The following is a 57,671-nucleotide window of genomic DNA, read 5'->3' on the forward strand; positions in this document are numbered from 1 at the left end:
CAGGATGCTCGCTTTCCATGGGGCGTGAGCTGAGCCTCCTCGGCAAGCCTGCGGGGTCTCACCCTTCCCGCTACTCCCATAGGAGTCTCCCACCTTCCACTCCAATCAATGTCTTTAAATTGTATAAAACCTTTCTCATAAATTTGTATTTTAAATATCAACAATTAACATTAACAGAGCAAAAATAAAAAGAAGAAGAGAAGAAATTACTTATTGAGGTTTTTGGAGAATGTTAGTGATTTAGAAGAATCATAGGTTTCGTTACTTTTTATCTAGAAATGTGCATAAAAAAAATCCCAAGCAAAGGCTTGAGATTTTAATATTATTTTAAATAACGGCTTGGAATTTTATCAATGTTTTCTAACATGATACCAGTACCAACTGCTACACATTGCATTGGATCTTCTGCAATGAAAACAGGTACTTTTAATTCTTCAGCAAGTAAAGTGTCGATTCCATGAAGTAGCGCTCCGCCACCAGTTAGAATCACTCCACGGTCAATAATATCAGCTGATAATTCAGGTGGTGTACGTTCTAACACAGTTTTTGCAGCTTGTACAATTAAGTAAACTGGTTCACTTAATGCCTTTTGAATTTCATCAGAATATACAGTAATTGTTCTTGGTAATCCAGTTACCATGTCACGACCACGGATATCGATTGATTCATTTCTTGCACCAGGGAAAACAGTTCCTACTTCAATCTTAATTTGTTCAGCAGTGCGCTCTCCAATTAGCAGTTTGTATTCACGCTTGATATAGTTTAAGATCTCCATATCAAACTTGTCCCCTGCCATTTTAATTGAAGAGGCGGTGACGATATCTCCCATCGATAAAACAGCGATATCGGTTGTCCCACCGCCAATATCAATTACCATGTTACCACTTGGTTGGAATATATCCATTCCAGCTCCAATTGCTGCAACTTTAGGTTCTTCTTCAAGATACACTTGTTTACCACCGCTCTTTTCAGCAGCTTCACGAATTGCTTTTTGCTCTACAGATGTGATGTTTGTTGGACAACAAATCAAAATACGCGGTTTTGACATAAATCCTTTTACATCTAATTTATTAATAAAATAACGTAGCATTGCTTCAGTAATATCAAAGTCAGCAATAACACCGTCTTTTAATGGACGAATTGCTACGATATTACCTGGTGTACGACCTACCATGCGGCTTGCTTCCTCACCTACTGCTAATACTTTTCCGCTATTACGCTCTATTGCAACTACAGAAGGCTCGTTTAAAACGATTCCTTTACCTTTTACATGTATTAAGACATTGGCTGTACCAAGATCTATTCCGATATCCTTAGAAAACATTCCTTTTGGCTCCTCCTTATTCACTATACTCATGAGCAGTTCCCCGAATACGTGCTATACCAAAATATAATTTTACCATAAACAACTGCTTTTAGTAATTAATTTCTTGTGAACAGGAGGTTAAATATTTTTAATTTTGTTTTCAAGGCTCAGAAACCCTACTTAGTAACTTTCTCAACGTCTTCTTTTTGATACTTTTGCTTTGTAGCCTCTCCACCGCGTAAGTGACGAATTGATTTGTGGTAATCCAGTATTTCTTTTACTTCGTTTGCCAAATCAGGATTAATTTCCGGAAGGCGTTCAGTTAAATCTTTGTGTACTGTACTTTTGGACACACCAAACTCTTTAGCTATTACACGTACTGTTTTCTTCGTCTCCACGATATATTTCCCAATCTTGATCGTTCTCTCTTTGATGTAATCGTGCACACTGCTCTCCTCCTCTAAATGGATGTGAGAAGCGTGAAATGAGACTCGTTTTGACTGACTAAGCTGCTCTTTTTCCTGCTCTGACTGACCTGCTGAGGTACATTTATTTTGACTAGGTAGAAAATCCACGATCCCTCACCTCAAACACCTCTTTGATGGGTTTATAACATTGTATTAGCAAAATCTTATAACTATGCACAATTATCAGAAAAAAACAAGTGCCCAACACATATGGGGTATGATTCCCCCGTGTTGGGCACTTTGTGAAATGCTTTAAATTATTATTGTTGCATTTTATCCGATGGTTTATCTAAACTATCATCTGAAACATTTCCAGAAGTATTCATTGTATTTGAATCTTTTGATTCGCTTTTAGTATTTTCAGAACTAACAATTGATGAAACCGTTTGTCCTTGATATTTTTCTGGGTTAATCGCTACGCCGTCTTTGCGTAACTCGTAGTGTACATGAATCCCATTTTCTTTACCAATTAGAGCTGTTCCTGCAGTACCTAGAACTTGTCCTTGCGAAATTTTAGTTCCTGGTTCAACACTAACAGATTTTAAACTTTGGTAATATGAAACTAGTCCATTGCCACTTTCTACTACAACTACATAACCTAGCTCAGCATCTTTTTGTGCTTTTGTTACAGTTCCGCTAAGAGCTGCTGTAACATCAAATTCTTTTCCACTTTTATCAACTAGATCCATACCTGTGTTGATTGTAAACGTGTTATTATCCATTTGGATTAAAGAATTTTGTTGCTCATCTTTTGAAGCTGAATCATCATAATAATGACTTTTCACTTGAACTGTTGCATCCTTCGCAACCGGATAAGCTAATTTTTCTTCCTGTTGTGAAGCTGGTATTGCATCTGGCTCCCTGTTATCAACTGATGTTCCAGTTTGATTGGTTGGAGTAGGAGCATTACTATATTGATACCATAATGCACCTGTTAGAATTATTGCTGCACTCACTAAATAAATTGCTGGGACTACCCAACGCTTTCTTAACATTTTAACGACTTTTTGAGAAGTTTTTTTGTTTTGTTCCTCTCTCATCCTTATCACCTCTGCAATCATTGTCAACAGATTCCAGAAATTATATACGCAATTTAGAAAATTTTAGTTCGACAAAATTCTTATTTTTCCACACAATTTAAAACTAACCCACATTTATCCACAAATTATTAAAGAAATACTAACAAATGAAAGCGATTTATCCACAAATCAATAAAACTTATACACATTATTTGGGGATAAGTATAAATAAGTTATTATGAATATCAAAAAATATTTTTCTTGCATTTTTCTTTTTTACAAAATATAATCACACTACAAGCTTGTACGATGTATTAAAAAATTAAACTTTAAAAAATTAATTCAAGTTATTATATATTTTTTGCGATGATGAAGAAGAGTAAATTATATGAATGTTTCAGAGAGCTGACGGTTGGTGCAAGTCAGTACGGACATATTTTTGAATGGGCTTCTGAGCACCCAAACCGAACCATATTCACTTATGCAGTAGGCTTTGGCGGACGTCTCACCGATAAAAGAGACAGGTATTCAAACATTTGTTTCGATACTGCTTTTTGTCACAAGGTAGTTCAATTCAATTGTTTTGATACTGCAAAGTGAGTCTGTTCGGTACAGACTAATTAAGGTGGCACCACGGGAGTCCTCGTCCTTTTTATAAGGCGGGGACTCTTTTTTGTGCCCAAAAATAAGGAGAGAATTTTAAAAATGTTATTTACTAAGAAAAAAATCATATCCATTTCATTACTACTTACTCTTGGATTAGCTGGCTGTGGAAATCAAGCAAATCAAGCTAATCGTACGTCCAATGACCATACACTACATTTAATGGATACTTCAGATATCGTAAATCTAGATAGCTCTTTAGCTTTAGATGGTCCTTCATTAAACGCATTAAATAGTGTTATGGAAGGTCTTTATATGCCAAATGAAAAAGGAGAATATGTTCCTGCTGCTGCTACTTCATATAAAGTAAGTGCAGATGGTAAGGTCTATACTTTTACATTAAGAGACGCAAAGTACTCAAACGGAGATAAAGTAACGGCTAACGATTTCGTTTTTGCAATGAAACGTGCAGTCGATCCAAAAACAAAAGCTCAATTTGCATATGATCTATATGATATTGAAAATGCAAAAGAAATTAACCAAGGAAAACTATCTGTGGATAAATTGGGGGTAACTGCGTTAGATGATAAAACATTACAAATCAAACTAGACCGTCCAATTCCATATTTCATTCAATTAACTAGTTTACCTATGTATTTCCCTCTAAACGAAAAGTTCGTTAAAGAACAAGGCAGCAAATATGGTTTAGAGGCAGATACAACTTTATATAACGGTCCTTATGTAGTTAGCAAATGGGAACATGAAGCTGGATTTACAATGAAAAAAAATCCACAATACTACGATAAAGATAAAGTACACGTTAACACAATTGACGTTAAGGTCATGAAAGAAACAACAACAGCAGTTAATCTTTATGAAACTGGTGAACTTGATCAAGCAATTATCGATTCTAGCGTAATCGATCGTTATAAAGGAAATAGTGAATTAAAAAAATTAGCGATGCCGATTGTGTCTTATATTAGCTTTAATCAAAAAAATCCACTTTTAGCGAATGAAAAAGCACGTAAAGCAATTGCAAATGGATTTAATAAAGAGGATATCAGTACGACACTTTTAAATGATGGATCAATTCCAACTGACCGAATCATTCCAAAAGGTCTAGTAAAGGACTCTAAAGGTGTTGATTTTGTTAGCAAGACAACTCATCCATCTACAGTTAACTTAGAAAAAGCAAAAACACTATTTAAAGAAGCTCTTGCTGAAAGTGGAAAATCGAAAGCTACTATTTCATTACTAGTAAGTGATAGCAATACATCACGAAAAATCGGTGAATATTTAAAATCACAATTAGAAACAAATTTAAAGGGCTTAACAGTTAACATTACCGTTCAACCAGCTCAGCAAAAATTCGAATTACGTCAACAAGGTAATTATGATCTTTCTTTAGATACATGGGGTGCAGATTATCCAGACCCAACAACTTACCTAGAGTTATTCACATCTAACTCTGCTTTGAATGTATTAAACTATAAAAATAAACAATATGATGACTTCTTACAAAAGGCTAATACAGTAAGTCTTCAAAATGAATCAGAGCGCACTCAGCTCCTTCATCAAGCAGAAGACACTCTATTAAACGACTTTGCTATCGCTCCAGTTTACCAAGCAGGCTATGTGTACTTACAGAAGGCAAATGTAGCGAATATTAAAGTTAGACCGTTTGTTGGATACTTTTATTATAAGTATGCTGAGAAGCGTTAAGGGCAGGATAGAGGAAGCACAGGAAGGGCAGGAAGGCTTTGTTTGGAGCTGTGATTAAACTATGAGATTCTGCAATTAAATTGGGGAAAACTGCAATTAAATTTGGCGATTTTGCAATTAAACTTAGTACTGCAAATAAAATTGGCAAATCCGCAATTAAATTTGGGGATTCTGCAAATAAAAATAGCAAATCTGCAAATAAAGATTGCAAATCTGCAATTAAAATTGGCAAATCTGCAATTAAATTTGCAAAGTTTGCATATCTAGTGACCTTTTAATGAAAGAGCACTCTAAATGGACTGAATCTAGTTCAATTTAGAGTGCTTTTTCCTCTTTTCTTTAATATATGAAGAAAAACAGACCATGGAGGTCTGTTTTTTATTGCAATTTATCATAATCTTTCTTACTAAGCTTTGTTATGTTAACGCCTTTGTAGTAATACTTAACGATGTCATCGTATGTTTTTCCTTGTTTAGCGAGTTCGTTTGCACCGTATTGGCTCATTCCTACTCCGTGACCGTATCCTTTTGTTGTGATGATGATTTCATCGCCTTTTCTTTCCCATGAAAAGTCGGTTGAACGTAGATTAAGTTTTTCACGGATTTCTTTACCTGTGAGTGTTTTTTTACCAAACGCTACTTTTTCTACTCGATTACTATTTGTTCTGGCTATTACTTTCCCTATATCTGATTTATTGATTTTGACATTAAGCTTCTGTTCGAAATCATTGATGGAAACTGCTTTTGTTGCAATGTAATCTGGTGCAACCGAATCCCAAGGGCTTGGTACACTTTTTAAATATGGTGCGCTATTATTCCAATATTCCTCAGAGTTTTCCGTGTATCCATTACTTGATGAGAAGAATGAGGCTGTGATAGGTTGTCCATCGTACGTTAATATTTGTCCTTCTGTAGCTTTTACTGCTCTTTCAATCTTAGCTATGTTTGCTTCGTATTGGGCGCCGTATCTTTTCTTTAGATCATCTCGATCCTGGAAGACTTGAAATTGAACAGTGTCATCGACAATTCCACCTTCTTCGAGTGGTTTGCCTTCTTTTAATCGTTTAATGATGAATGTTCTTGCACTCAAACTTTGAGCTTTTAATGCTTCTAATTCAAATTTTGCGGGCATTTCTGATGCAACAACCCCAAGTACGTATTCTTCGATAGGTAGTTTTTCGACTTTTTGTGTTTTTGTTCTAAAAACTGAAATACTTAGATTGTCATTTTTGTTCGCTATTGCAGCTTGGTTTGCTTTTTTCTGTAACTGATCAACTAATCTACCATCTGTTTGGCTATGAAACGGTAGAACAAGCAATGTAGGGATAATAATAACGACTGAGCAAGTAGTTAATCCGGCTGTGATTAATGTTTTAAATGATTTCATATTTTCCTCCTATCCATTCAAAAACAAACTATAAGTGACAATTTTCAACTAATTGTCGTTCTAGTTTTAATTTATGAGCATGGACAAGCATTTAGAACATTATTGTTTTTTACATATTAACTTTAATATTTTTTGCTATTTTTAGAATATTTTATAAGGTTTCTGTCTATAACTTATAGTAGAAAGTTGTAAGGAAATGCAAAATGCCCGACTCTATGTGGGATAGCACAAAGTGTCAGGCATTTGAATGAGTTTTTAGTTTACGCTTGTAAATCTTTAAGTGTTTCTTCCTCTACTGCTGTGCTTGGTTCGTTTACACGTTCAATGTCCGCTCCAAGTGCAGCAAGCTTTTCATGGAAATTTACATAACCACGATCTAAGTGTTTTAATTCAGTGACGCGAGTATATCCATCAACAACAAGACCAGCAAGGATAAGTGACGCAGCAGCACGTAAATCTGTTGCAGCTACTTCTGCCCCTTGAAGATCGTTTGGTCCGTGAATGATTGTTGAGCGACCCTCAATTTTAATGTTTGCATTCATGCGACGGAATTCTTCAACGTGCATAAAGCGATTTTCGAATACAGTTTCAGTAATCATGCCTGTTCCACTAGCTTTTAATAGAAGTGCCATCATTTGTGATTGCATGTCTGTTGGGAAGCCCGGATGAGGCATTGTTTTGATGTCTACAGGTTTTAAGTTATCTGTTCCAATTACACGAAGACCTTCTTCTTCTTCGATAATTGTAACACCCATCTCACGCATTTTAGCTACAACTGAGCTTAAGTGCTCTGGGACTGCATTTTCAATTAATACATTACCATTTGTGATTGCTGCAGCAACCATAAATGTTCCCGCTTCGATGCGGTCAGGAATAATGTGATGTGTTGTACCAAATAATGTCGGTACCCCTTCAATGCGAATTGTGCCTGTTCCAGCACCACGAACTTTTCCACCCATTGCGTTGATGAAGTTCGCTAAGTCAACAATTTCAGGTTCTTTTGCAGCATTTTCAAGAACTGTTGTTCCTTGAGCAAGTGCCGCTGCAGACATAATGTTTTCTGTTGCTCCTACACTTGGGAAATCTAAATAGATTTTTGCCCCTTTTAAACGACCGTTTGATTTTGCTTCTACAAAACCATTTCCAACCGTAATTTGAGCTCCCATCGCTTCGAACCCTTTTAAATGCTGTTCAATTGGTCTCGATCCAATTGCACATCCACCAGGTAACGCTACACGTGCATGACCATTTCTTGCTAAAAGTGGTCCCATTACAAGAATCGATGCTCGCATTTTACGAACATATTCGAATGGTGCTTCAACATGCAAATCTTTTGATGCATCGACCGTTACTGTATTATTTTTAAACTCAACCTCTGTATTCAAATTACGAAGAACTTCGTTAATCGTGTAAACATCAGATAGAGTTGGTACGTCATGAATTATGTTTTTTCCTTCACTAGCTAGTAGCGCTGCAGCAAGAACTGGTAAGACAGCATTTTTTGCACCCTCTACTCGAACTGTGCCTTGAAGCTGTTTCCCGCCACGGACAATGATTTTATCCAAGCTTTTCCCCTCCGTGTCCTAAAATAGATCTATCAATATTCTACTGTTATAATCGGTGTTCCAATAATGATCGTCGTCGAATTATCAACTTTGTCTTCACGTATTGCAATTTGTAAATTGATTTTTTTGCCGTTTGCAATCAGAGCGTCATTCCACTGTTCAGTATATGCTGAAACAGAGACGAATGCCCCTTCTTTTATTTCTTCAATTTTTTTGGCTTTAAAAGTCTCCAAAAAATCATTTTTTGCACCCTGCAAAACACCTTCAAGTTTACCATTCATTGTCCCTTTAATACAAGTAAAAAAAGTAGGTTCTTTACTAAAAATATTTTCCATCGAGTTTTTAATTAGATTTTTTGTTTCTTTTTCAGTTTGCTGGTCCCATTTAGTCCCGCTGATTTCATAAATGACATAGCTACTACTTCTACCAGTAGACGTAACAACTATTCTTTCTGTGACAAATTGACGGTTAAATGTACCAATTATTTTTTTCCCATTGTCTTGTTCAGTCCATTTGAAATTTTGAAAATTATTTTTATATACACCGATTACTTTTGCAACAGAAGTCTTAATTTTAGCCTCTCTTGCATATAAATTCCAACTTGTAATCGAAATGTCTTTTTTATTTAATACATTTGAAAAACGGTTTAATTGGCCTACACCCGAGTCAGCCATACTCACTTTATTCGAATTAAAAAATAAAGCAGAAGCTACACTAATTGCAATTAGAAATAAGTACACTATTTTTTTCATAAAAAAATCCCCTCTCTCTACTTCCATTTTTCACAGGTAAAGAGGGGTTTATACTGTGTATCGTAACATACTTTTTGACAAATTATTTCAATAGGTATGTAATGTTTTTTGCATACTGTAAATAATCTAAGAAAAAACTACTTACAGCTGAAGATATTGTAATCGTAAGTAACACCATAAAAAGTCGAATTTGGGCGACATGACCTTTTTTCATAATACTTTCCCATTTAATTGCTGTTAAAGCCCACCAAGTTAAAATAATGAAAAGTAAATGGACAATAATAGCTAATGCCGCTTCTGTTCCAACCAAAGCTTCCATTTTCCTGCCCCTTTTCGTTTTGATCTAAAATAAATATAAAAAAAGTGTAGGATTAACCCTACACTTTTAGTCTAAATATATTTTACGCCATAAAGAAATCTTTCACAATGTTTAGCTTATGGAATACATCTAAAGCTAAAGATGGTTTAATCCCTAACACAATGGTTAAGACTACACAAACCAATACGACAAATAGATGCGTTTTTGGAAGTACGACTTTGCGTTCTTCGCCACTTCTAAAGAAGACATTTTGAAGAATTCCAAAATAGTAAAAATAAGATACAACAGTAGTTAAAAGTAAAATTCCACCTAAAACATAGTTTCCTTTTACTTGGACAAAAGCACCCATAAAGATGTTTAGTTTCCCAATAAATCCTGAAGTAAGTGGAATACCTGCTAGCGATAGGACAAAGATTGTCAATGCTACAGATAGAATTGGATTCGTTTTAACAAGTCCTGCAAATGACGCTAGTGAATCTGATCCTCTTTGTTGTTGTACATTATAAACAATTGTTAATATACCAATTGTCATGAACGTATAAGCTAATAAATAGAACCAAATACTTTCAAACATAAATGGTGAGATACTTACAAAAGCAACTAGAACATAACCTCCGTGTGCAATTCCTGAGTAAGCAAGTATGCGTTTAAGATTGTTTTGTTTTAGGGCAATTGTATTACCTAGAATCATTGATAATGCAGCCAATACAGCGATTACTGGTGACAACACTTCAAATACTGATTTTTGTTCCTTCATCAATAATGCGCCTGCAAATATTGATAAGAAAACACGTAGGACGATGATAAATCCACCAGTTTTTGAAACTGTTGCTAAGAACGCAGTAACAGGTGTAGGTGCTCCCTCATAAACGTCTGGTGCCCACATATGGAATGGAACAGAAGCAAGTTTGAATGATAGACCTACGAATACTAATACAAATGCTAGAATTAAAAGGAATTCATTGCTACTTGCAACTCCTTGAGATAGCACCATATTCATTTCTGTGATATTTGTTGTACCTGTTAAGCCATAAGTATAGCTTAATCCAAATAATGTAATAGCAGTTGATATACCACCATTAATCACGTACTTTAGAGCAGCCTCAGAAGAACCCTCTCTTCTCTTTTGAATCCCAACTAAAATATAAGAAGAAATTGAAAGAAGCTCTAGTCCAACAAATAAAGTAATTAAATCGCTACTAGAAGCCATATACATCGTTCCAAGTAATGCTGTAATGAACAATGTATAGTATTCTGATCGTTCAGCGATTGTTTGATCACCAAGAGCAAGTAGTAAGATTAAAATTGCTCCTATTAATAAAACTGTTTTAAAAAGTAACCCGAATGAATCAAGCTTAAATGAACCAGCTAAAAGACTTGTTGGTCCATGAGAATATAGCGTAAATGTCCAAATTAGCGATGCTACTATACTTAGTAAACCAATCCAACCTAGTACTTTACGATTTGTATTTTTAGGTAATAAGAGTTCAAGAGTTAATAGAAGAAGCACGGCAGCTACTAGAATGATCTCAGGACCCATAGTTCCCCATTGAAATTCAGATAATGCTTTCCAAGTCATCTTCTACACACCTCTAATCCCTTGAATGATAAAATCCACTGATGAAACAATCATGTCATTTACGAATGCTGGGTATACACCAAGCAGAACAATCGCAAACACTAAAATGACTGAAGCAATTGCTTCGCGTTTTGATAAATCAGTGAATGACGAAATAAATTCACTATTTTTTCCAAAGCTTAATTGTAGAATTGCTCTTAAGATATAAGCTGCAGTTAAAATGATACCAAGCGTACCAACAGCTGCAATTGCTTTATGATTTTGGAAAAGACCAACAAACGATAGCCATTCCCCTACAAATCCCGATAGACCAGGCAATCCTAGTGATGCCATACCACCAAATAGTAATAATCCAGCAAGTCTAGGCGTTACTTTTGATAAACCTGAAATACGATCAAAGCTAGTCGAATCCCCGCGGTTTTCTAGCATGCCAACAATTAAAAATAGTAGTGCAGCGATTAAACCATGTGATACTGATTGTAAAATTGCACCTTGAATTCCAGCACTATTCATTGCCGCTAATCCAATGATTACAATCCCCATATGCGAGAAACTTGAGTAAGCTAGTACTGAGCGTAATTCTTTCTGAATTAGAGCAATATAAGCCCCGTAAAGTAAGTTAATTACACCGATTATTGCAAGAGCTACAGACATTTTTTCAAATTGGTCTGGGAAAATGCCTAAAGCAAATCGAATTAAACCGTAAGTTCCAATTTTTAATAGGATACCTGCGTGAATGATAACAACAGCAGGATTTGCTTGTGTATGGACATTCACCATCCATCGATGGAACGGGAATAATGGTAGCTTAATTGCAAATGCAATCAATAAACAGATTAATAGAACCATTTTCAAATGATCTGAAATTGGACTGATTGTGTTTTGACCCATTGGAATGATATTCGCTAAAAGTTCATAGTTTGTAGTGCCTGTACGAGCGAATAAGACTGCAATAACAAATAATAAGAATGCAGATCCTAAGCCATTATAAATTAAAAATTGGTAACCTGCTTTTTCACTATCAAAGCGTCCCCATTTTCCAATTAAGAAGAACATTGGAATAAGCGTTAACTCAAAGAATAAGAAGAATAACACTAGGTTTTGAGCAGCAAAAACACCATACATTCCTACTTGAAGGATAAATAGTAATTGATAAAAGCCCTTAGAACCTTTATTAATTGAGTAACCTGCGATTACAGCGATTAATGAGATGATACCAGTTAGTAAAATCATTACTAGTGATAGACCATCTACACCAAGCTCAAATTTCACTTCAAATAATCTAGTTGAACCAGCGAAAAACTTTCCAAATGAAAACCAATCATATGAAATCGCCCAATCCTTTAAATTAGATTGATTTTGACCTGCGATATAAGCAAGCACTGTTACCACAAACGATAAAATTGCAGTTGCTAATGCCCAAAGCTTATAAGAATTCTTTGGAGCAAAAGAAACAAGTAATAATCCTAATAGAGGTAAGAAAACAACCCACAATAAGAAATGAGAAACCATCATAAGTTGTACCCCCCTGTCACAACAATTGCTAATAAAATAAGCGCAAGACCAAGTAGTGTAATGAATCCATAAGTTTGAACTTGACCACTTTGTAATCTTGAACCAATACCACCGATCGTACTAACAATTCCTTTTATGAAAATGGCAATACCTTCAACTACAAAACGTTCAATTGCATACATTACATGACCGATTGCATACATACCTTTTACGATTGAAACGTTATATAGTTCATCGATGTAGTATTTATTAAGAAGTATTTCATAGAATAAGCCAGCTTCTTCGTTCTTAGTTTCTTTCGCTTTTCTACCATACATATTATAAGCAAGCATAATACCCGCTAACGAAACTAATGTCGCCACGATCATGATCCAAACTGGTTCATGGTTATGTTCAGTGATTGTAAATGGCACTCCATCTAATAAAAACTCGTTTAAGTGTCTACCAAAGAAAGGTGTATTAATGTAACCTGCAAAAATCGCTAAGATACCTAATAAAGACATTGGGAGAACCATTGACTTTGGTGACTCGTGAGCACCTTTAGTCTTTTCTTCGCCTGTGAAAACTAAGAAATATAATCTGAACATATAGAAAGAAGTAAAGAATGCTGCTGTTAAAGCAACAAAGAATAAAACGTAACTTCCATTTTCCCAAGTTGCAGCTAAAATTTCATCTTTACTGAAGAAACCTGATAATAAAGGAACTCCTGTAATTGCTAAAGTACCAATTAAGAATAGTGCAGATGTCCATTTCATTTTTTGACGTAATCCACCCATTTTAAAGATATCTTGAGTGTGTACCGCATGAATGACACTACCTGCTGCTAAGAATAATAAAGCTTTAAAGAACGCATGCGTAGTTAAGTGGAAAATACTCGCAGTATATCCACCTACTCCAAGTGCTAGCATCATATACCCTAATTGACTGACTGTAGAATAAGCCAATACGCGTTTTATATCTCTTTGTACAAGACCAATACTTGCAGCAAAAATAGCCGTAAATCCTCCTACAATTGCAACAACCGTTAAAGCAGTTCCACTTGCAAGAAAGATTGGGTAAGCCGTTGCTACTAAGTAAACTCCGGCTGCAACCATTGTTGCTGCATGGATTAATGCTGAAACTGGTGTTGGGCCTTCCATCGCGTCAGGAAGCCATGTATGAAGTGGGAATTGACCTGATTTACCCATTGCTCCGATGAAAATTAAAATGGCAATTAGTGTTAACATCCCAGCGCTTACTTGCCCACCTTGGATTACACTGAAGATTTGATCGAAATCAAAGCTCTTTGTCTTCCAAAATAAAAGCACCATTCCAATGAATAAGCCAACGTCACCTATTCTTGTCATAATAAACGCTTTTTTAGCTGCTGCTTTCGCTTCTTCCTTATAGAAGTAGAAACCAACAAGTAAAAATGATCCTAGACCTACTAATTCCCAGAATACATAAAGTTGTAGAATACTAGGTGATATTACAAGTGCTAGCATCGCAAATGTAAATAATCCTAAATAAGCGAAGAATACCGTTATACGGTCGTCCTCTTCCATATAAGCAGTCGAATAAATATGTACTAATGTACTAACAAAGGTAACAATAACTAACATTAGCGCATTTAGTGCACTTACTACATATCCAACGTGAATATCGACATTCCCTATTGTTAACCAAGTATATAATTTTTGCACTGTTTCCCCTTGTAGACGGTCAAATAAGACGAACAAGGAGATGATGAATGAGATTCCTGTTAAAGTTGCCCCTAAAATCCCACTACTTTTCTTTCCTTTTGTACCAGCTAATATTAGGATTAGAAACGAAATTAGCGGAAGTACTGGAACAAGCCAAGCATACTGCATCATCAAATTCCACCTCCTAGTTATCTTTTCAATGAATCAGCTTCATCGATATTGACTGTCTGACGATGACGATACCATGCAATTAAGATTGCAACGCCTACTGCAGCTTCAGCAGCTGCAACTGAAATCGTAAATAATGAGAAAATTTGTCCTGTTAAAGATGGTGCAACCCCAAGTTTACTAAATGCTACTAAGTTAATATTCGCAGCGTTTAGCATTAACTCGATACAAATTAACACGATTACCGTGTTACGTTTTGTTAATGCACCATATAAACCGATACAAAATAAAATAAGCGCTAAAAGAAGATAAGCATTAATTGGAACTGAACTCATTCCTTCGTACCCTCCTCTTTTGAATCATCTGATTTTGCTAAAATAATCGCACCTACTAATGCAATTAGTAACAATACTGACATTACTTCAAACGGTATAATATGTTTTGAAAATAATTCTAATCCAATATTTTTCGTATTGTTTGTTGCTAAATCAACATCTTGCGCATCAATTGAAAGCCCATTTACACCTAAAAACATGACTCCACCAAATGCAACAATACCAATCAATGCCGCAATATTTCTCCAATTTCTTTTTGGTTTTTCACTTTCGATATCATGCTTTGTTAACATGATTCCAAAAATCATTAGGATTGTAACTGCACCTGAGTAAATAAGAATCTGTACAACGGCTACAAATTCCGCTGAAAGAAGGACATAAATACCTGCAATACTAATGAATGTTAAAACAAGAGAAAGCATCATATGCATAACTTTCGTTGAATTTAACATCATGACTCCACCTAAGATTGCTGAAAGAGAAAGAAGAAAGAAAGCAACTACAAAACCACTCATGCTTTATTCTCCTTTCGAATGTTTTGATCGTTTTCATCAAGCCATTGAAGGTCTTTAAACAATTCATCACGTGAATATTCAGCTAGTTCAAAGTTATTTGTCATAATAATTGCCTCTGTAGGACAAACCTCAGTACATAAATCACATAAAATACAAATCTCGAAGTTGATATCATATGTGTCGATAATTTTTCCTTTTTTCGTAGGATCAGGATGTTTCTTCCCAGTTAATGTAATACAGTCTGTTGGACAAATTGCTGAACACTGGTTACAAACGATACATTTTTCCGGATAAAACTTTTGAATTCCACGAAAGCGATCTGGTAACGGAATCGGCTGATTTGGATAATCATACGTTACTTTCTCGCGTGTTAAATTTTGAAGAGTATATTTTAACCCTTTTACTAACCCAATCATGACTCACACCCCTTTAGATTGGTCTTTTAGTTTAGAAGAACAAGCTTTTCACTAAAGCCGTAATTAATATATTTGCTAATGAAACTGGTAAAAGTACTTTCCAACCGAACTCCATTAATTGGTCAGCACGTAAACGTGGGAATGTTACACGGAACCAAATTAATAAATAGAGTACTACACTAAATTTTAATGAGAACCATACAGCCCCAGGAATAAAATCTAGGTAGGCAATTGGCTTCCAACCACCTAAAAATAGAATCGTAATTAACGAACACATTGCAAAGAAGTAAACATATTCCGACAGCATAAAGAATGCCCAACGGAATCCTGAGAACTCTGTATGATAACCTGCTACTAATTCTGATTCAGCTTCTGGTAAGTCAAAAGGTGTACGATTCAATTCAGCAACTGCCGCGATTAAGAAAACGACAAAAGCGATTGGTTGAGTTACGATGAACCACACATTTTCTTGCGCATTAACGATATCATTTAAATTTAAGCTTCCTGTTAATAAAATAACGCCAAGTACACTCATTACTAACGGAATTTCATATGAAATCATTTGAGCTGCTGCACGCATCCCACCGATCAGTGAGTACTTATTATTAGAAGCCCACCCTGCAGTTACAACACCAACCGTAGTTAACCCTGAAACTGCAATATAATAAAGTAACCCTACACCGATATCAGCAAACTGTAAGTTTTCAGTGAATGGTAATGTTGCAAGTACCATAAATGCTGGTGCAAATGCGATGATTGGTGCAAGAATGAATAATGGTTTATCTGCTGCCTTTGGAATCGTATCTTCTTTTAAAAGAAGTTTTAATACGTCAGCAACAGTTTGAAGCAAGCCGTAACGTCCACCAACCTGGTTTGGACCGATACGCCCTTGCATGAATCCCATTACTTTACGTTCTGATAGAATCCCAAATGTTACGAATCCTAGAACTACGAATAGAAAAATAACGCCTAAGCCTAAATAGATGAGAAAATTTATCCAAGACGGTGTACTTTGTAGAAGATTTTCTATCATTATCCGTCTACCTCCCCAAGTACAATATCAATACCACCTAAAATAGTAATTAAGTTTGCGATGTTTTCTCCTTGTAATAGCTTTGGAAGAATTTGAAGATTATAGAACGATGGTCGTCTAAATTTCAAACGATACGGTTCTTTCTTTCCATCACTTGCAATATAACATCCGATTTCTCCACGTGGAGATTCGATTCTTACATAGCCCTCACCTTTAGGAGCTTTTATGATTTTAGGAACCTTTGCTAAAATATCACCTTCAGCAGGGAATTGTTCTACAGCTTGTTCTAAAATCTTTAATGACTCCTCAATTTCTAGCATTCTGCACATATAACGATCCCAAGCATCCCCAACAGTTCCAACCGGAACATCAAAATCAAAACGATCGTAAATTGAATATGGAGCATCTTTACGTAAATCGTATTTAACGCCAGTACAACGAAGATTTGCACCACTTAATGAGAAATTGATTGCATCCTCTTGTGAATATGCACCTATGCCTTTCACACGATTAATAAAGATTTCATTACCAGAAACAAGATCATGGTACCCTTTTAATTGCTCTCTCATATAAGGAACAAATTCTTTTACTTTTTCAATCCATCCTTCAGGAGCATCCCACTTAACGCCACCTACACGCATGTAGTTAAATGTTAGTCTCGCTCCACAAAGCTCATTTAATAGATTAATAATCATTTCACGCTCACGGAAAGCGTAAAGGAATGGACTCACTGCCCCAATATCTAGTAGGTTTGTACCCCACCAAACTAAGTGACTAGCAACTCGCCCTAATTCCATTGCAATCACACGTAAGTATTCAGCTCGATCAGGAACTTTTATATCCATCATTGTTTCAACAGCGTGACAGATAACATAGTTATTTGTCATTGCTGATAAATAATCCATTCGGTCTGTATATGGAATAATCTGTGTATATTGAAGATTTTCAGCGATTTTTTCTGTACCTCGGTGTAGATAACCGATGACTGGTGTTGCCTCTTTAATGATCTCTCCATCGATCTTTAACACGAGACGAAATACACCGTGTGTACTTGGATGCTGAGGTCCGACATTTAATAGCATTTCTTCCGTACGAATCATGGCTTATCCTACACCCCCTCGTCAAATTGAACGTAATCTTTTCTTAGTGGATAGCCAACCCAATTTTCAGGCAGTAAAATACGTTCCAATTTTGGATGACCCTCAAACTGGATGCCAAGTAAGTCATATGTCTCACGCTCTGGCCAGTTTGCACCTTCCCAAATTGGTGTAATACTATCGACAATTGGTTGTTCTCGATCAGCTTTTACTTTTAAAGCGATTCCATGTTTACGTTTATATGAATAGATGTAAGAGTAAACTTCCATGTATTCAACAAAATCTGTACCGTGTAAACCTGATAAATAAGTAAATTGAAGCTCTTCATTCTGTTTTAAGAACTCAGCTACTTTATAATAAGCATCTCGTTTAATTGTAAAAGTTGGATCATGTTTTGAAAGTGTGTTGATTGTTGCTTCTTCAATAACCTCTGCTCCAAATTCTTTTTCAATTAATGCCTTTACTTCATCTAATAATGGTTGATTTTGAGAAGCTTTCACTTCTTCAACTGGTGCTTCAGTTCCACCATCTGTTTTTGCTTTCGCTTTTGCTGCAGCTGCTGCTTTTGCCTTTGCAATCGCTATTGCCTTCGCTTTTGCTTTCGCTGCTTCATCATCAGAACCTTCTACTGGCGTTTCTTCTCCACCGGCTGCTTTTTGTTTCGCTAACGCTGCTGCTTTCGCTTTTGCCGCTGCTACTGCCTTTGCCTTCGCTGCTGCAATTGCTTTTGCTTTTTCATCATCACCGTCTGCTGGTGCTTCTCCACCTTCTGCTGCCTTTTGTTTTGCTAATGCGGCTGCCTTCGCTTTTGCCGCTGCTACTGCTTTTGCTTTCGCTGCCGCTAATGCTTTCGCCTTCTCATCATCAGACGCCGGTTCTGCAGCTCCCTCAGTCGCTTGTTCTCCTGCTTCTGCTGCTTTTTGTTTTGCTATTGCAGCTGCCTTCGCTTTTGCTGCCGCTACTGCTTTTGCCTTCGCATCTGCAAGTGCTTTCGCTTTTTCATCTTCAGATGCTGGTTGTGCAGCTTCCTCAGTTGCTTGTTCCCCTGCTTCTGCTGCCTTTTGTTTTGCTATTGCAGCTGCCTTCGCTTTTGCTGCCGCTACTGCTTTTGCTTTAGCTAGCGCAAGTGCTTTCGCTTTTTCGTCTTCAGAAACTGGCTCATCTTGATTTGATTCATTTGTTACGACTGAATCCTCTTCCTTAGAAGTTTCTTCATTTGGAGCTTCACTGTTTCCAGAAGCCGCTTTCTCAGCCTTCAGCTGCTCAATTTTACGTCGGGCCGCTTCTTTCGCTCGTTCAGCTGCTTCTTTCTTTAATTGTTCTTTTGATTTCTCTTCACTCATTTATTCGTCACCTGCTTTCCAGTTTTCGCCTCGTAACGAATCTTCTCTTTCAATTTGTTAATCCCGTAAATTAAAGCTGCTGGATTTGGCGGACATCCTGGAATATAAACATCTACAGGAATAATTTGGTCCACACCTTTCACAACTGCATACGAGTTAACATAAGGCCCACCAGCAGTTGCACATGAACCCATTGCGATTACCCATTTTGGTTCAGGCATCTGGTCATATAATCTTTTCACAATCGGAGCCATTTTTTTCGTAACAGTACCCGAAACAATCATACAGTCAGATTGACGTGGTGAAGTACGGAAAAATGAACCGAATCGGTCTAAGTCGTAATGAGATGAACCTACACCCATCATTTCGATTGCACAACAAGCTAACCCGAATGTTAATGGCCATAACGAGTTACTTCTTGCCCAAGCCTTCACTTCTTCTAAAGTCGTGAAAAAAATATTCTTTTGGAGTTCTTCCATTTCAGCAACAGAGATTCCATCTAACTTCATAACCATTTCAACACCTTCTTCTTCCAAGCATAAATAAGTCCTAGTAGTAGCATAAGAATAAAGATGATCATTTCAACAAAAGCAAAAAGTCCCAATTGATCATATGCAACCGCCCACGGATATAAGAAAACAGTTTCAACATCAAAAATTACGAATAATAGTGCAAAAATGTAATAACCAGCGTGGAAGCGAACCTTTGCATCATGGAATGGTTCAATCCCGCTTTCATAAGTTGTTTTCTTTGCTTCAGTTGGCGCGTGTGGTCTTAAAAATTTCCCAATTACTGAAAGAGCGACCACTGGAAGCGCAATTCCTATTACTAGAAACACAGCTACGATGACATAATTATTTAAATAAGCATTCACGAAACTTGTCCCTCCCCTAACTACAGAGCTGTACATTATATGTTTATTATAAATATAATGTATTTTTCATTAATTTTTATTTTTCAGTTTTGTAATCGTATCCATTATATCAAATGTGGCAAAAACGTGTCGATATTTATTGCCATTAATCCTAAAATTGAATAATATAGTTGAAAAATAAAATCCATTATCCTCTACTTATCCTATATGTATGTCATTCTAATAAAATTATAATCATTTTATTTACATAAAAAATCACCGAATTTATATATCAGTATAGAAGTTATCCACAAATCCACAGAAAGTTATTCACAATTTCCACAAATCTAAAAACATTGATAATTGTCGAAAAAAAACCAACTCGAACGAGTTGGTTTTCGTATTTAGACTAAGTCCAAAAAATTAGATAGTTTTAAGATGCAATCGTTTCTGAAGACTGCTTATTTTGATTTTTTGCTTGAGGTTGAGCAAATTTTCTATTCTTTGTACTTCTCATAAAAACAGAAAGTACTAAAGCGATACAAGAAAGCGCAGTTGCAAAGATGAATGCATCATTGATTCCATTAATTGAAGCCAATTTAGATGCTTGAGCATAAAGCGATGTAACTGCTAAAGCTCCACCTTGTGAAGGAGTTAAACCACCTGCACTAGCTATCTGTGCTCCAGCGTGATGAACCCAATCCATAATGAAAGGATTCGTTGACGTTACTTCGTTAGAGAAGTCAGCCATATGATTTGTCGTTTGAGTCGTCATAATCGTAACAAGGATCGCTGTACCTACTGAACCAGCTACTTGTCGCAACGTATTTTGAGTTGCTGTACCATGAGAAATCATTTTCACTGGTAAGTTATTCAACCCTGCAGTCATAATCGGCATCATAATAAAGGACATACCAAATGAGCGTAAAGTATAGAAAAACATAATTTTTAAATATGGCGTATCAATTGACAGTTTAGTGAACTCATATGTTGTAAACGTCATAATTAAAAGTCCAAATATCGCTAAAGGACGAATTCCATATTTATCAAATAATTTACCAGTAAGTGGTCCAAGTGCACCCATAATCAATGAACCAGGTAATAATAGTAACCCTGCCTCAATTGGTGTAAATCCACGGATATTTTGTAAATAGAGTGGAAGTAAAATCATCCCACCATATAAAGCCGTTGTTACAATTAAGTTAATCAATAATGTATAAGAAAATGAAAAGAACTTAAATACTCTTAAATTAATTAAAGGTTGTTTTGCAGTTAGCTCTCTCCATACAAATAAGCTTAAACTTATGCCTGCGATGACCAGAGAAAGAACTACCTCAGTGCTATCCCAGCCTTTATTACCTGCTTCACTAAATCCATATAATAAGCTACCAAATCCAATTGACGAGCTTAGTACTCCCCAAATATCTAAAGTTGGGAATGAACGTTTACGTGAAATATGGAACCAAGCATTTGCTAAAAGGATTGCAATTACACCGATTACAGCCATTCCATAAAATATGAAATGCCAAGAATAGTCTTGAACTACATAACCCGTAATCGTTGGACCAATAGCAGGAGCAAGAATCATTGCGATCCCCATTAACCCCATCGCAGCACCACGCTTTTCAGGCGGGAAAATCGTCATGAATATATTCATACCAAGTGGCATTAATATACCCGCACCTACCGCTTGAACAACACGTCCAACCATCATAATTGGGAAGTTTCCTGAAATGGCACAAATTATTGAACCAATCGTGAAAGCAATCATCGAAAAGATAAATAATTTTCGATACGTAAATGTTTCAACTAAATAGGCACTTACTGGAATTAAAATACCATTTACTAGCATGAAACCAGTTGATAACCACTGTGCCGTAGAAGTTGTTACATTAAAATCAGCCATTAACTTCGGTAAAGCAACGTTGATTAACGTTTGATTTAAAATCGATACGAACATACCTAGTAATAATACCGTTAAAACTTTTCCTACGCTAAAGCTTTGTTGCTCACTCGCTTGAGCTGGAGTTGGTTTCTTTTCAATTTCTTCGGATTGTACTAATTGATTTATTTCTTCTGATTGGACTGTTTCTTTAACTTGATCTATTTTTTTATCGTTATCTTTACTCCTTAATGCAATTCGATTAATGATAAAGAAAACAATTAAGCAAAACCCTCCATAAGCTGTAATCATTCCTGTAGACATCGAAATTCCTCCTTACTTATGAATACGAACAGAAGCATTCATTCCTGGAACAATCTCAAATGACTTGTTATGATCTAATGCAATTCTTACTGGTACTACTTGTTCTACTTTCGTATAGTTTGCATTAGAGTTTCCAGAAGGTAATAAACTAAATGTATTTGCAGTTGTTAAACCAACAAATTCAACTGTACCTGTTAAAGTAGTATCTGGGTATGCATCAACATACACGTCAACTTCTTGACCTTTTTTCACGTCTTCTACTTCAGTTTCTTTAATATTTGCAGTAACCCATAGATTATCTAAATTATATGCATATCCAAGTGTTGAACCTGTTCCAACTAACTGATCTTTAATTGCATTTGTTTGAACGATTGTTGCATTTGTTGGTACTGATACCGAAACTTCATGAGCAGTATCACCTGCAGTTTGAGGTGCAGTTAAAACTTTACCAATTGTTTCATTAGGTGAAAATGTTTTTCCAAATGAACCTGACCAAGACTCAAGCTTACCAGCAGCTGGCGATGAAATAACAATTTGTTGTCCATCGATTTTTGCATTATCTGTTTTTATATAGTTAGCTGATTGATCATAATAGTAATAACCTGCAAAACCACCAGCAACTAATATGATTAAAGTAATAATGTTAACAAACACCATTTTCTTCATGTTCCCCATAAATAAAATCCTCCTAAATTTTTAATCGTTTCTCTCTATTTAGCTAATCCAAGTTAAACAACACCTTGTTGTTTTACTTCTCATAGTTTTTAATTATAATTGATTTATAAACGTACTCAACCGTTAAAAATTTGATTTTTGTTGTTTAAACAACACTACTGCAATACACTGTTTTCTTTCTAAAAGTTATCCAACAAAGGAGTTTTAAAATGTCGATTAAAAATAATCTTGACCCTCGCGTCATTCGTACTAGACAACTTTTACAAGATGCATTAATCACTTTATTAGCTGATAATGATTTCGAATCAATAAGTGTTCAAGATATAACCAAAAAAGCCAATGTAAACCGAGCGACCTTTTATAGTCACTACGAAGACAAATACCAAATGATCCGCCAAATTGTAGGCCAAAAACTAATAGATCTAGACAACTCCATTAAAAATGTAGATTATACAATGTATGACGGAGAACCAGACTCACTTGATAAAATAGCTCTGCAATCTTATTTCCATCTATTCGAGCATATCGAAAAAAATAGCTACTTCTACAAAGTCCTACTTAGAAAACAAGGACCAAATATATTTAGAAGAAGACTTTATCAAGTCCTACAAACAACATTTGAGAAAGGGATATCGTACATTCAACCAAAAAAGAATAAATACATCGTTCCAGCAGACTTATTAGTCAGTTACATGGCCGGTGCAACACTAGCCGTAATCTCTTTTTGGGTCGAAAATGACATGCCCTACTCAACAAAATACATGGCAGAGCATTTATTAAAAATCTCAAGAAATGGCATATTAACAACAGCAGGCTTGGAACATAATTAAAGAAAGCTTTGTTCTGAAAGCTCGTCTAGGTAGTAGACTTTATCTTTTTTTGTTCCTGTGCTTGGGAGAGTTAGTTTGGAGAGTAGTCTTGAAGCAGAGTAAATTGAGGATATATGAAGGAATTCTCGGAATTGGCTATTTTTAATTGAATTTCCTATTAATAAATAGTAATCATGTAACGTTTGAAAATGGGCTTCTTTCGAAATGTTGGCACAATGAGGACAATACCAAGATCCTTTAGTTCTTATCATTGCATATGATTTGCACTGTTCACAATTTACTCCTGTTAATAGATCATTTATTGAAATGTTATACTTCTCTAAAATGTTTTGATCCAATAGCTGATTCTGCTTTATAAATAATTTCGCTAGCTTTCGAATTTCTTTATTCGTATATAAATCTTTATGGTACTTTAATTCTAATTCTTCTATTTTCTTGTATAGTGACTCTGAATGAAGAACTTTACTTGCAACTTCTCTTATGTTAGTAGAAGCTTTAATAATAGATTTTGAATTGCTCAAAACAACTAATGGAATTATTGGATAGTTTGAATACTTGTTTTGTTCAAGCCAATTTCGAAGTTGAAGTTTTTGACGCTCAACTTGTATGATAGGATTTAAAAAAGCATCTTCCTTCCCCTCATTTATTCGAATAAGCTGATTAAAGCTTTGATCAAAATAAAGTGTTCCAACATAATTCTTCACTTCAATGATTAGCAAAATACTTGGTGAAAGAATAATCGTATCAATTTGAAAAAAGCGCTTTTCACTGTCTACAAGCCTTAAATCTTGAATTACAAAATAGCGATCTTTATTAAAAAAACTCAAATAGTAATCTAAAGATTTTTCACCATGATACCCAGCCTTAAACTTTGAAAGATCCTCCACTACTTTACTTCTTTGATTATGTTCAGCGGGGATTCTCCTCAACAAAGCTTCTAGTTTCTTAATAGTTAATGGTATCGTTCGTTCCTTTAATATCATTTATATCACCTCTTTTTGATTTAAAGATGAATTTCGACAAAGGCTAGAGCTTCACCTTCCAATTATTAATTTGAAAAGTTAAGTGTTTTATTGTCTTTTTATTAGTTTTTGCTCAATTTAAGGGTAATTTTCTATGTTTATTCCTAAGTTTTTACATAAGCAATGAAATAACTAGGTGATATTTGATGTAAACGGTAGTTTTTTGTTCATTTTTTTAAGAATAGCTAGTTTTATTTGCGATTTTAGTCATTTTAATTGTGATTTTTTGATTTTAATTGCGATTTTGCATTTTTATTTGCGATTCTCGAATTTTATTTGCGCTTTGCATCTTTTATTTGCCATTTTCAAATTTTAATTGCGATTTTGCTATTTTTTATTGCGATTCTTGAAATTTATTTGCGATGGTAAATTTTATTTGCGATTATTCTGGTTTATTTGCGACGTTGAGTATCTTTAGTCACTACTTTTCATTTATTTGCATACCTCACCAATTTATTTGCAACTTTCCTCACCTTATTTGCGGCTTTTGAATCGCCTTAGTCACTACATCTTATTTATTTGCTCCCTTCACTAATTTATTTGCAGCTTTTCTCAGTTTATTTGCACCCCTGAGCAGTCCTTACCTTGTTTACTCTGAACCCACATCAAATTCTTCACCAAACAAAAAAAAGCCCCACAAAAAAGGGGACTTTTCTCTTAATTACTTATATTGTGCAACGTTTAAACGGTTCATAGCTTTGTGTAAAGCAAGTTCCGCACGTTTGATATCCGTATCAGGACGTTTTTCTTGTATACGTTTTTCTGCACGTTTTTTTGCTTCTACTGCACGCTCAACGTCGATTTCAGTTGATGCTTCAGCAGATTGAGCCAATATTGTAACGGCTTCAGGTCGAATTTCAATGAATCCGCCACTAACTGCAACGTAGTCTGTTCCAGTTTGTGTTTTTACTTTAACAGGTGCTGTTGCTAACGGTGCCACAGTTGAAATGTGTCCAGGTAAGATACCTAGCTCACCGCTAGTTGCTTTCGTGCTAACGAATTCTGTTTCGCCTTCATAAGCCGGTCCATTAGGAGTGACGATACTGACTTTCATTGTCTTCATAGTGAACTCCTCCTGTCTAGCTTCGTGAGCTAATCAAGTTCATTCAGTTTGAATGATGAACAAGCTTTCGATTAGACAATTATTATACTAATGTTTTTGCTTTTTCTACTACTTCTTCAATGCGTCCAACTAGACGGAATGCATCTTCAGGAAGAGTATCATATTTACCTTCTAAGATCTCTTTGAATCCACGAACAGTTTCTTTAACTGGTACGTAAGAACCTTTTTGTCCTGTGAATTGTTCCGCAACGTGGAAGTTTTGAGATAAGAAGAATTGAATACGACGAGCACGAGCTACGACTAATTTATCTTCTTCTGATAACTCATCCATACCTAAGATTGCGATGATATCTTGAAGTTCTCTATAACGTTGTAAAGTTGATTGAACTTGACGAGCTACTTCATAGTGCTCAGCTCCAACAACTTCTGGGTTTAATGCACGAGATGTAGATGCTAATGGATCTACCGCAGGGTAAATACCCATTTCAGATAAACGACGCTCTAAGTTTGTTGTTGCATCTAAGTGAGCGAACGCTGTAGCTGGAGCTGGATCCGTATAGTCATCGGCAGGAACGTAAATCGCTTGAATCGAAGTTACAGAACCTTTGTTTGTTGATGTGATACGCTCTTGTAATTGACCCATTTCAGTAGCAAGAGTTGGTTGGTAACCTACCGCAGAAGGCATACGACCTAATAGGGCAGAAACCTCAGAACCTGCTTGAGTGAAACGGAAGATGTTATCAATGAAGAATAACACGTCTTGACCTTGCTCATCACGGAAATATTCAGCCATTGTTAAACCAGTTAGGGCAACACGTTGACGTGCTCCAGGTGGTTCGTTCATTTGTCCGAATACCATCGCTGTTTTGTTGATAACGCCAGAGTCTTTCATTTCGTGGTATAAGTCGTTACCTTCACGAGTACGCTCACCTACACCAGCGAATACTGAGATACCGCCGTGCTCTTGTGCGATGTTGTTGATTAATTCTTGAATTAATACAGTTTTACCTACACCCGCACCACCGAATAGACCGATTTTACCACCTTTGATATAAGGAGCTAATAAGTCTACTACTTTGATACCAGTTTCAAGGATTTCTACTTTTGTAGTTAATTCTTCAAATTTAGGTGCTTGACGGTGAATTGGATCACGACGTACGTCTGCTCCAACTTCTTCGTCTAAGTCAATGTTGTCACCTAACACGTTGAATACACGACCTAATGTAGCGTCTCCAACTGGAACCGAGATTGGTTTACCTGTGTTAACTGCTTCCATACCACGTACTAATCCATCAGTTGAAGCCATTGCAACTGTACGAACAGTATCGTCACCTAAGTGAAGAGCAACTTCTAATGTTAAATCAATGTTTACTTCATTAGCGCTTCCTGCTTCTTTACGAACACGTAACGCATTATAGATTTGTGGTAATTGGCCATTTTCGAACTTTACGTCTACTACTGGACCTAATACCTGAGTAATAATACCATTGCTCATCGCTTTTCCTCCTAGCATTGTTTCCTTTAAAGCCGATCAATTTATCTTACTGTTTGAAGGTCGATTAACCTAATGCAGCTGCACCGCCGACAATCTCAGTAATCTCTTGTGTAATTGCTGCTTGACGCGCACGGTTATAGTGAAGAGTAAGCTTGCTGATAACTTCTTTCGCATTATCAGTTGCATTTTTCATCGCTGTCATACGTGAAGCGTGTTCACTAGCTTTAGAATCTAATAATGCACCATAGATTAAGCTTTCCGCATATTGAGGCAGTAAAACTTCTAGGATTTCATCATCAGAAGGTTCAAATTCGTAGTTAGTTGTTGCTTTACCTGTGTCAATGTCTGTTAAAGGTAGAAGCTTTTTCTCAGAAACCTCTTGAGAAATCTTACTTACGAAATGATTATAAGATAAGTATAGCTCATCAAAAATGCCATCAGTGTACATTTGAACTGTACGATTAGCAAACTTTTGAATATCATCGAATGAAGGTTGATCTGGAATTCCAAGTACCTCTTCAACGATTGGATAACCTAAACGCTTAAAGTAATCACGTCCAACTCGACCTAATACAATAATTGCAAACTCATCATTTGATTTGTGACGTTCTTTAATTGTATTTGTTACCGCACGTAATACGTTACTATTAAATGCACCAGCTAAACCACGGTCTGAAGTGATGACAATATAACCAGTCTTTTTTACAGGACGTGTTACAAGCATCGGATGTCTACTGTTTACACCTTTTGCTACGCTACCAACTACCTCTTGCATTTTTTCCATGTAAGGAACAAATTGCTTAGAGTTTTGTTCAGCGCGGTTTAATTTAGCAGCAGAAACCATCTCCATCGCTTTTGTGATTTGGCTTGTCTTTTTTGTTGAATTAATTTTCGTTTTTATATCGCGTAATGATGCCACAGGTTTTCACCACCTTTTGGTAAACAGTTAAATGAAGGACGAGCCTAAAGCCCGTTCCTTCAATTTCAGTTATTTAAATTGCCCTCTTATTTAGAAGCAATAAAGTTCTTTTTAAAGCTTGTGATTGCAGCGTCAAGATCAGCTTCGTTTGGTAATTTACCAGTTGTACGAATAGCATCTAAAAGACCTTTTGCATTAACGTCCATCCAAGCTAACATTTCTTCTTCAAAACGAGTAATGTCTTCAACTGCTACGCTGTCTAAGTGACCACGTGTTAAAGCATAAAGACTAGTAACTTGTTTTTCTACTTTTAAAGGTTTGTGTAAACCTTGTTTTAGAATTTCAACTGTACGAGCACCACGGTTAAGTTTAGCTTGAGTTGCTTTATCTAAGTCAGAACCGAACGCAGCAAATGCCTCAAGCTCACGGTAAGATGCTAAGTCAAGACGTAGCGTACCTGCTACTGATTTCATCGCTTTAATTTGCGCTGAACCACCTACACGTGATACAGAAAGACCTGCGTTGATCGCTGGACGTACGCCAGAGAAGAATAAGTCAGACTGTAAGAAGATTTGTCCGTCAGTAATTGAGATTACGTTTGTTGGAATATAAGCTGAGATATCACCAGCTTGTGTTTCGATGAATGGTAATGCAGTTAATGAACCGCCACCTAACTCATCATTTAACTTAGCTGCACGCTCTAATAAGCGAGAGTGTAAGTAGAATACATCCCCTGGGTAAGCTTCACGACCTGGAGGACGTTTTAATAGTAATGAAAGTTCACGGTAAGCTACCGCTTGTTTTGATAAATCATCGTAAACTACTAATACGTGTTTACCATTGTACATAAACTCTTCACCCATTGTTACACCAGCGAAAGGAGCTAAGTATAACATTGGAGCTGGAGATGAAGCAGGTGCAGTTACAACGATTGTGTAATCTAAAGCGCCGTGCTTACGTAAAGTTTCAACAAGTCCACGAACTGTTGATTCTTTTTGACCGATTGCAACATAGATACAGATCATGTTTTGGTCAGCTTGGTTAAGGATTGTATCGATTGCTACAGATGTTTTACCAGTTTGACGGTCACCGATGATTAACTCACGTTGTCCACGTCCGATTGGTACTAGAGCGTCGATCGCTTTGATACCAGTTTGTAATGGCTCATGTACTGATTTACGTGCCATTACGCCTGGTGCTGGATTTTCGATTGGACGAGTTTTAGTCGTAGCGATTGGACCCATTCCATCAACTGGTTGACCTAATGGATTTACTACGCGACCGATTAATTCTTCACCAACTGGAACTTGCATGATGCGTCCAGTACGACGAACCTCGTCGCCTTCTTTAATTCCTGTGTAAGGACCTAAGATAACGATACCTACGTTATTTTCTTCTAAGTTTTGTGCTAGTCCCATTACGCCATTAGAGAACTCAACTAGCTCTCCTGACATACATTGGTCAAGACCATGAGCACGAGCGATACCGTCACCAACTTGGATAACTGTACCAACATCACTAACTTCTATTTCAGTTTGGTAATTTTCGATTTGCTTTTTAATCAGCGCACTGATTTCTTCAGCTTTGATGCTCATGCATTTCACCCCTATCTACAAACTATTTTGCGATTAATTCACGTTCAATACGAACAAGTTTATTTTTTAAACTGCCATCATAAATACGATTACCAATACGAACTTTGTATCCACCAATTAATGATGAATCAACTTCATTTGTAATGCGTAAAGAATTTTTACCTAATTTTGAAGCAAATAATGCTGCAATTTTCTCTAGCTCTTCATTAGACATTGCCGTTACAGAGTAAACTGTTGCATCCGCAATATTACGAGATTCGTTCGCAATTTGGATGTATTCAGTTACTAAGCTAGGAATGATGTTTAAACGTTGACGATCAACTAATAAACAAACTAGATTTAATACCGTTTCAGAGATTGAAGCAAATGTGTCATTTAAGACAGACTTTTTGCTTTCTTTTGTGATACCAGGATGTTGTAAAAACTTATGTAACTCTAAGTTTTCTACATATTCCTTTTTCACTACTTGTAAGTCGTGTTCAACAGTTTCTACTAAATTTTGTTCTGTTGCTAGTTCAAAAAGAGCGTTTGCGTAGCGTTTTGCAACTAATTCGTTACTCATTTCGCTTCGCCTACTTCTTTAAGATATTGATCAAAAATAGCAGATTGGTCTTCAGATTTCACTTCTTTTTCAAGAACTTTAGAAGCGATTAATACTGATAATGAAGCCACTTGTTGTTGAACTGATTGTACTGCAAGCTCTTTTTCACGAGTAATTTCACGCATAGCGCTTTCTTTCATGTTTTCAGCTTCTGCTTTAGCTGCTGCAACGATTTCTTCACGTTGTACGTCAGCTTGCTTTCTAGCTTTCTCAAGAAGTTCTTGAGCTTCTTTACGAGCTGCAACTAACTCTTGTTTTTGCTCTTCAACTAGTTTCATTGCATCTGCGTTGTTTTTCTCTGCTGAATCTAACTGATTAGCGATGTGATCTTCACGTTGTTTCATAATTCCCATTACTGGTCCTAATGCATACTTACGTAATAATGCAAGTAGAATTACGAAAATTAGTAATTGAAACACAACATCGCCCCAAGGAATACCATGTCCTGCTTCAGCTAATACGAATAATGATCCGTTTAACACATGCCTTCACTCCCTTCAAGGGTTTCATTTAATAATATTTTCTTTATAACATAGCTTAGATCACTGCCGACCTATGCTTTACTTTCAAATGTAAACTTTATAACTAATGTGTTATAAAGCAATGGCGAAGTAAATGTGAACACAAACTTCGCCATTTTTAAACTGCTTGTATAATATTAAGCTTTACCGAATGCCATGAATGCGATTACTACTGCGATGATTGGAAGTGCCTCAACTAATGCAACCCCGATGAACATTAAAGTTTGAAGAGTTGAACGTAATTCTGGTTGACGAGCAACACCTTCTACTGTACGTGATACAATTAAACCGTTACCAATACCTGCACCTAGTGCACCTAAACCTATTGCGATTGCCGCTGCGATTAAAGCCATTTTAAATTTCCTCCTTCTTATACATAAGAAATATATTTTTATTATAATTTTTATCTAACTACTAAATTAAATGAGCCGATTAATGCTCGTCCGCCACTTTATGTGACAGGTAAACCATTGTTAACATTACGAAGATAAACGCTTGGATTGAACCAACGAATACTGAGAATCCTTGCCATACAATCATCGGTATTGCTGCTGCGATAGTCCAGATAATACCTGATCCTGTACTTGTAGCATAAGCGTGTGTACCCATTGTTGCAAGTAAACCTAGTAAGATTTCCCCCGCATAGATGTTTCCGTAAAGTCGAAGACCTAGCGTTAAAGTGTTTGCTAATTCTTCTATGATTTTTAATGGGAATAAGAATGGCATCGGTTGGATGAATGTCTTACCATACGCTCCAATACCGCGCATTTTAATACCATAATAATGTGATAAACAAACTATAAAGATTGCTAATGATAACGTTATAACTGGGTCGGATGTAGGTGATTTCCAAACTGAGTTTCCATCGTATGAGATATCGAATGGAAGACCTAACATATTTGAAACAAATATGTACATAAGTAATGTCACACCTAATGTAAGGAAGCGACCACCAGTTTCCCAATCCATTGTACTGTTGATAATGTTTTTAACGAAATCTACAACCCATTCTAAAAAGTTTTGCTTTCCTGTTGGGCGTAATTGCAGACTTCTTGCGCATGTAACTGCGATGATAAAAACGATTACTGCAGCAATGGTTGTCATCAGAACATTCGTTAACGTAAAATCTAAACCAAGAAATTTAAAACCATAAGTGCCGTGTTCCAATTTATTCACCTCTCTTCCTTGCAAAAGACGTTTGTTGTATTGCAAAATGTATCATAATGACAAGATGACCTGTCATTAATCCCGCGGTTAGTGCCGGTATGTTCACAAAATTTTCATACCGAAGCGCGATGACCATTGCTAAAGCCACCGCTGAAAGACAAATTACAGTACCTAAAGAACGAACTTTTTGTTGCTTTAAAACTCGATCGAAGAAGGTATTTATCTTTCTGTGTAGAATCCATATACAATAAAAGCTAGTTACGGTTCCGAGAATATAACCTGTGAAAATTGTTTTATAATCGGTAAATGCCCAACCTAAAACAGCCAAAGAAATGATGTACAACATATCTCGTGTAAATCGTCTAAATTGATCTTTTTGCATGTAACTAGTCCCCTGGAGTAAATTGCTTAACTAACTTAAGCGTGCCGTAGATTCCAGTAAATAATCCTAATAGTAGGAAAATTATCATAAATACTGGTATTGGCCAATTAAAAAATGAATCAATCCATCTTCCTAAAAAGATACCTATGAGAATAGAACCGACAAGTTGAGCTAGAATGGAAGACATGAGTGCCATTGCTTTAAGAGGATGTTGATTGTTGTTTTTCATACAAAATCCCTCCATGTCAATTTTCATTCCCAAAAAATTGCCAAAAGTCTTATTATCATGGTTTATTCTACAACAATTATTTGCCAAAATCTCTACTAGGTTGAAAACGTTCACAAATTGTTCACAAAACGTTCAAAAATTTTCGACAAGAAAGTGTTTACACTTAATGAAAACCCTTTTAAACATTCATGTTAAGCATACAATATGTTACAAAAATGTGTCAATTACCTAAATTAAAAAACTATTAAAAATTACTTACCAATTTTTAGTCTTCTACGTACACTTTCGCGACATTAACATATGATTCTGTTGCACTTTCATATTGTTTACGTTTATAAAAAATGACAAATTTATAAATTCCATTTTTAGGAAAATCGTTCAATACTAGTTCCTTTTTAATAATTCCTCTCTTACTATTTTTCTGTTCATCAATAATTCCTAGTAGACGAAATGTCTCTGATTCAAATACAGCAATTTTATACACCTCGACCTTACTTGGTAGATACAATTCATATTTGTAATGGTTTTTACCTTTTACTCTTCCAAAATGAAATCCCATTACCGATGGAAAATTCGGTTCTCCTTGTAATAATAAATAAGGCATTCTAAGTGATTCTTTGTCATCCGTGCTAAATGTAATTGCCCCATCATAAAATCCATCTTTTAAATCTTTCGCCTCTACAGTTGCACTTAATTTTACGTTCTTACTCGTATGGGCTGGAATTGAAAAAGGTTTAGGTAATACCCATTGTATTCCAGTTGTTTGTTGATTATTTACTGCCGTCACTTGTTTTGGCTTGTTTGATTTATTGGAAACTTTCACAACAAAATCTTTCTTTACTTGTTGATCTACTTTTCTAGTTACTCCAAAAGATAAAGATGTTGGATATAAAGTTGTTTCTGTATCTAACGCTTCTTCAATATCTAATCTTCCAGCTCCTTGTTCATATGCACGATACATCATTTTATTATTCTTATATAATGGTGTAGCTGTATTTACAAGAACACTTTTTAAATCATCAGTACTCCAATCCGGGTGCAATTGCTTTAATAAGGCAGCTGCTCCAGCTACATGTGGACTTGCCATACTTGTACCTTGTAACGATAAATATCCTCCTGGAATCGTGCTTTTTATTTGTACACCTGGAGCTAATAAATCTGGTTTCATTTGCCAAGTTCCTGTTACTGGCCCTCTAGAACTAAATTCTGCTAACACATCAACCTTTTTCTCATGGCCAGTTTTAGCATCGGTTTTTCTCTTTTCAATCACTTTTTTTATCCATAAGCCTTCTTTCCTAGAAACAGTTGCCGCCGGAATTGAAAATTTCCCTTTAATTTGACCAACGAATCGGCCATTCACATTATTAAATACAATAACAGCTTTCGCTCCAGCTTCTTGCGCATTTTTTACTTTATCAGTAAATGTGATTTTTCCTCTTTCTAACAAAACAATCTTATTCTTTACTCTTTTAAGATCACTTTTTTCACCATATCCTTTAAAGACAAATCGTCCATCTGTCCCTTTCGTCCATTTAACTGAGCCAATCATCGGCGTGATAATTGTTTCTTTATTTTTGACGTGGATAGATGGGAATAATACTGGGGGATAACTTGCACCAACTGTTAGTGCTTTTGATGCTGTAGCTGGTGACCCCACAGTCCATAATCCCGGTCCTGAGTTTCCTGCGGCAGTTATCGCTAGTACTCCTTTTTCAACAGCCTTGTCTAAGGCAATACTAGTTGGCCAATCTGGTCCATTCACATCATTTCCTAGAGATAAATTAATAATATCTACCTTATCCTTTACAGCTCGTTCGATCGCAGCCAATACAGTTTCAGAAGTACCTACTCCGCCAGGTCCTAATGCGCGATAGGCAAAGATTTTCGCTTTAGGAGCTACCCCTTTTCTTTTTCCATTTGCGGCAATTACTCCTGCGACATGTGTCCCGTGAAACGTACTCTTTTCTTCAAGTTTAGTTTCCATTGGGTCTTTATCTAAATCGATTGTGTCGTATCCTCCACCATAATTTGATTTTAAATCAGGATGCCTATAATCCACACCTGTATCAATAACCCCTACTTTAACTCCTTCGCCAGTTATCTTTCTCCCTCTTTGATCCTTGTATAACTGTGCTTCATCCGCCCCAATAAAAGGAATACTGTCCTCTAAATGTGCTCTATATGTAGTAACAAAATGGATATCTTTTACTAATGGCATACTAGCTAATTGTGATAATTCTTCAAGCGAACCAGATACAGAAAAGCCGTAATATGTTTCGGTGTATCTTTGTCTTACAGTAATATTTGGGTAGCGCTCGCCAATATTTTTTAGAGCTTGTGTAATCATTCCTTCTTTCACCGAAATTAGTGCAACTTGTTTTTGTTTCTCATGTGCATTTACTAGATATCCTTTGAATGGAATTAGTAAAAAAACTAGGCAAATAATTATTTTAATAAAGTAATTTTTCATAATTTCTCCTTTATACACACTTTTTCTTTTAGCTTTCTCACTATTCGTTCATTCATGTATAAAAAGGAAATTTTCTCTAGCTCTATGGTTATTTTAAAAATGAAATTAGACTTTTTGGACAAACAAAAAAGACTAACTCTAGATATAGCTCGTTACTAATCTAGACGTTAGTCTTTTTTATCTATTTTTATCATTGATTTTTTAAACCAGTTTGATTGAACAGTTGAAATCTTTTATTTTTTACAAATGATTTAACTTCATGTACGATAAAATACAAAATTGCAACCCCTAGTACTACGATCCATACTTTTAAAATGATTGGATCTTGCCAAATTCCTAAAATCATTAAGAAAGCTGGTAGCGTAACTGTCGTCCAAGATTGAATCATTGCAACAATACCAGTATATCGATCGATTTTTTTACCTAATACGATTCCAGCAAAGAATAGATACCATAAGTATGCCCACATAGCCCATAATAGGCCATTAACCACATCATGGATCATGACTAAATTCACGAAAGTATAAAGAACTGACATAATTGATACCCAAAGTGAGAACCATCCTAGTCCAGTTCCATTAAGACCTTTTAGATTCGTAAAACCTACTAGTAAGTAAGTAACACCGAAGAAGAATATACCCGCTGTATTAAATAATTCCCATTTTCCAGCACCGATGTGCATTAAAAGATAAAAAGGAATTACGATTTGTAATGTACCGACAACCAAATTTAAATATGCTGCACTTTTAGCATTTGCTTTTTTTAATAAAACAAGACTATTTAAAAACAGAGTTGCACCAGATAGTAGTAAACCGATTGATCCCATAGTGAATTGTTAAAAAGATAATCAGTAATATTATCTTTTTAACTCAACCCTCCTTCTTTAAGATTTAAAAAAAATACAAGCGTCTGATCAAAGTCAAACGCTTGAAATATATTATTTTAAAACGATACCTACGATAATTGCTGTTAAAACACTAACTAATGTTGCACCGAATAATAATTTTAATCCGAAACGAGCTACAACATTACCTTGTTTTTCATGTAAACCTTTAACTGCACCTGCGATAATACCAATTGAAGAGAAGTTCGCAAATGATACTAGGAATACTGAAACAATTCCTAAAGTACGACCTGTGAATTCTTTACCGTGCTTCGCTAATTCCATCATTGCAACGAACTCATTTGATACAAGTTTTGTCGCCATAATACTACCTGCATCAACAGCTTCTTTAAATGGTACACCCATAATGAAAGCGAATGGTGCAAATACATATCCTAAAATACCTTGGAATGAGATTCCAAAAATCATATCAAAAATATTGTTGATTCCACCAATTAATGCAACAAAACCAATTAACATAGCAGCAACGATAATCGCTACTTTGAAACCATCTAAAATATACTCACCAAGCATTTCAAAGAATGATTGTTTTTCTTCTTCTTGAACTGCTAAAATATCATCTTCTGCAGAAACAGTGTATGGATTGATAATTGATGAGATAATAAAACCACCAAATAAGTTTAATACAATTGCAGTTACTACGTATTTTGGTTCAACCATTGTCATATATGCACCTACGATTGACATAGATACTGTTGACATCGCTGATGCACAAAGAGTATATAAACGATTTTTCGGTAAATGTCCAAGTTGTTTTTTTACTGAAATGAATACTTCAGATTGTCCTAAAATTGCAGAAGCTACTGCATTATAAGACTCTAATTTACCCATCCCATTGATTTTACTTAAGAATAAACCAATATATTTAATTACGAATGGTAATATTTTTGTAAATTGTAAAATACCAATTAAAGCAGAAATAAATACGATCGGTAATAATACACCTGTGAAGAACGTAAACGCTCCTTTATTCACCATTCCGCCAAATACGAAATCCACACCTTGAGCCGCGTATTCTAATAACTTACCAAATCCATTTGAAATAGCTTTAATTAAAATTAATCCTGCTTCTGAATTTAATAATAAGAACGCTAATGCGATTTGAATAACGACCATGATTAAAATTGGACGATATTTGATATTTTTACGATCACTACTAGCAATGAAAGCTAATCCGAAAACAACTAGCAGTCCAATAAGAGCTATAATGTATTTCATGTTTCTCCTCCGAAAATCCAATAATTTTTTATTATATAAGCGCTTTCAAAACGGACACATCTTTATTTGTTGGATGTCAGACATCCTTTAAAGGTTAGATGTCAGACAAGGATTAAGCTTGTAAATCTTTTGAACTAAATGATCCAGGAAGTAATTCCTTAACAGTTGTTTCAGCGACATCACCTTTTAAGTTTGTTAAGTAAACTTTTGTGTTTTCATCACTAAACTCTGCAATAACTTGTCTACAAGCACCACATGGTGAAATTGGACCTTCAGTATCCCCTACTATTGCAATCGCTTCGATTTTTGCAGAACCATTTCCATTAGCTACTGCACTAAAAATTGCCGTTCTTTCCGCACAATTTGTTAAACCGTAAGAAGCGTTTTCAACATTACATCCAGTGTAGACTTTTTGATTGTTCAATAAAATCGCAGCACCTACTTTAAACTTAGAGTACGGAGCGTATGCGTTTTCACGAACGTTTAAAGCTTCATTGATTAATGATTGTGTATTCATTTATATCACCCTTTAACGAATAGATAGGTAATTCATTTATTAAAGTGTGTGAGTTTTGTCTTCGCCTTACCATATTACCAACGTAAGAGCTAAAGAGCAATAACTCACCCACTTTTTTTTATTTTAAAATTATTTTGAAATTAATAAGCTGTGTTTGCTTCTTCGCCTTGAACAAGTTTTACACCTGAGCTAGTTCCGATTCTGTTTGCACCAGCATTTACTACATTCTCAACGTCTTTTAAGCTACGAACTCCACCAGAAGCTTTTACTCCTACATTTTCGCCAACTGTTTTACGCATTAATGCTACGTCTTCTACAGTTGCTCCACCAGTTGAGAATCCTGTAGATGTTTTTACGAAGTCAGCACCTGCTTTTACTGATAATTCACATGCTCTAACTTTTTCTTCATCAGTTAAAAGGCAAGTTTCAATAATTACTTTAACTAAAGCTTTACCTTTAGCAGCTTCAACTACCGCACGAATATCTCTTTCAACTAATTCATCATTTTTTTCTTTTAATGCAGAAATATTGATAACCATATCAACTTCTCCAGCACCATTTTCAATTGCATTCGTTGTTTCGAATGCTTTTACTTCTGGAGTGTTAGCTCCTAAAGGAAAACCGATAACTGTACAAACCTTTACAGCTGAATCTTTTAATAATTCACTAGCATAAGAAACCCAAGTAGGATTAATACAAACAGATGCAAAATTAAACTCTTTTGCTTCTTCTACTAATTTTGTAATTTCCTCTTTTTTTGCATCAGCGCGTAATAATGTGTGATCTACTAAATTTGCATAATTCATAATTTAGTCTCTCCTTTTTGGTCGTTTATTTTCTGTTTCATTTTTGATATTTATTAAGTTACTTCGAATATGTCTTTACTATAACACCAGCTTGAAATTTTGTAAAACATTATTTGAACTTATGTTCAAGGATATTTTTTCCTATAAAAAAGCATATAAACCGTTAAAATTCCTAACGTTTTATATGCTCAAATTATTTATTCTTTAATGCTCCCTTAATCTTCCACTATTGGCAAATCTAAAAGACGCTTTGCTGTAAATTGGTCGGTTATTAATACATTTGCATATTTACCCATTAAGGCACCGTGAATTGAGTTTGTTTTTCTTTCTCCACCTGCTACCAAAATAGATTTTTCTTTACTCCTTAACTCATCTAGTGCGATACCAATTGTTCGACTATCGATGAATTCCGAATAAATATTTCCATTTTTATCAAAAAAGCGAGAGCAAATATCACCCACTGCATGAGTTTGTAACTCTTTTTCTTCTTTTTCATTTAGGTAACCTACTCTAAATAATAAAGCATCTTTTTTTACAGTTCCTACAGTGAATATCGCAACATTTGATTGTTTTCCTAATTCAATCAATCGACCAATATGGCGATCAGCCTCAACCATTTGTTTCACTTCAGGGTTATCAAAGATAACTGGAAGAGGTAGATACCTTGGTACTGTATTGAATGCTTCAGCAAATAAATTTACTGTCTCAGATGCATAAGTATTCGTTTTAGAGTAACTAACTCCTCCGTTTAACTGAATTACTTCAACACCTTTTACTGCCTTATTACTTAGTTTTGTAGCAATATGATACATTGTTGTTCCCCAAGTCACACCAACAATATCTCCATCATGTACTGTTTCAAACAGCACATCGGCAGCTTTTTTAGTAATTGTTTGTAAGACCTCATTGATATCGTCAATAGGCGAATAACAAACCTCTACCGTTTGTAAATTATATTTTTTCTTTAATTTTCGTGCTAAATCTTGATGATCTTCAAGGGGATCGATAATTTCAATTTTTACATAACCTAATTCTTTTGCTTGTTGAAGTAGTCTAGAAACAGTTGGACGAGAGATTCCTAACTTTGTCGCTATTTCCTGTTGACTAAAATCTGAATCATAATATAGTCTAGCAGCGTCAATTATTAACCTTTGTTTTTCTAATGACATCCCAATAAATCCCCTTTAATTTTCCAATCCTTTATACCGATACAAATTTTTAATTATTATAACCTTTTTAATAAAAAAAAGCTCTCCTAGTTAGGAAAGCTTTTAATATCAAATTACTTCGTACCAAATAAACGATCTCCAGCGTCACCTAAACCAGGAACAATATAACCATGATCGTTTAATTTTTCATCTAATGCAGCTATGTAAATGTCCACATCTGGATGCGCCTTTTGTAATATTTCAACACCTTCTGGAGCTGCAATTAAGCACATAAACTTAATATGTTTCGCACCGCGTGTTTTTAATGAATTAATTGCCTCTACTGCTGATCCACCTGTTGCAAGCATAGGATCGATTACAATGAAATCACGTTCTTCTACATCCGTAGGAAGCTTAACATAATATTCAACCGGTTTTAAAGTTTCAGGATCACGGTATAATCCAACGTGTCCAACTTTAGCAGCAGGAACTAGTTTAAGGAAACCATCAACCATTCCTAAACCTGCACGTAAAATAGGTACAATCCCTAATTTTTTACCTGCAATAACTTTTGCTTTTGCAGTTGATACAGGTGTTTGGATTTCAACTTCTTGTAATGGTAGATCGCGTGTAATTTCGAAAGCCATTAAACCCGCAACTTCATCAACTAGTGCACGAAATTCTTTAGTTCCAGTGTCTTTGCTACGAATTAAAGATACTTTATGCTGAATTAACGGATGATCAAAAACGTATACTTTACTCATTTATATCGCTCCTTGCATATACTTAGTAATTTATGATTCTTAAAAAGAATACCGAAAGCGGTTAAATAATTCAAGTCACATTATTAAATCTGCTTGATTTCTTTCAATACTTTTTAACACTACTATTTATATTTCCTTTTTTTTCTATTTTCATTGTTTATTTGACCAAATTTCTTTTAAATTTTTAGTTACACTCAGATAATCAATTTTTGCCTATATACTAAAATAAGAGAGAACGCGTTCGTCCTCTCTTACTTTTAATTATGAAAAATTAAGATGCATTACTTAATTTATTTGATGCTATTGAATGATTGTTTAAACGTTTTTTTTCAATAAATTTGCGAATATAGTGGTCTAATCCAATACGTCCTGCGTTTGAACCAGCGATAATAATAAAGATACCTAATAATACCATTTGCGGATTTGTACTAGTTGTACCACTAAACATAAATGAAAAGTTCATCATTAACCCAAAGAACATTGCAGTTTTTGTAAAACATCCAAGAATAAGTCCAAGACCAATTGCAAATTCACCAATAGGTACTAAAAAGTTAAATAAATCGATATGTGGAATAGCAAAATGAGTTAAGAAATCTGCCCACCAACCTTGTACTGCTGGATGATCGCCTGTTGAATTTTTAACTGCAAATTGTAAAAATCCTGATGCGTCAAATCCACCAGCAGATAATTTACCCCAGCCTGCATGGATCCATTCATATCCAAGATAAAGTCGAAGAACAGTTAAAACACCAGATGCAATTTTATTAGTTCTTAAAAAATTAATAAACATAATTTTTTGCCTCCGTTAAATTTATTTTATAAATGATTACATAAGTTATTGTACTTTATTTCCATTTATTTTTGTGAATAGTTTCACAAGTTTTAATGAACTTATTGTGACTTTTATCTAACTATTCAGATTATAAAAAAATAGCCATCTAGAATGGGACTCTTCCTCCATTTCGTGTTATTTAACGAAGTGGAGGTGGAGTCCCATTAGATGACTACTTATAAATTAAAAGTTTGGATATAATTCGTATTTACCTGATAATGCGTTAACGCGTTTACGAGATTTTTCTAACACTTCTTCATTTTCATGATTTTTTAAAGTATCTGCAATGATTGATGCAATTTCATCCATATCTTCTAAAGTAAATCCTCTAGAAGTTACAGCTGCTGTTCCGATACGAATACCGCTTGTTACAAATGGGCTTGCTGGATCAAATGGAATTGTGTTTTTGTTACATGTGATTCCAATTTCATCTAATACATGTTCTGCAACTTTTCCAGTTAATTCTAAAGAACGTACATCGATTAGAATAAGGTGATTGTCCGTACCACCAGATACTAGATTTAAACCATTTGATTTTAAGCCTTCAGCTAAACGAGCTGCATTATCGATAATTGCTTGAGCGTAGGTTTTAAAATCTTCTTGTAAAGCTTCGCCAAATGCAACTGCTTTTGCAGCGATTACGTGCATTAAAGGTCCACCTTGGATACCAGGGAAGATTGATTTATCAATTGCTTTCGCAAATTCTTCTTTACATAAAATCATACCGCCACGTGGGCCACGTAAAGTTTTATGTGTAGTTGTTGTTACAAAATCAGCATAAGGAACTGGATTTTGGTGAAGTCCAGATGCTACTAAGCCTGCGATGTGAGCCATATCAACCATTAAATAAGCTCCAACTTCATCTGCAATCTCTCTAAACTTTTTAAAATCGATAGCTCTTGGATATGCACTAGCACCAGCAACGATTAACTTTGGTTTGTGTACTCGCGCTTTTTCTAATACATCTTCATAATTAATTACTTGTGTCTCTTGGTCTACTCCATACTCAACGAAATTATATTGAACTCCACTGAAGTTAACTGGACTTCCGTGAGTTAAATGACCACCATGTGATAAATTCATACCTAATACTGTATCACCATGTTTTAAAATCGTGAAATATACTGCCATATTCGCTTGAGCACCTGAGTGAGGCTGAACGTTTACATGCTCCGCACCAAAAATTTCTTTTGCACGGTCTCTTGCAATGTTTTCAGCAATATCAACATACTCACAACCGCCATAGTATCGTTTACTTGGATATCCTTCAGCATACTTATTTGTTAATACTGAACCTTGGGCTTCCATTACAGCTTCGCTTACAAAGTTTTCAGAAGCAATTAACTCAATTTTCGTACGTTGTCTCCCTAACTCTAACTGAATTGCTTCATACAATGATGGATCTTGCTTTTTTAAATTTTCCACGGCTATATCCCCCTTTTAATAAAACACGAACATTACAAGTATAAATTTTAAATATCATTCGAAAAACGACTGAATTCTTTTCTATTTTATCATGGTTTTATGTAGAAATAAATCATATATCTTACAATTAACAAATATTTGTTCCTATTTTATCTCTTCATCAATTGAATAAATAGCACGTGCTCCGCCAATTAGTTTTGGTCGTGTTTTTGCAACAGTAATATGTGCTTGTCCTACTTGCTTTGTGTTTGTTCTAACAGGGACCGCTACATGTTTTAAATGCATTCCGATTAGTGTATCTCCAATATCAATTCCTGCATCAGCTTTAATATGCTCTACGATTACGGCATTTTCTAAATGTCTATATGCATAAGAAGCTAAAGCACCTCCAGCTGAACGAACTGGAACTACGGTAACCTCGTCTAACCATAAATTTTTCGCTGTGTTTTTTTGAACGACAAGCGCTCTATTTAAATGCTCGCAGCATTGAAATGCTAATTGTACACTCGTTTGGTCTTGGAATGCTTTTATAGCTCTGAATAAAACTTCCGCTACTTCAATTGTCCCAGAAGTTCCTATTCTTTGACCAGTCACTTCACTAGTACTACAACCAATCACTAATACATGGTCGCTAGTAAAATGTACTTCTTCATTTAACTCAGCTAATAATGAGGTGATTTGTTGTTCTACTAAATTTAATTCTTCGTCCATTTCTATCTTCCTCTCACGAAAATCCTAATTGCAGGATCAAGGAGAAAGGCAAAGATCCTAAAATACTTTAGATTATTTTATTGATTTCCTCAAAGTATTTCTCGCCCTTTATTCTTTCCTGTTCTTCCTGCTTTTCCTGCTCCATTAACATTTGCAGAACTTATTATTAAAAAAAACCGATAATCTTAACAATTAGTTTTGGATTAACGGTATTTTTAGTTATTATAATTTATGATTTTTTTCGTAGTCTTTAATTTTGTTTACTCGATTTTCGTGGCGTCCACCTTCGAAATCAGTTGATAACCAGATTTTAGCGATGTCTCTCGCTAAGCCAGGTCCGATTACTCGTTCACCCATCGCAAGCATATTCGTATCATTATGTTCACGAGTTGCTTTTGCACTAAATGTATCATGTACTAAAGCACAACGTATACCTTCTACTTTATTTGCAGCAATTGACATCCCAATTCCTGTTCCACATATTAATATCCCGCGGTCTACTTCACCATTTGCAACCTTTTGTGCAACTGGGAAAGCATAGTCTGGGTAGTCTACTGATGTACCACATTCACATCCAAAGTCTTCATATTGAATGCCCATTTCATCCATTAAATTCATAATTTCTTGACGTATGTTTACTCCACCATGATCAGATGCTATTGCTACTTTCATTCGAAAACCCCCGTTTTACATCTTTAAATATTTATTCCAATTTCTATCTTACACTATTATGTTCAAAATTAGTGAAACTATCAACGTCAATTTCCATATTAAGTTAAACTTCATTTGAGTTTTGAACAATTTTTTTTACCAATTCTTCTAATTCATTTAAAGTACTTTCATAAATCGATAATGATCCACCGTAAGGATCAGAAATATCTTTATCGGTACCATTTATATATTCATAAATTGTATATACTTTATCTTTATATTGTGGAAATTGAGAAATCAACATCTGTTTATGACTTGAAGTCATTGATAAGACGTTAGTAGACCATTGTAATAACTCTTCATTTATTTGCTGTGAGGAATGATTGGATTCAATCCCTTTATTTTTTAAAGCCAATATTGCATTTTTAGAGGCAGAGTCTCCTGGCATCGCAAATACACCTGCAGACTTAACCTGATAAGAATCCTTCCCATGGTGTCTTAATAATGCTTCAGCCATTGGGCTTCGACATGTATTTCCTGTACAAACAAATAGTATATTTTTCATCTTATTTCCTCACCTTCTTTTATCGAAACATTTTATTTAATCTATTCTACTAAAAAATAAAAGGATGGGGCAATTGTCTCCAATTTCACCATCCTACATTTTATTTAAATTTATAACGATCAGGAAAAAAATAATAGTTTGATTCCAAATATCAGTAAAAATGAGCCTCCAAGCAATTCTCCAAATTTGCCGAGTTCTTGTTCTACTCTTCTTCCCAACAATAAACCTGCCCAAGTTAAAATTGTACTTATAATACCAAATAAAAGAATTGTTAACCATGTTTTTGCACCAAATGTTCCTAAGCTTATTCCAACTGAAAAACTATCGACACTTACACTAAATGCAAAAAGTAATAATCCGACCCCTGACGGCGAATACTTATTCTCTTCTTGACCAAATAGAGTTGTATAAATCATATGAAAACCTATGCCTACTAATAAAATACCACCAAGTAGTACGGCATATTTACCAAAATTCTCGGATAATTCGTATCCAATTACCATGCCTAATAAGGGCATAATAACATGAAAAAGCCCAATTACAATTCCGATATTAATGATTTGTCTTAATTTTAGTTGAATTACACCCATTCCTAAACCAACTGAGAATGCATCTAAACCTAACGCAGATCCCATAATTGTTAATGTAATCATTTCATCGATTAATGAGCTACTCATGCTTTCCCTCCTAGGACTTGCTATTAAAAGATATGCACGTCCTACTTACCATATGAGGAAAATTAATAAATTTTAATTTCAAAAAAGGATTTGAAAAAAATAATAGAAGCTCCAATGGGCTTCTATTATTTTCCCTGCTCAATTATCGAATGTCCACAGGCTTTCCACAGACGATTCATGATTGCAATTCCAATTCCTTCGTAGGGGAATGTTTCGCAATAAATTATATCCACATTTTCATCATTGAATTGTCGAATACAATCATATAATGATGCTGCTACAGTTGATAATTCGCTACGTTTTCCACAAGCGAGTACTACGTCAGCTTTATACTGTGTTTTATTTTCTTCTGTTGTTAGTACGCCAATTTTTTTCCCTTGATTTTGGGAATTGTGTATAAGTTTGTGTATAAACTCAATATCACCATTTACGAGATGCATTTGAGCATCTGGTGCATAGTGCTTATACTTCATACCTGGAGATTTTGGTGCTTCATTTTCTTTCATTGTTGATGGATCGACTTCAACTGTTGTTATGACTTCTCTAATCATTTCTGGCGTAATACTACCAGGTCTTAGAATTGTAAATACATCTTGCGAACAGTCAATTACAGTTGACTCTAACCCCACGCCCGTATTACCGCCATCAACAATTCCAACAATTCGTCCATTTAAGTCCTCATATACATGCTTTGCAGAAGTTGGACTTGGCTTTCCTGAAGTATTTGCACTTGGTGCAGCAATCGGTAAATTACATGACTCTATTAATGCTAGAGCAACAGGATGATCAGGCATTCTAACCCCCACTGTTGATAAACCAGCTGTTACAAATTTTGAGACATGTTTCTTACTTTTTAAGATCAGCGTTAAAGGCCCTGGCCAGAATGCATCCATTAGTTTCTTCGCATTTAATGGAATATCTTCAACTAAATCATTTAATTGTTCTTCATTTGCTATATGTACGATTAGTGGATTATCACTCGGTCTTCCTTTAGCCTGAAAAATTCGTTGAACGGCTTCATCTGAAAGAGCATTCGCTCCTAATCCGTAAACCGTTTCTGTAGGAAAGGCCACAACTTGTCCTAACTGTAAATTTTTTGCTGCATCCACAATCTGTGGGTAAACTTTATCTTTATTCACAGGATTATCCACATACCATATTTTTGTTTCCATACGTAGCACCTCTCTTTAGAGTGAATAATAGTGTATATTTTACAAATTTAGACATTATCCTACGAATGAAAAGCAAGTTTTATCCACAAATTGTGGACAAAACTTGCTAATTTGTGGATAACTTTGTGTATAGTTCTTTTTGATATACTAACACTTCTTCATTCTTAATTGTAGTTTGATAATGTTTCATTTCTTTAATACTGTTTGAGACACTTTCTTGTTCAACCTGTTCGAAACCTAATAAAAGGAATAGGTCTTGAACAACATGCTGTCTTGTTAATAAGTAGACTTGGTTAACCATTTCTTCTTTTAGTTTATCAAGAACACTTTGTAAAAAGAGTACCATATGCTGTGAATAAATGGTAGGTGCAACTACTAGCGATCTTAATAACGCTTCACTTCCATCTTGTTCGTAACCAATTACAGCTTGAGCTTTTCCGGCTTCATCTTCCATTATGAAAAATGATTCTTGTTGCTCTTCAAGTCCGATTGTAGAAAGTCCTGCTTGTCCTAAAAACGTAAAGATTGTTTCAAAGTCTTCTTGTAAAGCTGAACGTATTTTCATAAAAAAACCTCCCTAGTATGCTCGTAATACTTTATGCACATAAGGAGACAGGTAGAACTAAAATAATTGTTTAATCATTTGTAGAAAGAAACTCTCAACTTTTATATCATTCTTAGGTTCCTCACCTGGAAGTGCAGACGCTTCAACTGTCGCGTTATCTTGATTCACATTTGTATCATTTTGAACGACTAAGTCATTATTATGTTTTTCGGAAACCTCAACTTTCTTTTTACTTAAATCAGCTGAGTTATTGTCATTTTTAGATTCAATTTTTGTCCCATTTTTAATTTTTGTTTCTTTATCTACCTTTTGTTGAGATTGAAGAGCATCTTTACTTAAAGTTGCATCTCCATTTGAAAAGTCTAGGAAGCATAAAGGTGGGAATAATACACACCACCAGTTAGCGCCTTGACCAGCACCTAGTTTAATTAATACAGCTTCATAATCTCCAGCAGGATATAAGAAACTACCATATAATTTAGTAGGGAATTTAACCTTTTTAGAATAAGTAATTGTAAATGTTTGATTTGATCCTTCTTCTTTAATGACACGTGCTACTGTTTTTTGTAAATCCGGAATATGGCTCTTGATAACTTTTTGTCCCTCTTCGAAGCTTGTTAAATCTTTAACCCAAGTGTTGATTTGTGCATTTACTTCGTCTCTGACTTTTCGTTTAAGCGCTTGATCTTCACTAGAGTCACTATTTGCTAGGATTCTTAATCGTACAGCTTTTTTAGGGATTACTACCATTTCGTTGCCTTTAGCATTTGTATCTCTAAGTGGCATTAATACCGACGAGCTAATTAATAATATGATAAATAAAGAAATAATTTTATATGTTATTTTTGTTTTATTTTTAGTTTTCATTTTCTCTCCACCGTCCCTCTAGGAACAGTGTGGACAAAATAATAAATTCTTAAACACTAGTATTCTATTTTTTTTACTGTTGTAAAAAAAGAATGTTGATTTCCGTTACAGGATGCTCGCTTTCCGTGGGGCGAGAGCTGAGCCTCCTCGGCAAGCCTGCGGGGTCTCACCCTTCTCGCTACTCCCACAGGAGTCTCACACCTTCCACTCCAATCAACGTCTCTTCTATTCTCTACTTTAATTTCTATAAAATCTCTTCCGAAAATAGCTTCTTTAAATTTTCAACAATAAACATTAACATAGCCTAAAAAAAGAAGAGTGGTAATTTCCGCTTCAGGATGCTCTTGTGGAGCTATAATTATTTTAGAGTTTTCTTTATATAAGCCATAAATAATGATGCAATATCAATATCTGAAACTGTGTATAGTGTTCTACTTCCTACTACGTCTTCTATTTCATTTAGTATTAACTGGTTGTTTGAGTCGAACATGAAATCAATTCCTACGAAGTCAAAGTCGAAGTGATCTACTATTTTTTGGATCAGTTTTTTTTCGGTTGGCGAAAGTTCATATAGTTTTGCATCTCCGCCTAGCGAGAAATTTGCACGAAAGTCGCGTTCTGAATACCTCAAAACAGCTGCGATTATTTCTTTACCAATAATGAAGACTCTTAAGTCTTTCCCTACTTGATCTGCTACTTTTTGTATTAATAGTTCATCAAAATTTGCATTTTGAACAGTTTCTACTAGTTCAGCTTGATTATGAACATAATATACTTCATTTCCACCTCTCCCTATGCAATTCTTAAGGATACATGGGAATTGAATTGTATCGACTACATTCTTAATCGTACTTTTTTTATAATAAAATGTATCTAACATTGGTATACCCAGACTGGCAAGCTTTTGATGTGTTAAAAACTTATGGTTTGACATTGAAGAAATTGTCGCATTGTTAAATAGTTTTATCCCCATTTCTTCTAAGTGTGTGGATAAGACATTAGATATCGATCTCATTATGACAAAGTTCGGTATACTTAATACTTCACCATAATAGGAAAGAGTATTGACCCCGTTTTGAATGCCGATAATGATGTGGTCAGCGTATAGTAATTTTAGTTCAAGTCCATTTTCCAATGCTCCATTTATTAACCAGTCGATATATGTTCTATTTCTCTCTGCGTCTGCTTTTGAATAGATTAACCATCCGATCATGCGTTTAGCTCCAAGTCCTCAATAATATAATCAATGATATATTTCGTTGTATCTACATCGGTACATAAATAAATGTTTTTAAAATGAGCATTAGAATTAACTTCACATAAATACGTTAGGCCATCTTCTCCAAATAATAAGTCAATCCCTGCAAAATCAGCTTTTAGTATTTCGGAGCATTTTAATGCTAAATCTATTTGCTCTTTCGTTGGTTCGTATTTAAACATTTTTCCACCGTTTGTAACATTTGCACGAAAATCCGATTCTGATTTTCTTAAAACCGATGCTACTACTTGTTTCCCTACAACTTGGATTCGAATATCAGTACCTCTACTTGATTCAATAAACTCTTGATAAATGTGAGGCACATGTTTTAGCTCATCTACCTTTTTTAAAAGTTCTTCTCTATTCTCAATTAAATAAACTTGTCTACCAAATGAACCGAATGATTCTTTTATAATCAATGGATAACCAAGCTCTTTTTCTACTTCATCATAAAAGTCATAATTTGTTAAATTACAATTCGGAAAAAGAAGCGGTGCAGTAATTGTTTTCGGCATTGGGATTCCATAGTTTGACAACTCTTGAAATGTTAATGCTTTGTCATCACAGACCTCAATTGTTCTTGCAGAATTATATAATTTTAGACCCATATTTTCTAAATGCCTAGCTAAGCGAACATCCTTGTCCCAAAAAATTACAAAATCAGGTCTTTGATTTTCATACTTCCCTTTTAATTTCGCCTGACCCTTTTCGATTACCGGAATGAGTTCGTAGTGCTTAACTAAAGTAACGTCAATTCCCTTTGTTAATGCTGTATCTCTCAACCATTCGAAAAGTTCGGTAAATTTTGTTGCTGTAATATGACCATTAAAAACAATCCAACCTGTAAACTTTTTCATACTAATTATCTTCTTTCACTCGTAAAATTTTTTATTATCTCTTGAAAAATATAATCGAAAATTCCTTATCAATTATTAACTCTAACACAAAAAAAAGAATCGCAATACATCGACTTTTATTAGTCAACATACTACGATTCATTTTCGAAACGATCACTTCATCATATATACCATACGATCTTTACCATTTATATCAAAGACAACTTCAACAGTTGAACTTGGAAAGGCTTTTCTTAAAATATCAGCCACCGGTTCACCTTGATTTACACCGACTTCAAAAGCTACGAGTGACTTTTCATTTAACACTTTCGGTAAATCATTTGCAAAACGACGATAAAAATCTAACCCATCCTCACCACCGACTAACGCTCGATACGGTTCATGATTTTTAACGACCTCATCTAAATTCAACCAATCTTCATGTGGAATATACGGTGGATTTGATACCACAATATCAACCTTCTTATTTTCCTCAATAAAATAATTTAATAAATCATTATGAATAAAATGAACGTTTGCATTTAGCTCTTGGGCGTTTTGTTTTGCAACTTGAATCGATTCTTCAGCGATATCGATAGTATGAACAGTAAGTTGGCTACTTTCAAGCGCAAGCGATATTGCTATAGCCCCACTTCCAGTACCTACATCAACTAGTTCAAGCTGGTCTGTGTTTTTCCAGTGTTTATGAATACGATTTAATACGCCTTCTACGAGTTCTTCTGTTTCAGGTCTCGGAATCAACACTTCTTCATTAACGAAAAATTTTCTGCCGTAAAAATATTCATATCCAATCAAATATTGAATTGGTTGACCATCAATATGTTTCTTTAGCATATCTTGAAATTGATTCCAATGTTGCTCTTCCAAATCTTCACGCATATTTAACAGCAATTCCGTTCGATTGCAGTTTAAAATATGTTTTAACGCAATTTCTCCCACATTCTCATCGCGACCGTGTTCTTGTAAAAAAGAAGAAGCCCATTTTAGGGCTTCATATATCTTTGTTGTCATTATTGATTTTGTTCCATTCGTTTTGCTTGATCATCCATAATTAATGCATTAATGATTTCGTCAATTTTACCTTCAACGATTTGATCAAGTTTTTGAATTGTTAAACCAATTCGATGGTCAGTTACACGGTTTTGTGGGAAGTTATAAGTACGGATACGCTCAGAACGATCACCAGTACCTACAGCTTGCTTACGATTTTGATCATATTCAGCTTGAATTTCTCTTTGGAATTTATCATAAACCCTTGCGCGTAGAACTTTCATAGCTTTTTCTTTATTCTTAATTTGTGATTTTTCATCCTGACAAGATACAACCGTATTTGTAGGAATATGTGTTAAACGAACTGCAGACATCGTTGTATTTACCGATTGTCCACCAGGACCACTTGAAGCAAATGTATCAACACGAATATCTTTTTCATGAATTTCAATTTCAACTTCTTCAGCCTCTGGTAAGACAGCTACTGTTGCAGTTGAAGTATGAATTCGTCCACCAGATTCCGTTTCAGGAACACGTTGAACACGGTGAGCGCCATTTTCAAATTTTAATTTTGAATAAGCACCTTTACCGTTAATCATAAAAATAATCTCTTTAAAGCCACCTAGCTCTGTATAGTTACCTTCAATGATTTCAGTTTTCCATCCATTAACCTCTGCATAACGGCTGTACATACGATATAATGTCGCAGCAAATAATGCCGCCTCGTCTCCACCCGCTGCACCACGAATCTCAACAATAACGTTTTTATCATCGTTAGGGTCTTTCGGAATTAAAAGGATTTTTAATTGTTCTTCTAAATCTTTTGATTCATTTTCTAACTCATTTAATTCTTCTTTTACCATCTCGCGCATATCAGCATCAAGCTTTTCTTCAAGCATAGCTTTTGCATCCTTAATCTGCTCTTTAACTGATTTGTATTGACGGTATGCATCAACTGTTTCTTGTATATCAGATTGTTCTTTTGAGTATTCACGTAATTTTTTTGAGTCATTTATGATTTCAGGATCACTAAGTAGATCATTTAATCTATCATAACGATCCTCTACTGCTTGTAATCGATCAAACATATCTTTCACCTCGACATTTTCGTCTAAAATAGTAACTAAATATATATCGAAAGAAGCGATGCAAATCGCTTCTTTAATTTTATCTGTTAAATTCAAGTATCATAAGACACTTTCTCCACGTTTCTAACGATCTAGTTCTGAAAGCTAGCTCTTCGGTAATATTCCATTCAGAGCTGATCGAGCTTCCTCCATATTTCTTAGTGTCTAGTTCCAGCGCCTAGCCCCTCGAGGTCATAAGCCAAATATCATCAAAGGTTAAAAACCAACCTTCGCTGATATTTTTCTTATGCTTGTCGGGGCTAACCAAGGCACCTCCACATTTCTAAGTATATGGTCTTAATAGTTAATTTTCAACCTACTACAAATATTAATCGTTTTGATTTTGGAGTACTGGTTGATTTGTTTTAGTTGGTACTTCGTGACAGTGGCGACATCTTGGTTCGTATGATTCAGATGCACCTACTAAAATAATTGGGTCTTCGAATAAAGCAGGCTTCCCGTTTATTAATCTTTGAGTTCTGCTTGCAGGTGAACCACATGTTGCACAAACTGCGTTTAATTTTGTTACATGTTCAGCAATTGATAATATTTCGGGAACTTTACCGAATGGAAGTCCTCTAAAGTCTTGATCAAGTCCTGCGCAAATTACCCTTTTCCCTGTATTTGCTAATTGTTGAACAACATTCACAATTTCATCATCAAAAAATTGAATCTCGTCGATTGCAACTACTTCTACTTCTTCTGTAACGTATTTAAGAATGTGTGATGAGTGTGTTACTGCGTATGCAGGTACTTTCATACCTGTGTGAGACACCACTTCTACTTCACTATATCGATTATCAATTGAAGGCTTGAATGTAACGCAGCTTTGCTTAGCAAACTGTGTACGGCGAATGCGGCGGATTAATTCTTCTGATTTACCAGAAAACATACTGCCACAAATCATTTCAATCCAACCATTTTTTTTCATCATAAAGAACATTATGAGTCTCACCTTTCTATATCAGTACAATGACTATTTTATTTATTTTAGTTCAAAGCAATTTGCCGGATCATTTTTCATTATTATTCATGTAAGTATTTTGTCTATCTATATAAAAATTCATTTTTTTGAATTAAACTTGTATGATATTTAACTATAAATGCGTAAAAAAAGCAGGCAAAGTAGCAATAACTCGCCTGCTTTTCATCATTATTACTTAAGGCCGTATTTTTTGTTGAAACGTTCAACACGTCCTGCAGCGTTAGCAAATTTCTGACGACCAGTGTAGAATGGGTGAGAATCAGAAGAAACCTCAACTTTGATAAGAGGGTAAGTGTTACCATCTTCCCATTCGATTGTTTCGTTAGAATATTTTGTTGATCCGCTTAAGAATTTGAAACCAGTGTTAATGTCCATGAACACTACTTTCTTGTAATCAGGATGAATATTTGCTTTCATGTTTTTCATCTCCTTCCGCCCTGAAATCCTCGAAATCAGAGTTATAGAAACCATGTGTATACCACATAATTTACATTTCACATACAAATGAAATTATAGCAACTAACCCGGGAGAATGCAACCCACTATTTTTCCTTATAGATTGCTTATATCTTCCAACTACTTGTTAGTAACTGGTGTTTTTCGACTTTCTTCCGTCATCGTGTTAAAGAATTCTTCATTTGTTTTTGTTTGACGAAGCATTCTGAAGTAACGTTCAACAAAGTCAGGGATATCTGACATCGTTTTTCTCATTAACCATAGCTTGTCCAGATGATCTTTTGGTATTAATAAATCTTCTTTACGTGTACCAGAACGACGAATATCAATTGCTGGGAAAATACGACGTTCAGCTAATGAACGATCAAGGTGAAGCTCCATATTTCCAGTTCCTTTAAACTCTTCGTAAATGACATCATCCATACGAGAACCAGTGTCGATTAAAGCTGTAGCTAAGATCGTTAAGCTTCCACCTTCCTCGATGTTTCGTGCAGCACCGAAGAATCTTTTTGGTCGATGGAATGCAGCAGGGTCAATCCCCCCTGATAATGTACGACCACTTGGAGGAATAACTAAATTGTATGCTCGAGCAAGTCTAGTAATGCTATCCATTAAAATGATGACATCTTTCTTATGCTCTACTAGTCTCATTGCGCGTTCTAATACTAATTCAGCAACTTTTATATGGCTATCAGGTGTTTCATCAAATGTCGAACTGACAACGTCACCTTTAACAGAACGTTCAATGTCCGTTACTTCTTCAGGACGTTCATCAATTAATAATACAATTAGTTCTGCTTCAGGGTGATTTGTTGTGATACTATTAGCGATTTCTTTTAATAGTTCTGTTTTACCTGCTTTTGGAGGAGCAACAATTAAACCACGTTGACCAAATCCTACTGGGGCAATCATATCAATAATTCTCGTTGAAAATTTTGCAGGTGATGTTTCAAGTTTCATTTGTCTATTCGGATATAATGCTGTAAGTCCTGGGAAGTGAACGCGCTCTTTCGCATTTTCAGGATCATCTCCATTAACCGCTTCCACTTGAAGTAATCCAAAGTATCTTTCATTCTCTTTAGGTGGACGTACTTTTCCAGAAACCTTATCACCATTACGCATATCAAATCGACGAATTTGAGACGCAGAAATATAAATATCCTCGGAACTTGGTGAATAGTTAATTGGACGTAAGAATCCATACCCTTCTGAAGGTATAATTTCAAGTACACCTTCCATGAACATTAATCCATCTTTTTCAGCTTGCGCCTTTAAGATTGCAAAAATAAGTTCTTTTTTCGTTAATTTGCTGTAATACGAAATTTTCATTACTTTCGCATGTTCATACAAATCTTTTAATTTCATATTTTCTAATGCAGAGATCGTTAAACTCATACAGCACCACTCTTTACTTTTATTCATTCAAATTAGGATTTTCTTAATTCGGAAGGTTATTTAGAAGGTTTTTTGAAGGAAACTTACATAAAGTATTACTCTTTAGTGTAACCTTTTCCCCTAAAAATATTCTAAGTAATTAGAATTAAATAGGTTTACTATCTATTGAGATTATAATTCGAAAGAGTTTTTTATGCCAACTATTTTTCGACGAAACTATATAATGACCCTTCCCTTTGGAGAAAAAAGGAAAGAGTCATTATTCTAGTAAATCATTATATAAGTTTCAGATTGACTAAAAAACACTTATTTCTCGAGGTAGGTAATCTGATATTATTTGATAACTAGGTTAGGTTTCTTGTTTAAACTGTGTCTTCCATCTACAAAACGAACTGTTCCTGATTTAGCACGCATTACTAATGAATGAGTAGTTCCTACATTCCCTTTGTATTGTACGCCTTTTAATAATTCACCGTCAGTTACGCCTGTAGCTGCAAAAATCGCGTCATCACCTTTAACTAGATCGTCCATGTATAATACACGGTTTGTATCTTCAATACCCATGCGTTTGCAACGCTCAACCTCTTCCTCATTTTGAGGTAATAGCTTACCTTGAAGCTCTCCACCTAAACATTTTAAAGCTACTGCAGCGATTACACCTTCTGGAGCTCCACCACTACCGAATAAAATATCAACACCTGTATGATCAAATGCCGTGTTAATCGCACCAGCAACATCGCCATCATTGATTAATTTAATTCGAGCACCTGCTGCACGAATTTCTTCGATTAATTTTGCGTGGCGTTCTCTGTTTAATACAGTTGCAACTACTTCATTAATATTTTTTCCTTTTGCTTGTGCTACTGCAGTTAAGTTTTCAAGAACAGAAGCATTAATATCAACTTTACCAACAGCTTCTGGACCTACTGCTAACTTTTCCATATACATATCAGGTGCATGTAATAAATTTCCATGGTCAGCAATCGCGATAACAGCTAATGCATTCCATCCGCCAGATGCAACGATATTTGTTCCTTCAAGTGGATCTACCGCTACGTCTACTCTTGGACCATATCCATTTCCAAGCTTTTCACCGATGTATAGCATTGGAGCTTCATCCATTTCTCCTTCTCCAATTACAACTGTTCCTTTCATCGGAATCGTGTCAAATACATCACGCATTGCTGTTGTTGCAGCATCATCCGCTTCATCCTTTTTACCAAGACCCATCCATTTTGCAGATGCAAGTGCTGCTGCCTCAGTAACACGTACTAATTCCATCGATAAACTTCTTTCCATTTAAAACTCCCCCTTTGATGTAAATGAAAACTACTATAATTATGTTAAATCGGAGTATGTAGACATACTATTTACGCATTTTTTAATTGTTCAACTTCTTGTTTAGTCAATTGAACACGCCATACATTTGCTCCTAATCCTAAAAGCTTTTCAACTAAATCTTCATATCCTCTATCAACATGCTCTAGTCCAGTAAGTTCTGTCTTACCTTCAGCAATTAGCCCTGCAATAACCAATGCAGCACCAGCACGCAAATCACTTGCTTTTACACGACCGCCTTGTAACTCTGATGGTCCAGATATAATAGCTGTACTACCTTCAACTTTAATCGTTGCACTCATTCTTCTCAGTTCATCTATATGCTTAAATCTCGCACCATAAATTGTATCCGTTATAACAGCTGTTCCATTTGCTTTCGTTAAAAGAACAGAAAATGGTTGCTGTAAATCAGTTGGAAAACCTGGATAAACTAGTGTTTTAATATCAACTGATTTCAACTGTTTATTGGACCCAGTTACGATAATTTGATCATCATTTGTATCAATATCAATATTCATTTCTCTCATTTTTGCAATAAGCGATTCCAAGTGATGCGGAATTACATTATCAACGATTACTTGGTCTCCATCTTGTACAGTCGCAGCAGCTAAAATAGCATAAGTTCCTGCTTCTATTCGGTCTGGGATAATCGTATGTGTACAACCTGATAACGATTCTACACCATCTATACGGATCACATCAGTTCCGGCACCTTTAATTTTCGCACCCATACTTGTTAGTAAAGTTGCAACATCGACAATTTCAGGCTCTTTTGCAGCGTTTTCAATAACGGTTCTACCATTTGCTAAAACTGCAGCCAACATGATATTGATCGTTGCACCTACACTAACTACATCTAAGTATATACGTGCACCCTTTAACTCTTCTGCTCTTAAATAGATTGCACCTTGCTCATTTGTTACTTTTGCACCTAATGCTTCAAAACCTTTTATATGTTGATCGATAGGTCTTGGACCAAGATAACATCCACCTGGTAGGCCTATAACCGCTTGCTTAAATCTACCTAACATTGCACCCATTAAATAATATGAAGCTCGTAATTTTTTTACTTTTCCACTTGGAAGTGGCATAGCAACCATATTTGTTGGATCAATCATAATTTTTTCATCAGACATTTCTACTTGTCCACCAATTTCCTCTAAAAGGTCGCAGAGTGTTTGAACGTCTGAAATAGAAGGAACACCCTCAAGTGTTACTGGTGAGCTTGCTAATATAGTTGCTGGAATCAATGCTACAGCACTATTTTTAGCTCCGCTGACTCGAATTGTCCCTTTTAAAGGTATACCGCCTTCTAATACAAGCTTTTCCATAGTATACTCCCTTCTAAAATGAGCAGAAGAAAATAGTAGAGAAGTAAAATTTTAAGCTTCTCAACCTTCGGGTAAGTTTCTACCTATTTTCTCCAAATTTCTATTTCCCTAATCTTAGTTTATACGAGAGGTGCACTCTAATGTAAAGACATTTGCCTTAAAATAGCCTAACATTATGAACTGCAAAATCTCCAATTTCCAGAAAAACTGAGCTAACATTGATCTTGCTTTGTTCGTTTTTACGTTACTATTTACTGAAATA

59 protein-coding genes and 1 other annotated feature are annotated in these 57,671 nt (G+C 35.3%); of the genes, 3 read left to right on the forward strand and 56 right to left on the reverse strand.

Annotation, left to right across the window (positions count from 1 at the left end; all coding sequences use genetic code 11):
- Nucleotides 1-322: 322 nt before the first annotated feature.
- The 3 genes from mreB to B7R67_RS10500 all read right to left on the reverse strand — a co-directional run bounded on the left by mreB (nucleotide 323) and on the right by B7R67_RS10500 (nucleotide 2,813).
- Entirely contained in the window at nucleotides 323-1,324 is a 1,002-nt protein-coding gene (mreB, locus tag B7R67_RS10490) for a rod shape-determining protein (RefSeq protein ID WP_088070172.1), read from the reverse strand.
- 158 nt (nucleotides 1,325-1,482) lie between these two features.
- On the reverse strand, nucleotides 1,483-1,752 hold the full coding sequence (gene spoIIID, locus B7R67_RS10495; RefSeq protein ID WP_025569002.1) for a sporulation transcriptional regulator SpoIIID: 270 nt from the start codon (nucleotides 1,750-1,752) through the stop codon (nucleotides 1,483-1,485).
- Between the two features lie 281 nt (nucleotides 1,753-2,033).
- Nucleotides 2,034-2,813, reverse strand: a complete 780-nt coding sequence (locus B7R67_RS10500) for a M23 family metallopeptidase (protein ID WP_158095071.1) — start codon at nucleotides 2,811-2,813, stop codon at nucleotides 2,034-2,036.
- 336 nt (nucleotides 2,814-3,149) lie between these two features.
- Nucleotides 3,150-3,446, forward strand: a binding site (T-box leader).
- A 51-nt stretch (nucleotides 3,447-3,497) separates the two neighbouring features.
- Here B7R67_RS10500 and B7R67_RS10505 point away from each other — a divergent pair.
- The gene (locus B7R67_RS10505; protein ID WP_088070176.1) at nucleotides 3,498-5,117 is read left to right on the forward strand and encodes a peptide ABC transporter substrate-binding protein; all 1,620 of its coding nucleotides are present in this window, start codon (nucleotides 3,498-3,500) and stop codon (nucleotides 5,115-5,117) included.
- Nucleotides 5,118-5,197: 80 nt separating this feature from the next.
- Nucleotides 5,198-5,395: a hypothetical protein gene (locus B7R67_RS10510; protein WP_088070177.1), complete on the forward strand. Its 198-nt coding sequence runs from the start codon at nucleotides 5,198-5,200 to the stop codon at nucleotides 5,393-5,395.
- 100 nt (nucleotides 5,396-5,495) lie between these two features.
- Here the strand turns inward: B7R67_RS10510 and spoIID are convergent, their stop codons facing one another.
- The 17 genes from spoIID to B7R67_RS10595 form a co-directional block, all read right to left on the reverse strand.
- Nucleotides 5,496-6,503 carry a stage II sporulation protein D gene (gene spoIID / locus B7R67_RS10515; RefSeq protein ID WP_088070179.1) on the reverse strand — a complete coding sequence of 336 codons (1,008 nt, stop codon included), beginning with the start codon at nucleotides 6,501-6,503 and terminating at the stop codon, nucleotides 5,496-5,498.
- A 260-nt stretch (nucleotides 6,504-6,763) separates the two neighbouring features.
- Nucleotides 6,764-8,068, reverse strand: coding sequence for a UDP-N-acetylglucosamine 1-carboxyvinyltransferase (gene murA / locus B7R67_RS10520; RefSeq protein ID WP_088070181.1), 1,305 nt, complete (start codon nucleotides 8,066-8,068; stop codon nucleotides 6,764-6,766).
- Nucleotides 8,069-8,100: 32 nt separating this feature from the next.
- Nucleotides 8,101-8,820 (reverse strand): YwmB family TATA-box binding protein, encoded by a 720-nt coding sequence (locus tag B7R67_RS10525; RefSeq protein ID WP_158095072.1) that lies wholly within the window; start codon nucleotides 8,818-8,820, stop codon nucleotides 8,101-8,103.
- Nucleotides 8,821-8,902: 82 nt separating this feature from the next.
- Nucleotides 8,903-9,139 carry a DUF1146 family protein gene (locus B7R67_RS10530; RefSeq protein WP_088070185.1) on the reverse strand — a complete coding sequence of 79 codons (237 nt, stop codon included), beginning with the start codon at nucleotides 9,137-9,139 and terminating at the stop codon, nucleotides 8,903-8,905.
- An 82-nt stretch (nucleotides 9,140-9,221) separates the two neighbouring features.
- Nucleotides 9,222-10,718: an NADH-quinone oxidoreductase subunit NuoN gene (gene nuoN, locus B7R67_RS10535; RefSeq protein ID WP_088070187.1), complete on the reverse strand. Its 1,497-nt coding sequence runs from the start codon at nucleotides 10,716-10,718 to the stop codon at nucleotides 9,222-9,224.
- 3 nt (nucleotides 10,719-10,721) lie between these two features.
- Nucleotides 10,722-12,230 carry a complex I subunit 4 family protein gene (locus B7R67_RS10540; RefSeq protein ID WP_208615645.1) on the reverse strand — a complete coding sequence of 503 codons (1,509 nt, stop codon included), beginning with the start codon at nucleotides 12,228-12,230 and terminating at the stop codon, nucleotides 10,722-10,724.
- A complete protein-coding gene (gene nuoL / locus B7R67_RS10545) occupies nucleotides 12,230-14,086 on the reverse strand; it encodes an NADH-quinone oxidoreductase subunit L (protein ID WP_088070190.1) in 1,857 nt (618 codons plus the stop codon). Before nuoL ends, B7R67_RS10540 begins: the two co-directional genes overlap by 1 nt.
- Before the next feature lie 17 nt (nucleotides 14,087-14,103).
- Complete coding sequence (gene nuoK / locus B7R67_RS10550; RefSeq protein WP_025568976.1) at nucleotides 14,104-14,418, reverse strand: NADH-quinone oxidoreductase subunit NuoK; 315 nt, start codon at nucleotides 14,416-14,418, stop codon at nucleotides 14,104-14,106.
- The gene (locus B7R67_RS10555; RefSeq protein WP_088070192.1) at nucleotides 14,415-14,933 is read right to left on the reverse strand and encodes an NADH-quinone oxidoreductase subunit J; all 519 of its coding nucleotides are present in this window, start codon (nucleotides 14,931-14,933) and stop codon (nucleotides 14,415-14,417) included. Before B7R67_RS10555 ends, nuoK begins: the two co-directional genes overlap by 4 nt.
- The gene (nuoI, locus tag B7R67_RS10560; RefSeq protein ID WP_025568978.1) at nucleotides 14,930-15,349 is read right to left on the reverse strand and encodes an NADH-quinone oxidoreductase subunit NuoI; all 420 of its coding nucleotides are present in this window, start codon (nucleotides 15,347-15,349) and stop codon (nucleotides 14,930-14,932) included. The genes B7R67_RS10555 and nuoI overlap by 4 nt, the downstream gene beginning before the upstream one ends.
- A gap of 31 nt (nucleotides 15,350-15,380) precedes the next feature.
- Nucleotides 15,381-16,382 (reverse strand): NADH-quinone oxidoreductase subunit NuoH, encoded by a 1,002-nt coding sequence (gene nuoH, locus B7R67_RS10565; protein ID WP_088070194.1) that lies wholly within the window; start codon nucleotides 16,380-16,382, stop codon nucleotides 15,381-15,383.
- Nucleotides 16,382-17,482, reverse strand: coding sequence for an NADH-quinone oxidoreductase subunit D (locus B7R67_RS10570; protein WP_088070196.1), 1,101 nt, complete (start codon nucleotides 17,480-17,482; stop codon nucleotides 16,382-16,384). The genes nuoH and B7R67_RS10570 overlap by 1 nt, the downstream gene beginning before the upstream one ends.
- 8 nt (nucleotides 17,483-17,490) lie before the next feature.
- On the reverse strand, nucleotides 17,491-18,822 hold the full coding sequence (locus tag B7R67_RS10575) for an NADH-quinone oxidoreductase subunit C (RefSeq protein ID WP_088070198.1): 1,332 nt from the start codon (nucleotides 18,820-18,822) through the stop codon (nucleotides 17,491-17,493).
- A complete protein-coding gene (locus B7R67_RS10580) occupies nucleotides 18,819-19,337 on the reverse strand; it encodes a NuoB/complex I 20 kDa subunit family protein (protein WP_088041662.1) in 519 nt (172 codons plus the stop codon). Before B7R67_RS10580 ends, B7R67_RS10575 begins: the two co-directional genes overlap by 4 nt.
- The gene (locus B7R67_RS10585; protein WP_088070199.1) at nucleotides 19,328-19,732 is read right to left on the reverse strand and encodes an NADH-quinone oxidoreductase subunit A; all 405 of its coding nucleotides are present in this window, start codon (nucleotides 19,730-19,732) and stop codon (nucleotides 19,328-19,330) included. Before B7R67_RS10585 ends, B7R67_RS10580 begins: the two co-directional genes overlap by 10 nt.
- A 376-nt stretch (nucleotides 19,733-20,108) precedes the next feature.
- Nucleotides 20,109-21,881: a DHA2 family efflux MFS transporter permease subunit gene (locus B7R67_RS10590; protein WP_088070201.1), complete on the reverse strand. Its 1,773-nt coding sequence runs from the start codon at nucleotides 21,879-21,881 to the stop codon at nucleotides 20,109-20,111.
- 12 nt (nucleotides 21,882-21,893) lie between these two features.
- On the reverse strand, nucleotides 21,894-22,538 hold the full coding sequence (locus B7R67_RS10595) for an HlyD family secretion protein (RefSeq protein ID WP_407920393.1): 645 nt from the start codon (nucleotides 22,536-22,538) through the stop codon (nucleotides 21,894-21,896).
- Between the two features lie 227 nt (nucleotides 22,539-22,765).
- Here B7R67_RS10595 and B7R67_RS10600 point away from each other — a divergent pair, with 227 nt between their 5' ends.
- Nucleotides 22,766-23,386, forward strand: coding sequence for a TetR/AcrR family transcriptional regulator (locus B7R67_RS10600; RefSeq protein WP_088070205.1), 621 nt, complete (start codon nucleotides 22,766-22,768; stop codon nucleotides 23,384-23,386).
- On the opposite strand, the gene B7R67_RS10605 is transcribed toward B7R67_RS10600, so the two are convergent.
- The 36 genes from B7R67_RS10605 to B7R67_RS10780 all read right to left on the reverse strand — a co-directional run bounded on the left by B7R67_RS10605 (nucleotide 23,383) and on the right by B7R67_RS10780 (nucleotide 57,409).
- Complete coding sequence (locus tag B7R67_RS10605; RefSeq protein ID WP_088070207.1) at nucleotides 23,383-24,369, reverse strand: nuclease-related domain-containing protein; 987 nt, start codon at nucleotides 24,367-24,369, stop codon at nucleotides 23,383-23,385. The genes B7R67_RS10600 and B7R67_RS10605 overlap by 4 nt on opposite strands.
- A 700-nt stretch (nucleotides 24,370-25,069) precedes the next feature.
- Nucleotides 25,070-25,471, reverse strand: a complete 402-nt coding sequence (locus B7R67_RS10610) for a F0F1 ATP synthase subunit epsilon (RefSeq protein WP_088070209.1) — start codon at nucleotides 25,469-25,471, stop codon at nucleotides 25,070-25,072.
- Between the two features lie 82 nt (nucleotides 25,472-25,553).
- Nucleotides 25,554-26,966, reverse strand: coding sequence for a F0F1 ATP synthase subunit beta (gene atpD / locus B7R67_RS10615; protein ID WP_088070211.1), 1,413 nt, complete (start codon nucleotides 26,964-26,966; stop codon nucleotides 25,554-25,556).
- 64 nt (nucleotides 26,967-27,030) lie between these two features.
- Complete coding sequence (locus B7R67_RS10620; RefSeq protein ID WP_088070213.1) at nucleotides 27,031-27,885, reverse strand: F0F1 ATP synthase subunit gamma; 855 nt, start codon at nucleotides 27,883-27,885, stop codon at nucleotides 27,031-27,033.
- A gap of 86 nt (nucleotides 27,886-27,971) precedes the next feature.
- Complete coding sequence (gene atpA / locus B7R67_RS10625; protein WP_088070215.1) at nucleotides 27,972-29,480, reverse strand: F0F1 ATP synthase subunit alpha; 1,509 nt, start codon at nucleotides 29,478-29,480, stop codon at nucleotides 27,972-27,974.
- 22 nt (nucleotides 29,481-29,502) lie between these two features.
- Nucleotides 29,503-30,042, reverse strand: coding sequence for a F0F1 ATP synthase subunit delta (locus tag B7R67_RS10630; RefSeq protein WP_088070217.1), 540 nt, complete (start codon nucleotides 30,040-30,042; stop codon nucleotides 29,503-29,505).
- Complete coding sequence (gene atpF, locus B7R67_RS10635; protein WP_088070219.1) at nucleotides 30,039-30,563, reverse strand: F0F1 ATP synthase subunit B; 525 nt, start codon at nucleotides 30,561-30,563, stop codon at nucleotides 30,039-30,041. Before atpF ends, B7R67_RS10630 begins: the two co-directional genes overlap by 4 nt.
- 176 nt (nucleotides 30,564-30,739) lie before the next feature.
- On the reverse strand, nucleotides 30,740-30,955 hold the full coding sequence (gene atpE, locus B7R67_RS10640) for a F0F1 ATP synthase subunit C (RefSeq protein WP_025568599.1): 216 nt from the start codon (nucleotides 30,953-30,955) through the stop codon (nucleotides 30,740-30,742).
- A 79-nt stretch (nucleotides 30,956-31,034) separates the two neighbouring features.
- Complete coding sequence (gene atpB, locus B7R67_RS10645) at nucleotides 31,035-31,769, reverse strand: F0F1 ATP synthase subunit A (RefSeq protein ID WP_088070221.1); 735 nt, start codon at nucleotides 31,767-31,769, stop codon at nucleotides 31,035-31,037.
- Between the two features lies 1 nt (nucleotide 31,770).
- Nucleotides 31,771-32,151: an ATP synthase subunit I gene (locus B7R67_RS10650; protein ID WP_088070222.1), complete on the reverse strand. Its 381-nt coding sequence runs from the start codon at nucleotides 32,149-32,151 to the stop codon at nucleotides 31,771-31,773.
- Between the two features lie 4 nt (nucleotides 32,152-32,155).
- Nucleotides 32,156-32,380 (reverse strand): AtpZ/AtpI family protein, encoded by a 225-nt coding sequence (locus B7R67_RS10655; RefSeq protein ID WP_088070224.1) that lies wholly within the window; start codon nucleotides 32,378-32,380, stop codon nucleotides 32,156-32,158.
- A 265-nt stretch (nucleotides 32,381-32,645) separates the two neighbouring features.
- Nucleotides 32,646-34,850 (reverse strand): S8 family serine peptidase, encoded by a 2,205-nt coding sequence (locus B7R67_RS22750; protein ID WP_088070226.1) that lies wholly within the window; start codon nucleotides 34,848-34,850, stop codon nucleotides 32,646-32,648.
- A 190-nt stretch (nucleotides 34,851-35,040) separates the two neighbouring features.
- On the reverse strand, nucleotides 35,041-35,676 hold the full coding sequence (locus B7R67_RS10665) for an AmiS/UreI family transporter (RefSeq protein ID WP_088070228.1): 636 nt from the start codon (nucleotides 35,674-35,676) through the stop codon (nucleotides 35,041-35,043).
- A gap of 111 nt (nucleotides 35,677-35,787) precedes the next feature.
- A complete protein-coding gene (locus tag B7R67_RS10670; RefSeq protein ID WP_088070229.1) occupies nucleotides 35,788-36,972 on the reverse strand; it encodes a NupC/NupG family nucleoside CNT transporter in 1,185 nt (394 codons plus the stop codon).
- A gap of 112 nt (nucleotides 36,973-37,084) precedes the next feature.
- Entirely contained in the window at nucleotides 37,085-37,489 is a 405-nt protein-coding gene (locus B7R67_RS10675; protein ID WP_088070231.1) for a cytidine deaminase, read from the reverse strand.
- A gap of 140 nt (nucleotides 37,490-37,629) precedes the next feature.
- Nucleotides 37,630-38,295 carry a deoxyribose-phosphate aldolase gene (gene deoC / locus B7R67_RS10680; protein ID WP_088070233.1) on the reverse strand — a complete coding sequence of 222 codons (666 nt, stop codon included), beginning with the start codon at nucleotides 38,293-38,295 and terminating at the stop codon, nucleotides 37,630-37,632.
- Between the two features lie 215 nt (nucleotides 38,296-38,510).
- On the reverse strand, nucleotides 38,511-39,464 hold the full coding sequence (locus tag B7R67_RS10685) for a sugar-binding transcriptional regulator (RefSeq protein ID WP_088070235.1): 954 nt from the start codon (nucleotides 39,462-39,464) through the stop codon (nucleotides 38,511-38,513).
- Between the two features lie 113 nt (nucleotides 39,465-39,577).
- The gene (gene upp / locus B7R67_RS10690) at nucleotides 39,578-40,207 is read right to left on the reverse strand and encodes a uracil phosphoribosyltransferase (RefSeq protein ID WP_088070237.1); all 630 of its coding nucleotides are present in this window, start codon (nucleotides 40,205-40,207) and stop codon (nucleotides 39,578-39,580) included.
- 271 nt (nucleotides 40,208-40,478) lie between these two features.
- The gene (locus tag B7R67_RS10695; RefSeq protein WP_088070239.1) at nucleotides 40,479-40,997 is read right to left on the reverse strand and encodes a DoxX family protein; all 519 of its coding nucleotides are present in this window, start codon (nucleotides 40,995-40,997) and stop codon (nucleotides 40,479-40,481) included.
- Between the two features lie 225 nt (nucleotides 40,998-41,222).
- Entirely contained in the window at nucleotides 41,223-42,464 is a 1,242-nt protein-coding gene (gene glyA, locus B7R67_RS10700) for a serine hydroxymethyltransferase (protein ID WP_088070241.1), read from the reverse strand.
- A gap of 144 nt (nucleotides 42,465-42,608) precedes the next feature.
- Nucleotides 42,609-43,175 carry a TIGR01440 family protein gene (locus B7R67_RS10705; RefSeq protein WP_088070243.1) on the reverse strand — a complete coding sequence of 189 codons (567 nt, stop codon included), beginning with the start codon at nucleotides 43,173-43,175 and terminating at the stop codon, nucleotides 42,609-42,611.
- 222 nt (nucleotides 43,176-43,397) lie between these two features.
- A complete protein-coding gene (rpiB, locus tag B7R67_RS10710) occupies nucleotides 43,398-43,847 on the reverse strand; it encodes a ribose 5-phosphate isomerase B (protein WP_088070244.1) in 450 nt (149 codons plus the stop codon).
- Between the two features lie 103 nt (nucleotides 43,848-43,950).
- Complete coding sequence (locus tag B7R67_RS10715) at nucleotides 43,951-44,391, reverse strand: low molecular weight protein arginine phosphatase (RefSeq protein ID WP_088070246.1); 441 nt, start codon at nucleotides 44,389-44,391, stop codon at nucleotides 43,951-43,953.
- 119 nt (nucleotides 44,392-44,510) lie between these two features.
- On the reverse strand, nucleotides 44,511-45,068 hold the full coding sequence (locus B7R67_RS10720) for a manganese efflux pump MntP (RefSeq protein ID WP_088070248.1): 558 nt from the start codon (nucleotides 45,066-45,068) through the stop codon (nucleotides 44,511-44,513).
- A 125-nt stretch (nucleotides 45,069-45,193) separates the two neighbouring features.
- The gene (locus tag B7R67_RS10725; RefSeq protein ID WP_088070251.1) at nucleotides 45,194-46,240 is read right to left on the reverse strand and encodes an L-threonylcarbamoyladenylate synthase; all 1,047 of its coding nucleotides are present in this window, start codon (nucleotides 46,238-46,240) and stop codon (nucleotides 45,194-45,196) included.
- 106 nt (nucleotides 46,241-46,346) lie between these two features.
- A complete protein-coding gene (locus B7R67_RS10730) occupies nucleotides 46,347-46,805 on the reverse strand; it encodes a GNAT family N-acetyltransferase (RefSeq protein ID WP_088070253.1) in 459 nt (152 codons plus the stop codon).
- Between the two features lie 57 nt (nucleotides 46,806-46,862).
- Nucleotides 46,863-47,672, reverse strand: a complete 810-nt coding sequence (spoIIR, locus tag B7R67_RS10735) for a stage II sporulation protein R (protein WP_088070255.1) — start codon at nucleotides 47,670-47,672, stop codon at nucleotides 46,863-46,865.
- Nucleotides 47,673-48,030: 358 nt separating this feature from the next.
- Complete coding sequence (locus B7R67_RS10740; RefSeq protein ID WP_088070257.1) at nucleotides 48,031-48,885, reverse strand: ATP-grasp domain-containing protein; 855 nt, start codon at nucleotides 48,883-48,885, stop codon at nucleotides 48,031-48,033.
- Nucleotides 48,882-49,787: an ATP-grasp domain-containing protein gene (locus B7R67_RS10745; RefSeq protein ID WP_088070259.1), complete on the reverse strand. Its 906-nt coding sequence runs from the start codon at nucleotides 49,785-49,787 to the stop codon at nucleotides 48,882-48,884. The genes B7R67_RS10740 and B7R67_RS10745 overlap by 4 nt, the downstream gene beginning before the upstream one ends.
- A 153-nt stretch (nucleotides 49,788-49,940) precedes the next feature.
- Nucleotides 49,941-50,798 (reverse strand): peptide chain release factor N(5)-glutamine methyltransferase, encoded by an 858-nt coding sequence (gene prmC / locus B7R67_RS10750; RefSeq protein ID WP_088070261.1) that lies wholly within the window; start codon nucleotides 50,796-50,798, stop codon nucleotides 49,941-49,943.
- Nucleotides 50,798-51,865, reverse strand: coding sequence for a peptide chain release factor 1 (prfA, locus tag B7R67_RS10755; RefSeq protein ID WP_142289543.1), 1,068 nt, complete (start codon nucleotides 51,863-51,865; stop codon nucleotides 50,798-50,800). Before prfA ends, prmC begins: the two co-directional genes overlap by 1 nt.
- A gap of 367 nt (nucleotides 51,866-52,232) precedes the next feature.
- The gene (locus tag B7R67_RS10760; protein WP_088070263.1) at nucleotides 52,233-52,847 is read right to left on the reverse strand and encodes a thymidine kinase; all 615 of its coding nucleotides are present in this window, start codon (nucleotides 52,845-52,847) and stop codon (nucleotides 52,233-52,235) included.
- A gap of 213 nt (nucleotides 52,848-53,060) precedes the next feature.
- Nucleotides 53,061-53,306, reverse strand: coding sequence for a type B 50S ribosomal protein L31 (locus B7R67_RS10765; protein WP_088070264.1), 246 nt, complete (start codon nucleotides 53,304-53,306; stop codon nucleotides 53,061-53,063).
- A 159-nt stretch (nucleotides 53,307-53,465) separates the two neighbouring features.
- Nucleotides 53,466-54,740 (reverse strand): transcription termination factor Rho, encoded by a 1,275-nt coding sequence (gene rho, locus B7R67_RS10770; protein WP_088070266.1) that lies wholly within the window; start codon nucleotides 54,738-54,740, stop codon nucleotides 53,466-53,468.
- 333 nt (nucleotides 54,741-55,073) lie between these two features.
- Nucleotides 55,074-56,039: a class II fructose-bisphosphatase gene (glpX, locus tag B7R67_RS10775; protein WP_088070268.1), complete on the reverse strand. Its 966-nt coding sequence runs from the start codon at nucleotides 56,037-56,039 to the stop codon at nucleotides 55,074-55,076.
- A gap of 71 nt (nucleotides 56,040-56,110) precedes the next feature.
- The gene (locus B7R67_RS10780) at nucleotides 56,111-57,409 is read right to left on the reverse strand and encodes a UDP-N-acetylglucosamine 1-carboxyvinyltransferase (protein ID WP_088070270.1); all 1,299 of its coding nucleotides are present in this window, start codon (nucleotides 57,407-57,409) and stop codon (nucleotides 56,111-56,113) included.
- Nucleotides 57,410-57,671 lie beyond the last annotated feature (262 nt).

The sequence above is a fragment of the Gottfriedia luciferensis genome, from assembly GCF_002156865.1.
Lineage (GTDB): Bacteria > Bacillota > Bacilli > Bacillales > Bacillaceae_G > Gottfriedia > Gottfriedia luciferensis.

What these genes read in the sequence shown, in the direction of transcription:
- B7R67_RS10575 (WP_088070198.1), bottom strand. Translation starts at nt 18,822, where the DNA reads ATGAGTGAAGAGAAATCAAAAGAACAATTAAAGAAAGAAGCAGCTGAA.
- B7R67_RS10705 (WP_088070243.1), bottom strand. Translation starts at nt 43,175, where the DNA reads ATGGACGAAGAATTAAATTTAGTAGAACAACAAATCACCTCATTATTA.
- rho (WP_088070266.1), bottom strand. Translation starts at nt 54,740, where the DNA reads ATGAGTTTAACGATCTCTGCATTAGAAAATATGAAATTAAAAGATTTG.
- spoIID (WP_088070179.1), bottom strand. Translation starts at nt 6,503, where the DNA reads ATGAAATCATTTAAAACATTAATCACAGCCGGATTAACTACTTGCTCA.
- B7R67_RS10600 (WP_088070205.1), top strand. Translation starts at nt 22,766, where the DNA reads ATGTCGATTAAAAATAATCTTGACCCTCGCGTCATTCGTACTAGACAA.
- B7R67_RS10530 (WP_088070185.1), bottom strand. Translation starts at nt 9,139, where the DNA reads ATGGAAGCTTTGGTTGGAACAGAAGCGGCATTAGCTATTATTGTCCAT.
- B7R67_RS10765 (WP_088070264.1), bottom strand. Translation starts at nt 53,306, where the DNA reads ATGAAAGCAAATATTCATCCTGATTACAAGAAAGTAGTGTTCATGGAC.
- B7R67_RS10685 (WP_088070235.1), bottom strand. Translation starts at nt 39,464, where the DNA reads ATGTCATTAGAAAAACAAAGGTTAATAATTGACGCTGCTAGACTATAT.
- B7R67_RS10760 (WP_088070263.1), bottom strand. Translation starts at nt 52,847, where the DNA reads ATGTTCTTTATGATGAAAAAAAATGGTTGGATTGAAATGATTTGTGGC.
- B7R67_RS10525 (WP_158095072.1), bottom strand. Translation starts at nt 8,820, where the DNA reads ATGAAAAAAATAGTGTACTTATTTCTAATTGCAATTAGTGTAGCTTCT.
- B7R67_RS10740 (WP_088070257.1), bottom strand. Translation starts at nt 48,885, where the DNA reads ATGATCGGATGGTTAATCTATTCAAAAGCAGACGCAGAGAGAAATAGA.
- prfA (WP_142289543.1), bottom strand. Translation starts at nt 51,865, where the DNA reads ATGTTTGATCGATTACAAGCAGTAGAGGATCGTTATGATAGATTAAAT.
- glpX (WP_088070268.1), bottom strand. Translation starts at nt 56,039, where the DNA reads ATGGAAAGAAGTTTATCGATGGAATTAGTACGTGTTACTGAGGCAGCA.
- B7R67_RS10670 (WP_088070229.1), bottom strand. Translation starts at nt 36,972, where the DNA reads ATGAAATACATTATAGCTCTTATTGGACTGCTAGTTGTTTTCGGATTA.
- B7R67_RS10745 (WP_088070259.1), bottom strand. Translation starts at nt 49,787, where the DNA reads ATGAAAAAGTTTACAGGTTGGATTGTTTTTAATGGTCATATTACAGCA.
- B7R67_RS10725 (WP_088070251.1), bottom strand. Translation starts at nt 46,240, where the DNA reads ATGGAAACAAAAATATGGTATGTGGATAATCCTGTGAATAAAGATAAA.
- B7R67_RS10665 (WP_088070228.1), bottom strand. Translation starts at nt 35,676, where the DNA reads ATGGGATCAATCGGTTTACTACTATCTGGTGCAACTCTGTTTTTAAAT.
- B7R67_RS10500 (WP_158095071.1), bottom strand. Translation starts at nt 2,813, where the DNA reads ATGAGAGAGGAACAAAACAAAAAAACTTCTCAAAAAGTCGTTAAAATG.
- nuoK (WP_025568976.1), bottom strand. Translation starts at nt 14,418, where the DNA reads ATGAGTTCAGTTCCAATTAATGCTTATCTTCTTTTAGCGCTTATTTTA.
- mreB (WP_088070172.1), bottom strand. Translation starts at nt 1,324, where the DNA reads ATGTTTTCTAAGGATATCGGAATAGATCTTGGTACAGCCAATGTCTTA.
- B7R67_RS10540 (WP_208615645.1), bottom strand. Translation starts at nt 12,230, where the DNA reads ATGGTTTCTCATTTCTTATTGTGGGTTGTTTTCTTACCTCTATTAGGA.
- B7R67_RS10730 (WP_088070253.1), bottom strand. Translation starts at nt 46,805, where the DNA reads ATGAAAATACGTTCAGCTTTACAAGAAGACTTTGAAACAATCTTTACG.
- B7R67_RS10590 (WP_088070201.1), bottom strand. Translation starts at nt 21,881, where the DNA reads ATGTCTACAGGAATGATTACAGCTTATGGAGGGTTTTGCTTAATTGTT.
- rpiB (WP_088070244.1), bottom strand. Translation starts at nt 43,847, where the DNA reads ATGAAAGTAGCAATAGCATCTGATCATGGTGGAGTAAACATACGTCAA.
- B7R67_RS10585 (WP_088070199.1), bottom strand. Translation starts at nt 19,732, where the DNA reads ATGTACAGCTCTGTAGTTAGGGGAGGGACAAGTTTCGTGAATGCTTAT.
- B7R67_RS10780 (WP_088070270.1), bottom strand. Translation starts at nt 57,409, where the DNA reads ATGGAAAAGCTTGTATTAGAAGGCGGTATACCTTTAAAAGGGACAATT.
- B7R67_RS10595 (WP_407920393.1), bottom strand. Translation starts at nt 22,538, where the DNA reads ATGGTGTTTGTTAACATTATTACTTTAATCATATTAGTTGCTGGTGGT.
- nuoL (WP_088070190.1), bottom strand. Translation starts at nt 14,086, where the DNA reads ATGATGCAGTATGCTTGGCTTGTTCCAGTACTTCCGCTAATTTCGTTT.
- nuoI (WP_025568978.1), bottom strand. Translation starts at nt 15,349, where the DNA reads ATGATTGGGTTAGTAAAAGGGTTAAAATATACTCTTCAAAATTTAACA.
- nuoH (WP_088070194.1), bottom strand. Translation starts at nt 16,382, where the DNA reads ATGATAGAAAATCTTCTACAAAGTACACCGTCTTGGATAAATTTTCTC.
- B7R67_RS10555 (WP_088070192.1), bottom strand. Translation starts at nt 14,933, where the DNA reads ATGAGTGGTTTTGTAGTTGCTTTCTTTCTTCTTTCTCTTTCAGCAATC.
- B7R67_RS10505 (WP_088070176.1), top strand. Translation starts at nt 3,498, where the DNA reads ATGTTATTTACTAAGAAAAAAATCATATCCATTTCATTACTACTTACT.
- atpE (WP_025568599.1), bottom strand. Translation starts at nt 30,955, where the DNA reads ATGGCTTTAATCGCAGCGGCAATCGCAATAGGTTTAGGTGCACTAGGT.
- upp (WP_088070237.1), bottom strand. Translation starts at nt 40,207, where the DNA reads ATGAGTAAAGTATACGTTTTTGATCATCCGTTAATTCAGCATAAAGTA.
- B7R67_RS10650 (WP_088070222.1), bottom strand. Translation starts at nt 32,151, where the DNA reads ATGCAAAAAGATCAATTTAGACGATTTACACGAGATATGTTGTACATC.
- B7R67_RS10580 (WP_088041662.1), bottom strand. Translation starts at nt 19,337, where the DNA reads ATGGTTATGAAGTTAGATGGAATCTCTGTTGCTGAAATGGAAGAACTC.
- B7R67_RS10605 (WP_088070207.1), bottom strand. Translation starts at nt 24,369, where the DNA reads ATGATATTAAAGGAACGAACGATACCATTAACTATTAAGAAACTAGAA.
- B7R67_RS10715 (WP_088070246.1), bottom strand. Translation starts at nt 44,391, where the DNA reads ATGAAAAATATACTATTTGTTTGTACAGGAAATACATGTCGAAGCCCA.
- B7R67_RS22750 (WP_088070226.1), bottom strand. Translation starts at nt 34,850, where the DNA reads ATGAAAAATTACTTTATTAAAATAATTATTTGCCTAGTTTTTTTACTA.
- B7R67_RS10610 (WP_088070209.1), bottom strand. Translation starts at nt 25,471, where the DNA reads ATGAAGACAATGAAAGTCAGTATCGTCACTCCTAATGGACCGGCTTAT.
- deoC (WP_088070233.1), bottom strand. Translation starts at nt 38,295, where the DNA reads ATGAATTATGCAAATTTAGTAGATCACACATTATTACGCGCTGATGCA.
- nuoN (WP_088070187.1), bottom strand. Translation starts at nt 10,718, where the DNA reads ATGACTTGGAAAGCATTATCTGAATTTCAATGGGGAACTATGGGTCCT.
- prmC (WP_088070261.1), bottom strand. Translation starts at nt 50,798, where the DNA reads ATGACAACAAAGATATATGAAGCCCTAAAATGGGCTTCTTCTTTTTTA.
- B7R67_RS10630 (WP_088070217.1), bottom strand. Translation starts at nt 30,042, where the DNA reads ATGAGTAACGAATTAGTTGCAAAACGCTACGCAAACGCTCTTTTTGAA.
- atpD (WP_088070211.1), bottom strand. Translation starts at nt 26,966, where the DNA reads ATGAGCAATGGTATTATTACTCAGGTATTAGGTCCAGTAGTAGACGTA.
- B7R67_RS10720 (WP_088070248.1), bottom strand. Translation starts at nt 45,068, where the DNA reads ATGAGTAGCTCATTAATCGATGAAATGATTACATTAACAATTATGGGA.
- spoIIR (WP_088070255.1), bottom strand. Translation starts at nt 47,672, where the DNA reads ATGAAAACTAAAAATAAAACAAAAATAACATATAAAATTATTTCTTTA.
- B7R67_RS10695 (WP_088070239.1), bottom strand. Translation starts at nt 40,997, where the DNA reads ATGTTTATTAATTTTTTAAGAACTAATAAAATTGCATCTGGTGTTTTA.
- atpA (WP_088070215.1), bottom strand. Translation starts at nt 29,480, where the DNA reads ATGAGCATCAAAGCTGAAGAAATCAGTGCGCTGATTAAAAAGCAAATC.
- B7R67_RS10570 (WP_088070196.1), bottom strand. Translation starts at nt 17,482, where the DNA reads ATGATTCGTACGGAAGAAATGCTATTAAATGTCGGACCTCAGCATCCA.
- B7R67_RS10655 (WP_088070224.1), bottom strand. Translation starts at nt 32,380, where the DNA reads ATGAAAAACAACAATCAACATCCTCTTAAAGCAATGGCACTCATGTCT.
- B7R67_RS10675 (WP_088070231.1), bottom strand. Translation starts at nt 37,489, where the DNA reads ATGAATACACAATCATTAATCAATGAAGCTTTAAACGTTCGTGAAAAC.